The sequence below is a fragment of the Actinomadura sp. NAK00032 genome (genome assembly GCF_013364275.1).
Classification (GTDB): domain Bacteria; phylum Actinomycetota; class Actinomycetes; order Streptosporangiales; family Streptosporangiaceae; genus Spirillospora.
The window spans coordinates 4,914,554-4,970,094 of record NZ_CP054932.1 but is presented as its reverse complement, the minus strand read 5'-3'; the positions used below and the strand labels follow the sequence as shown (position 1 = coordinate 4,970,094).

53 protein-coding genes and 1 tRNA gene (2 of these 54 running past the window's edge) are annotated in these 55,541 nt (G+C 74.6%); 28 read left to right on the top strand and 26 right to left on the bottom strand.

Annotation, left to right across the window (positions count from 1 at the left end; all coding sequences use genetic code 11):
* Both sufU and HUT06_RS23135 read left to right on the top strand, forming a co-directional pair.
* Positions 1-220, top strand: partial view of a Fe-S cluster assembly sulfur transfer protein SufU gene (sufU, locus tag HUT06_RS23140; protein WP_131939266.1) — the 3' portion only. Its footprint begins 239 nt before the window's first position; only the last 220 of its 459 coding nucleotides appear in the window; its start codon lies beyond the left edge, outside the window; the stop codon is at positions 218-220.
* Positions 217-552 (top strand): metal-sulfur cluster assembly factor, encoded by a 336-nt coding sequence (locus tag HUT06_RS23135; RefSeq protein WP_176197641.1) that lies wholly within the window; start codon positions 217-219, stop codon positions 550-552. The genes sufU and HUT06_RS23135 overlap by 4 nt, the downstream gene beginning before the upstream one ends.
* 57 nt (positions 553-609) lie before the next feature.
* On the opposite strand, the gene HUT06_RS23130 is transcribed toward HUT06_RS23135, so the two are convergent.
* Positions 610-1,176: a hypothetical protein gene (locus HUT06_RS23130; protein WP_254715342.1), complete on the bottom strand. Its 567-nt coding sequence runs from the start codon at positions 1,174-1,176 to the stop codon at positions 610-612.
* A gap of 123 nt (positions 1,177-1,299) precedes the next feature.
* Between HUT06_RS23130 and HUT06_RS23125 the strand changes: the two genes are divergently transcribed.
* On the top strand, positions 1,300-2,508 hold the full coding sequence (locus HUT06_RS23125) for a sensor histidine kinase (protein ID WP_254715341.1): 1,209 nt from the start codon (positions 1,300-1,302) through the stop codon (positions 2,506-2,508).
* A complete protein-coding gene (locus HUT06_RS23120) occupies positions 2,505-3,182 on the top strand; it encodes a response regulator transcription factor (RefSeq protein ID WP_176197639.1) in 678 nt (225 codons plus the stop codon). Before HUT06_RS23125 ends, HUT06_RS23120 begins: the two co-directional genes overlap by 4 nt.
* A 40-nt stretch (positions 3,183-3,222) precedes the next feature.
* On the opposite strand, the gene HUT06_RS23115 is transcribed toward HUT06_RS23120, so the two are convergent.
* Entirely contained in the window at positions 3,223-4,353 is a 1,131-nt protein-coding gene (locus tag HUT06_RS23115) for an EAL domain-containing protein (protein ID WP_176197638.1), read from the bottom strand.
* Positions 4,354-4,426: 73 nt separating this feature from the next.
* Positions 4,427-4,822, bottom strand: coding sequence for an ABC transporter permease (locus HUT06_RS23110; RefSeq protein WP_176197637.1), 396 nt, complete (start codon positions 4,820-4,822; stop codon positions 4,427-4,429).
* 68 nt (positions 4,823-4,890) lie between these two features.
* Here HUT06_RS23110 and HUT06_RS23105 point away from each other — a divergent pair, with 68 nt between their 5' ends.
* From HUT06_RS23105 to HUT06_RS23095, 3 genes are read left to right on the top strand one after another with little or no spacing between them, the layout of a single operon-like run.
* Entirely contained in the window at positions 4,891-5,529 is a 639-nt protein-coding gene (locus tag HUT06_RS23105; protein ID WP_254715340.1) for an AIM24 family protein, read from the top strand.
* Complete coding sequence (locus HUT06_RS23100) at positions 5,529-6,182, top strand: AIM24 family protein (RefSeq protein WP_176197635.1); 654 nt, start codon at positions 5,529-5,531, stop codon at positions 6,180-6,182. Before HUT06_RS23105 ends, HUT06_RS23100 begins: the two co-directional genes overlap by 1 nt.
* A gap of 3 nt (positions 6,183-6,185) precedes the next feature.
* Complete coding sequence (locus HUT06_RS23095) at positions 6,186-6,947, top strand: AIM24 family protein (protein WP_176197634.1); 762 nt, start codon at positions 6,186-6,188, stop codon at positions 6,945-6,947.
* Between the two features lie 47 nt (positions 6,948-6,994).
* On the opposite strand, the gene HUT06_RS23090 is transcribed toward HUT06_RS23095, so the two are convergent.
* Complete coding sequence (locus HUT06_RS23090) at positions 6,995-7,789, bottom strand: VOC family protein (RefSeq protein ID WP_176197633.1); 795 nt, start codon at positions 7,787-7,789, stop codon at positions 6,995-6,997.
* Positions 7,790-8,112: 323 nt separating this feature from the next.
* Between HUT06_RS23090 and HUT06_RS23085 the strand changes: the two genes are divergently transcribed.
* The 3 genes from HUT06_RS23085 to HUT06_RS23075 all read left to right on the top strand — a co-directional run bounded on the left by HUT06_RS23085 (position 8,113) and on the right by HUT06_RS23075 (position 11,013).
* Positions 8,113-9,711 carry an ABC-F family ATP-binding cassette domain-containing protein gene (locus tag HUT06_RS23085; RefSeq protein ID WP_176197632.1) on the top strand — a complete coding sequence of 533 codons (1,599 nt, stop codon included), beginning with the start codon at positions 8,113-8,115 and terminating at the stop codon, positions 9,709-9,711.
* A gap of 116 nt (positions 9,712-9,827) precedes the next feature.
* Positions 9,828-10,040: a helix-turn-helix domain-containing protein gene (locus HUT06_RS23080; protein ID WP_021596738.1), complete on the top strand. Its 213-nt coding sequence runs from the start codon at positions 9,828-9,830 to the stop codon at positions 10,038-10,040.
* Between the two features lie 172 nt (positions 10,041-10,212).
* Positions 10,213-11,013 carry an enoyl-CoA hydratase/isomerase family protein gene (locus HUT06_RS23075; protein WP_254715339.1) on the top strand — a complete coding sequence of 267 codons (801 nt, stop codon included), beginning with the start codon at positions 10,213-10,215 and terminating at the stop codon, positions 11,011-11,013.
* A gap of 45 nt (positions 11,014-11,058) precedes the next feature.
* On the opposite strand, the gene HUT06_RS23070 is transcribed toward HUT06_RS23075, so the two are convergent.
* Positions 11,059-12,975, bottom strand: a complete 1,917-nt coding sequence (locus tag HUT06_RS23070) for a Xaa-Pro dipeptidyl-peptidase (protein ID WP_176197630.1) — start codon at positions 12,973-12,975, stop codon at positions 11,059-11,061.
* A 206-nt stretch (positions 12,976-13,181) separates the two neighbouring features.
* On the opposite strand from HUT06_RS23070, the gene HUT06_RS23065 reads away from it, so the two are divergent.
* Positions 13,182-15,116 (top strand): ABC transporter ATP-binding protein, encoded by a 1,935-nt coding sequence (locus HUT06_RS23065; RefSeq protein WP_176197629.1) that lies wholly within the window; start codon positions 13,182-13,184, stop codon positions 15,114-15,116.
* 25 nt (positions 15,117-15,141) lie between these two features.
* Here HUT06_RS23065 and HUT06_RS23060 read toward each other — a convergent pair whose 3' ends face one another.
* A complete protein-coding gene (locus HUT06_RS23060; protein WP_176197628.1) occupies positions 15,142-16,104 on the bottom strand; it encodes a sulfotransferase in 963 nt (320 codons plus the stop codon).
* Between the two features lie 123 nt (positions 16,105-16,227).
* Here HUT06_RS23060 and HUT06_RS23055 point away from each other — a divergent pair, with 123 nt between their 5' ends.
* The 4 genes from HUT06_RS23055 (at position 16,228) to HUT06_RS23040 (ending at position 19,833) form a co-directional block, all read left to right on the top strand.
* Positions 16,228-16,599 (top strand): hypothetical protein, encoded by a 372-nt coding sequence (locus HUT06_RS23055; protein ID WP_176197627.1) that lies wholly within the window; start codon positions 16,228-16,230, stop codon positions 16,597-16,599.
* 128 nt (positions 16,600-16,727) lie between these two features.
* On the top strand, positions 16,728-17,819 hold the full coding sequence (locus HUT06_RS23050) for an LD-carboxypeptidase (protein ID WP_254715338.1): 1,092 nt from the start codon (positions 16,728-16,730) through the stop codon (positions 17,817-17,819).
* A complete protein-coding gene (locus HUT06_RS23045) occupies positions 17,816-18,706 on the top strand; it encodes a hypothetical protein (protein WP_176197626.1) in 891 nt (296 codons plus the stop codon). Before HUT06_RS23050 ends, HUT06_RS23045 begins: the two co-directional genes overlap by 4 nt.
* Positions 18,706-19,833: a glycerate kinase gene (locus tag HUT06_RS23040; protein ID WP_176197625.1), complete on the top strand. Its 1,128-nt coding sequence runs from the start codon at positions 18,706-18,708 to the stop codon at positions 19,831-19,833. The genes HUT06_RS23045 and HUT06_RS23040 overlap by 1 nt, the downstream gene beginning before the upstream one ends.
* A 17-nt stretch (positions 19,834-19,850) precedes the next feature.
* On the opposite strand, the gene HUT06_RS23035 is transcribed toward HUT06_RS23040, so the two are convergent.
* On the bottom strand, positions 19,851-20,474 hold the full coding sequence (locus HUT06_RS23035; protein ID WP_176197624.1) for a YitT family protein: 624 nt from the start codon (positions 20,472-20,474) through the stop codon (positions 19,851-19,853).
* Positions 20,475-20,570: 96 nt separating this feature from the next.
* Between HUT06_RS23035 and HUT06_RS23030 the strand changes: the two genes are divergently transcribed.
* Positions 20,571-22,040, top strand: a complete 1,470-nt coding sequence (locus HUT06_RS23030) for a PLP-dependent aminotransferase family protein (RefSeq protein ID WP_176197623.1) — start codon at positions 20,571-20,573, stop codon at positions 22,038-22,040.
* 48 nt (positions 22,041-22,088) lie between these two features.
* Here the strand turns inward: HUT06_RS23030 and HUT06_RS23025 are convergent, their stop codons facing one another.
* The 5 genes from HUT06_RS23025 to fdhD form a co-directional block, all read right to left on the bottom strand.
* Complete coding sequence (locus tag HUT06_RS23025) at positions 22,089-22,523, bottom strand: CBS domain-containing protein (RefSeq protein ID WP_176197622.1); 435 nt, start codon at positions 22,521-22,523, stop codon at positions 22,089-22,091.
* A 98-nt stretch (positions 22,524-22,621) separates the two neighbouring features.
* A complete protein-coding gene (locus HUT06_RS23020) occupies positions 22,622-24,235 on the bottom strand; it encodes an NAD(P)/FAD-dependent oxidoreductase (RefSeq protein ID WP_176197621.1) in 1,614 nt (537 codons plus the stop codon).
* 50 nt (positions 24,236-24,285) lie between these two features.
* Complete coding sequence (locus HUT06_RS23015) at positions 24,286-25,974, bottom strand: SDR family oxidoreductase (RefSeq protein ID WP_176197620.1); 1,689 nt, start codon at positions 25,972-25,974, stop codon at positions 24,286-24,288.
* A 218-nt stretch (positions 25,975-26,192) separates the two neighbouring features.
* Positions 26,193-27,053 (bottom strand): metal-dependent hydrolase, encoded by an 861-nt coding sequence (locus HUT06_RS23010; protein WP_368406986.1) that lies wholly within the window; start codon positions 27,051-27,053, stop codon positions 26,193-26,195.
* A 206-nt stretch (positions 27,054-27,259) separates the two neighbouring features.
* Complete coding sequence (fdhD, locus tag HUT06_RS23005) at positions 27,260-28,072, bottom strand: formate dehydrogenase accessory sulfurtransferase FdhD (RefSeq protein ID WP_176197618.1); 813 nt, start codon at positions 28,070-28,072, stop codon at positions 27,260-27,262.
* 226 nt (positions 28,073-28,298) lie between these two features.
* Here fdhD and HUT06_RS23000 point away from each other — a divergent pair, with 226 nt between their 5' ends.
* Positions 28,299-28,625 (top strand): DUF4333 domain-containing protein, encoded by a 327-nt coding sequence (locus tag HUT06_RS23000; protein WP_176197617.1) that lies wholly within the window; start codon positions 28,299-28,301, stop codon positions 28,623-28,625.
* Between the two features lie 36 nt (positions 28,626-28,661).
* Here HUT06_RS23000 and HUT06_RS22995 read toward each other — a convergent pair whose 3' ends face one another.
* The 3 genes from HUT06_RS22995 to HUT06_RS22985 all read right to left on the bottom strand — a co-directional run bounded on the left by HUT06_RS22995 (position 28,662) and on the right by HUT06_RS22985 (position 30,875).
* The gene (locus HUT06_RS22995) at positions 28,662-28,844 is read right to left on the bottom strand and encodes a DUF3099 domain-containing protein (protein ID WP_176197616.1); all 183 of its coding nucleotides are present in this window, start codon (positions 28,842-28,844) and stop codon (positions 28,662-28,664) included.
* Between the two features lie 70 nt (positions 28,845-28,914).
* Positions 28,915-29,010: transfer RNA gene (locus HUT06_RS22990), tRNA-Sec, on the bottom strand.
* A gap of 23 nt (positions 29,011-29,033) precedes the next feature.
* Complete coding sequence (locus HUT06_RS22985; RefSeq protein ID WP_176197615.1) at positions 29,034-30,875, bottom strand: long-chain fatty acid--CoA ligase; 1,842 nt, start codon at positions 30,873-30,875, stop codon at positions 29,034-29,036.
* A 179-nt stretch (positions 30,876-31,054) separates the two neighbouring features.
* Here HUT06_RS22985 and selD point away from each other — a divergent pair, with 179 nt between their 5' ends.
* Positions 31,055-32,047, top strand: coding sequence for a selenide, water dikinase SelD (selD, locus tag HUT06_RS22980; RefSeq protein WP_217711406.1), 993 nt, complete (start codon positions 31,055-31,057; stop codon positions 32,045-32,047).
* 89 nt (positions 32,048-32,136) lie between these two features.
* Entirely contained in the window at positions 32,137-32,412 is a 276-nt protein-coding gene (locus HUT06_RS22975) for a GlsB/YeaQ/YmgE family stress response membrane protein (protein ID WP_176197613.1), read from the top strand.
* 22 nt (positions 32,413-32,434) lie between these two features.
* On the opposite strand, the gene HUT06_RS22970 is transcribed toward HUT06_RS22975, so the two are convergent.
* Entirely contained in the window at positions 32,435-34,315 is a 1,881-nt protein-coding gene (locus tag HUT06_RS22970) for a propionyl-CoA synthetase (protein ID WP_176197612.1), read from the bottom strand.
* A gap of 188 nt (positions 34,316-34,503) precedes the next feature.
* Complete coding sequence (locus HUT06_RS22965; protein WP_176197611.1) at positions 34,504-35,934, bottom strand: MFS transporter; 1,431 nt, start codon at positions 35,932-35,934, stop codon at positions 34,504-34,506.
* A 346-nt stretch (positions 35,935-36,280) separates the two neighbouring features.
* On the opposite strand from HUT06_RS22965, the gene HUT06_RS22960 reads away from it, so the two are divergent.
* Positions 36,281-38,116: a SelB C-terminal domain-containing protein gene (locus tag HUT06_RS22960; protein ID WP_176197610.1), complete on the top strand. Its 1,836-nt coding sequence runs from the start codon at positions 36,281-36,283 to the stop codon at positions 38,114-38,116.
* A gap of 91 nt (positions 38,117-38,207) precedes the next feature.
* The gene (locus tag HUT06_RS22955; protein WP_176197609.1) at positions 38,208-39,401 is read left to right on the top strand and encodes an RtcB family protein; all 1,194 of its coding nucleotides are present in this window, start codon (positions 38,208-38,210) and stop codon (positions 39,399-39,401) included.
* Between the two features lie 68 nt (positions 39,402-39,469).
* On the opposite strand, the gene HUT06_RS22950 is transcribed toward HUT06_RS22955, so the two are convergent.
* Both HUT06_RS22950 and HUT06_RS22945 read right to left on the bottom strand, forming a co-directional pair.
* A complete protein-coding gene (locus HUT06_RS22950; protein ID WP_176197608.1) occupies positions 39,470-40,525 on the bottom strand; it encodes a hypothetical protein in 1,056 nt (351 codons plus the stop codon).
* Positions 40,526-40,655: 130 nt separating this feature from the next.
* Positions 40,656-41,474 carry an alpha/beta hydrolase gene (locus HUT06_RS22945; RefSeq protein ID WP_176197607.1) on the bottom strand — a complete coding sequence of 273 codons (819 nt, stop codon included), beginning with the start codon at positions 41,472-41,474 and terminating at the stop codon, positions 40,656-40,658.
* A gap of 141 nt (positions 41,475-41,615) precedes the next feature.
* Here HUT06_RS22945 and moaA point away from each other — a divergent pair, with 141 nt between their 5' ends.
* From moaA to HUT06_RS22930, 3 genes are read left to right on the top strand one after another with little or no spacing between them, the layout of a single operon-like run.
* Positions 41,616-42,605, top strand: coding sequence for a GTP 3',8-cyclase MoaA (gene moaA / locus HUT06_RS22940; protein WP_176197606.1), 990 nt, complete (start codon positions 41,616-41,618; stop codon positions 42,603-42,605).
* On the top strand, positions 42,606-43,160 hold the full coding sequence (locus HUT06_RS22935; RefSeq protein ID WP_176197605.1) for a molybdenum cofactor guanylyltransferase: 555 nt from the start codon (positions 42,606-42,608) through the stop codon (positions 43,158-43,160).
* A 32-nt stretch (positions 43,161-43,192) separates the two neighbouring features.
* Complete coding sequence (locus HUT06_RS22930; RefSeq protein WP_368407035.1) at positions 43,193-43,516, top strand: DUF6457 domain-containing protein; 324 nt, start codon at positions 43,193-43,195, stop codon at positions 43,514-43,516.
* On the opposite strand, the gene HUT06_RS22925 is transcribed toward HUT06_RS22930, so the two are convergent.
* Positions 43,513-43,755, bottom strand: coding sequence for a hypothetical protein (locus HUT06_RS22925; protein WP_176197604.1), 243 nt, complete (start codon positions 43,753-43,755; stop codon positions 43,513-43,515). The two genes, HUT06_RS22930 and HUT06_RS22925, sit on opposite strands and share 4 nt — an antisense overlap.
* Positions 43,756-43,835: 80 nt before the next feature.
* Here HUT06_RS22925 and HUT06_RS22920 point away from each other — a divergent pair, with 80 nt between their 5' ends.
* Positions 43,836-45,269 carry a DHA2 family efflux MFS transporter permease subunit gene (locus HUT06_RS22920; RefSeq protein ID WP_254715337.1) on the top strand — a complete coding sequence of 478 codons (1,434 nt, stop codon included), beginning with the start codon at positions 43,836-43,838 and terminating at the stop codon, positions 45,267-45,269.
* Here the strand turns inward: HUT06_RS22920 and HUT06_RS22915 are convergent.
* Both HUT06_RS22915 and HUT06_RS22910 read right to left on the bottom strand, forming a co-directional pair.
* On the bottom strand, positions 45,266-46,606 hold the full coding sequence (locus HUT06_RS22915; RefSeq protein ID WP_217711405.1) for an NAD(P)/FAD-dependent oxidoreductase: 1,341 nt from the start codon (positions 46,604-46,606) through the stop codon (positions 45,266-45,268). The genes HUT06_RS22920 and HUT06_RS22915 overlap by 4 nt on opposite strands.
* The gene (locus HUT06_RS22910) at positions 46,596-47,399 is read right to left on the bottom strand and encodes a tryptophan 2,3-dioxygenase (RefSeq protein ID WP_254715336.1); all 804 of its coding nucleotides are present in this window, start codon (positions 47,397-47,399) and stop codon (positions 46,596-46,598) included. The genes HUT06_RS22915 and HUT06_RS22910 overlap by 11 nt, the downstream gene beginning before the upstream one ends.
* A gap of 132 nt (positions 47,400-47,531) precedes the next feature.
* Here HUT06_RS22910 and HUT06_RS22905 point away from each other — a divergent pair, with 132 nt between their 5' ends.
* A complete protein-coding gene (locus tag HUT06_RS22905; protein WP_176197603.1) occupies positions 47,532-48,635 on the top strand; it encodes an alpha/beta hydrolase in 1,104 nt (367 codons plus the stop codon).
* Positions 48,636-48,644: 9 nt separating this feature from the next.
* Here the strand turns inward: HUT06_RS22905 and HUT06_RS22900 are convergent, their stop codons facing one another.
* A complete protein-coding gene (locus tag HUT06_RS22900) occupies positions 48,645-49,223 on the bottom strand; it encodes a MarR family transcriptional regulator (protein ID WP_254715335.1) in 579 nt (192 codons plus the stop codon).
* 28 nt (positions 49,224-49,251) lie between these two features.
* Between HUT06_RS22900 and icmF the strand changes: the two genes are divergently transcribed.
* Both icmF and HUT06_RS22890 read left to right on the top strand, forming a co-directional pair.
* Entirely contained in the window at positions 49,252-52,497 is a 3,246-nt protein-coding gene (gene icmF, locus HUT06_RS22895) for a fused isobutyryl-CoA mutase/GTPase IcmF (protein WP_176197602.1), read from the top strand.
* A complete protein-coding gene (locus tag HUT06_RS22890; RefSeq protein ID WP_176197601.1) occupies positions 52,494-53,264 on the top strand; it encodes a helical backbone metal receptor in 771 nt (256 codons plus the stop codon). The genes icmF and HUT06_RS22890 overlap by 4 nt, the downstream gene beginning before the upstream one ends.
* Here HUT06_RS22890 and HUT06_RS43960 read toward each other — a convergent pair.
* The 3 genes in view from HUT06_RS43960 to HUT06_RS22875 are tightly spaced (at most 14 nt apart) and all read right to left on the bottom strand, a layout consistent with a single transcriptional unit that may run on beyond the window.
* Positions 53,261-53,851 carry a TetR/AcrR family transcriptional regulator gene (locus HUT06_RS43960; RefSeq protein ID WP_217711404.1) on the bottom strand — a complete coding sequence of 197 codons (591 nt, stop codon included), beginning with the start codon at positions 53,849-53,851 and terminating at the stop codon, positions 53,261-53,263. The two genes, HUT06_RS22890 and HUT06_RS43960, sit on opposite strands and share 4 nt — an antisense overlap.
* Positions 53,835-54,590, bottom strand: a complete 756-nt coding sequence (gene fabG / locus HUT06_RS22880) for a 3-oxoacyl-ACP reductase FabG (RefSeq protein WP_176197600.1) — start codon at positions 54,588-54,590, stop codon at positions 53,835-53,837. Before fabG ends, HUT06_RS43960 begins: the two co-directional genes overlap by 17 nt.
* A 14-nt stretch (positions 54,591-54,604) precedes the next feature.
* Positions 54,605-55,541, bottom strand: partial view of an acyl-CoA dehydrogenase family protein gene (locus HUT06_RS22875; RefSeq protein WP_176197599.1) — the 3' portion only. It continues 215 nt past the right edge of the window; 937 of the gene's 1,152 nt are visible here — the last part of the coding sequence; its start codon lies off the right edge, out of view — the gene reads right to left on this strand; the stop codon is at positions 54,605-54,607.

The following is a 55,541-nucleotide window of genomic DNA, read 5'->3' as shown; positions in this document are numbered from 1 at the left end:
GATCATCGGCAAGTCCGTGAAGGAGGCGATGGCGGTCGGCGAGGAGTTCCTGGCGCTGATGCAGTCGCGCGGCCGGGACACCGAGCCGGACGAGGACGTCCTGGAGGACGCCATCGCCTTCGCCGGGGTCTCCAAGTACCCCGCCAGGATCAAATGCGCCCTGCTCGCCTGGATGGCGTGGAAGGACGCGACCGCACGCGCACTCGGAGAGGCATCATGACCGACACCCCAGCGACCACAGAGGCGACTCCGCAGGAGGAAGAGGTCCTGGAGGCGCTCAAGGACGTCGTCGACCCCGAGCTCGGCATCAACGTCGTGGACCTCGGCCTGGTCTACGGCGTGAACCTCGACGGCGAGACCGCCACCCTGGACATGACGCTCACCAGCGCCGCCTGCCCGCTCACCGACGTGATCGAGGACCAGGCCCACAGCGCGCTGGAGGGCCTGGTCAACGACGTCAAGATCAACTGGGTCTGGCTGCCGCCGTGGGGCCCGGACAAGATCACCGACGACGGCCGCGACCAGTTGCGCGCGCTCGGCTTCAACGTCTGACGGACGTCCGGCGCCCGGCCGCCGCGAGGCCGCGCCCCCCGGCCGGGGGGCGCGGCCTCATACGTTCTCGCCGCGCTCGCCGTCCTTGGGCTTCGCCGGCCAGAGGGTGTGGGTGATCGGCCACAGCGACCAGACCGCGAGGACGGCGCCGAGGCGGGCGAGCCAGGCGGTGAGGGCCCGCGTGCGGTCCGGGTCGTCCACGAGGACGATCATCGCGCCGAGCAGGCCGCAGGCGATGGCCGTCGCCACGGCGGCCTTGCCGAACTCGCGCCACTCGTGGCGGACGCGCGCCGGCCCGTACTTCGGCTTGCCGCGCGGCGGCGGGCCGCCCGCGAAGCGGTGCGCGAACCGCTCGTCCGCCCAGCGGACCATGCTGTGCCCGAACGCGGCCGAGTAGCCGAGGTAGGCGGCCGCCAGGCCGTGGCCGGTGCCGGCGGTGGCGCCGCCGCGCAGGTCGATCGCCGTGGCCGCCAGCAGCACCAGGTCGACCAGCGGGACGCACAGCAGCAGCGCCGCGCCGGTGCGGCGCAGGCGCAGCGGGTAGCGGGCGAGGAGCCCGGCGGCGAGGACGACCCAGAAGCCGATCTCGCAGCCGGCTATGACGGCGATGAGCACGCTGCCCATCCTGCTAGGGGCGGCGGGCCCGGTCGTCGTCGCCAGTGGGGTTCCGCGGGTCGTCCGAAGGATGTACCCGGCATCCTCACCCGGGTGGACGAGGCACGGGCGCGAGGATGCTGAGATGGGTCCGTGCACCGGATCCGACGGCTGACCACGCGCCAGGACGCCCTGATCGCCGCGGCGTCGCTGGCCGGCGGGCTGCTGATGCTCGCGGCGCACGGCTACTCGGCGTGGGGGGACGGCTGGGACCCGTCGCGCTGGGTCCGCCTCGTCCCGCTGCTCGGGCTGTGCGCGGCCATGCTGCTGCGGCGCACCGCGCCGCTCACCGGGCTCGCGCTCGCCACCCCGTTCAACTTCGCCGACGTGGCGTTCGGCCCCAGCATCGCCACCGCCATGATCTTCGGAGACGCGCTGTACGCGGCGTGCCTGTACGGGCGGCGCCGGACGGCGGAGTGGCTGCTCGGCGCGACCGTGGCCGCGTCGCTGCTGGTCGCCGCCGGGGCCGGGATCGGGTTGCGCGGCGTCGCGGTCGGCGTGGTGGCGGGCGCGGTCGCCGGCCTGGTCTGGGTGGCGCCGGTGCTGACCGCGATGGCGGTCCGCGAGCACCGCTACCGGGCGGACGCCGAGCGGCGTCGCGCGGAGGCGGAGCGGCGTCGCGCGGAGGCGGAGCGGCAGCGCGCCGAGCAGGTCGCGCGGCTGGCCGAGCTGGACCGGCGCGCCGCGGTGAACGCCGAGCGCGCCCGGATGGCCCGCGAGCTGCACGACGTGATCGCCAACCATCTGAGCGCGGTGGCGCTGCACTCCTCGGCGGTGCTGCGGGTGCGAGACCTGGACCGGTCCGAGATCGAGCGGTCCATGGAGGTCATCCGGGAGAACAGCGTGCGCGGCCTCGCCGAGATGCGGCGGATGATCGGGCTGCTGCGCGACGGCGGCGAGGACCCGGCCGCCCGGCCGCGGCTCGCCGAGCTGGACCGGCTCGTCCGGCACACCGGCCGGGCGGACCTGGCGGCGTCGCTGGAGGTCGCGGGGGAGCCGGCGGAGCTGCCCGCGGCCGTGGAGCTGGCCGCGTACCGGATCGTCCAGGAGTCGCTGACCAACGCGCTCAAGCACGGCGGGCCGGGCCGCGCCGAGGTCCGGGTGCGGTACGGCCGGCGGCTGGTGATCGACGTGCTCAGCCCGCTCGGCCGGGACGGGTCCCGGCTGCCGGGCAGCGGCAGCGGGCTGGTCGGGATGCGCGAGCGCGCGGTGATGCTGGCCGGGGAGTTCGACGCCGGGCCGGACGGCGCCCGCTGGCGGGTGCACGCCGAACTGCCCGTGGAACCGGAGAGAACGTCATGATCGAGGTGCTGGTCGCCGACGACCAGGCGGCGGTGCGGGCGGGCCTGGTGCTGATCCTGCGCGGCGCGCCGGACGTGCGGGTCGTCGGCGAGGCGGCGGACGGGGCGCGGGCGGTGGAGCTGGCCCGCGAGTTGCGCCCCGACGTGGTGCTGATGGACGTGCGCATGCCCGTCCTGGACGGCATCAGCGCGACCCGGGAGATCGCCGGGTTCACCGACGTCCTGGTGCTGACCACGTTCGACATGGACGAGTACGTGTTCGGGGCGCTGCGGGCGGGCGCCGCCGGGTTCCTGCTCAAGGACGTGGACGCCGACCGCCTGGTGGACGCCGTCCGGACGGTCGCGGCCGGCGACGGCGTCATCGCCCCCCGGGTCACCCGGCGGCTGATCGGCGCGTTCGCGTCCCGGCCGGCGGCCCCGGCGCACGCGCCCGGCCTGGACGGGCTGACGCCCCGGGAGCGCGAGGTGTTCGGGTGCCTGGGGGAGGGCCTGTCGAACGGGCAGATCGCGGCCCGCCTGGACATGGCGGAGACGACCACCAAGACGCATGTGAGCCGCATCCTCGCCAAGCTCGGGCTGGCCAGCCGGGTGCAGGCGGCCATCCTCGCCCAGGAAACGGTCCTCGGTGGACTTTCCAGGAGTGATCCGCACGACGGCCGCCCCGAGCCGCGCTGACCCCTCAGCGCGGCTCTCAGTGCGCCCCCGTGCGCGGCTCTCAGTGCGACATGGCGCGGATCAGGTCGGCGACGCGCACGATGCCGAGGCAGCGCCCCACCTCGTCCACCACGACCAGGTCGTCGTAGACGCGGTCGTCCTCCGCGCCCGCCGCGCGCAGCGCCGCGATCGCCGGGACGGTCCGCGGCACCGGCCGGGGCGGGTCGGCCAGCCGGGCGGCGGGCCGCCGCGCGTGCAGCGCGTGCCCGTAGGCGCCGGACAGCTGGAGCAGGAACCGCGTCCGGTCGACCGTGCACCGGGGCCGCTGCCGGTCGTCGACCAGGACGACGCTGGTGACCCCGGTCTCGGCGTTCAGCACGGTGAGCACCTCGTCGGCGGTGGCGGTGTGCGGCAGCGTCACCGCGGGGATCGTGAACTCCGAAACCCGCGGCCCGAGCCCGGCGCCCGGCCGGGCCGGCTCCGGGCCCCGCGCCGCGACCGGGATGCTCACCGGCATGCCGGGGCGCCACTCCCGCGGCGCGAGCGCCGGCCCCTGGACGAGCCGCACCCCCGCGTCCCGCATGTGCAGCACCTGGTCGCGGCTCGCCATGCCGGGCGCCTGGACGTGCGTCTCCAGCCGGTGCGCCAGGTCCACCATGCTCGCGACCAGCGCCGCCCGCCGCGGCTCGGTGAGCGCCGCGCGGGCCAGCTCCGGATCGAGCTTCAGCAGGTAGGGGGCGCCGTCCACCAGCAGGTCCAGCGGCGCGTGCGCGGAGCCGAGCCCGGCGAGGCCGACGAGGTAGCCGGCGTGCCGCAGCGCCGCCAGCGCGGCGGTGAGCGGCGGCCGCTGGGCGGGCGGGAACCCGCCGCCGACGCAGAGGATGACCTCCCGCGGCCGCCGTCCGGCGTCGCCGAGGCCGTGGTGGAGCTCGTGGAGCAGGTCGTCGCCGCCGGCCAGGGTCTCGGCGCGCAGGGAGATCTGCAGGGGCAGGCGGGTGCCGGCGGCGTGGGCGGCCCGGGCCGCCTCGACGGCGCGCCGCACGTCCTCGGCCGCCGGGTCGAACCGCGGCGGGGCGCCGGACGGCCCGGCGTGCGCCTCGACGGCGACGACGGCGCCCGTGCCGAGATCGGCCACGGGCTGGAACACCGCCCGGGCAGGGAGGAGGGCATCGCGTGCGTCGACGGCGGACACAGCCCGCATCATGCCGCCCGCGACGCCGCGCGACCACCCCTGTCAGGAGAAGTTAACCCACAGTTCGCCCAGTTCAGAGGCTGCGCGTGCCGGCCAGGGCGGACAGCAGGTAGGTGACGCCGGCGACGGCCGAGAGCCAGGCGTAGGCGGTGATGTCGGAGCCGCGCAGCGCCTGGACGACGAGGCCGCCGACCACCGCGACGGTCAGCACGTCGCCGGTCATCGCGGCGGCGCGCAGGTGCGCGCGGGCCCGGGTCCCGGACCCGAACCCGTCGCTGACCGGCAGCGCCGGCTCGTTGCGCCGGTAGCCCAGGTAGCCGGCGTATCCCGCGAGCGCGGCCAGCGCGACGAGGGCCGTCCCGGACCGCCCTTCGGCGGCGAGTACGGCCCCGACCACCACGCCGGCGGCCAGGACGAGCCCCGGCACGGCCCACCGGCCGAGACCGCGGCGTTCGGGAGCGATCCACATGGTGCCCATCCTTCCGGATGCGCGCACGAGCGGGACCGGCAACGCGCCGGGCGGTATCTTCTCGCTTCGTGGCGCAATTTCGATTGAACGGCTCGAAGATGCTCGCCGTCGACCTCGCCGGCGAGACCATCAGGGCACTGAACGGCTCCATGGTCGCCTACGAGGGCCAGATGGCGTTCAAGAGGCAGGGCATGACGGGCGGCGAGGGGCTCCGCGGCGCCCTCAAGCGGCGGATCGCCGGCGAGGGCATGACCCTCATGGAGATCAGCGGCCAGGGGACGGTCTACCTGGCCAGCGAGGCGACGGAGGTCACGCTCGTCCAGCTCACCGGCGACACCCTGTTCGTGGAGTCGGAGAGCCTGCTGGCGCTCGACGGCAGCCTGCAGACGGGCGTCCAGTTCGTGGGGCTGCGCGGCATGGGCACCGGCCAGGGCCTCGCCACCACGAAGGTGGACGGGCACGGCACGGTCGCGATCCTCTCCGAGGGGCCGGCGATCGCGCTGGAGGTCACGCCGCAGACACCGCTGTGCGTCGACCCGCACGCCTACGTGTGCCATCACGGGCAGCTCCAGCAGGACGTGGTCACCGACGTCAACTGGCGGACGGTGATCGGCCAGGGATCGGGGGAGAGCGTGCAGTTCCGGTACCAGGGGCACGGGCTGGTGTACGTCCAGCCGGCCGAGCGCGGCGGGATTCTGGAGATCTGATGCCCGGATACCAGTCGATCAACTCCAAGATGCTCCAGGTGCCGATCGGGCCGGGGCAGGAGGTCTACAGCAAGCGCGGCGCCATGCTCGGCTACACCGGGCCGGTGTCGTTCGCCCCGTCCGCCACGGCCGGGCAGGGCATCGGCGGCACCATCGGCCGCGCCGTCGCCGGCGAGCGCAGCGCGATGATGCACGTCACCGGGCAGGGCAGCGTCCTGTTCGGGCACGGCGGCCTGGAGGTCACCGTCATCGACCTGAACGGCGCCGACACCCTGTACGCCGAGGCCGACCGCCTCCTCGTGCACGACGCGACCCTCCAGGTCGGGACGATGTTCATGGGCGAGCAGGGCGGCGTGCGCGGCATCGTGCGCGGCGCCGTCACCGGGCAGGGCCTGTTCACCACCACGCTGACCGGGCACGGCTCCTGCGCGCTGCTGTCGCACGGCGGCGTGATGGAGCTGCCGATCACCCCGCAGCGGGCCGTCCACGTCGACCCCCAGGCGTACGTGGCCCACCGCGGCCAGGTGCAGAACAAGCTCACCACGGCGGTCGGGCTGCGCGACCTCATCGGGCGCGGCTCCGGCGAGGGCTTCCAGCTGGAGCTGAGCGGCTCCGGCGTCGTCTATGTCCAGGCCAGCGAGAGGAAGATCTGACCCGTGAGCACGTTCGGCACGCGGACCTGGAACCCGCACAGCCTCCCGTCCAACGACAACGTCAACCCCTACGCCTTCAGCGTCGACCTCAACGGGCAGTGGTTCGCGCAGAAGGGCAAGATGATCGCCTACTACGGGCAGGTCAAGTTCGAGGCGCTGTCGGCGGGGCCGCTGGACTCCCTCGTCGCGCACACCTTCAACTCCCCGCTGTACGCCCAGGACTGGATCGTCGCGCAGGGGCAGGGCAAGCTGCTGCTCGCCGACCGGGGCTTCGACGTCAACTCCTTCGACCTGGAGGAGGGCAACCTCACCGTCCGGGCCGGGAACCTGCTGGCGTTCGAGCCGGGCCTGGAGCTGAAGCAGTCGATCATCCCCGGGTTCCTGACGCTGATCGGCACCGGGCGGTTCGTGGCGGCCTCCAACGGGCCCGTCCACTTCGTCGAGCCGCCGATCCGCGTCGACCCGCAGGCGCTGCTCGGCTGGGCCGACTGCCCCTCGCCCTGCCACCACTACGACCACTCCTACATGCGCGGGGCGTTCGGCGCGGCCCGCATGGTGTTCGGCATCGGCGGCCAGTCCGGTGAGGAGCACCAGTTCGACTTCACCGGCCAGGGCACCGTGATGATGCAGTCGTCGGAGGCCGTGATGAACGAGGACGTGCTGCTGCGCGACCTCGAAGGCCAGATCGGGCTGGTCGGCACGTCCGGGCTCCAGCGGCTGCACCAGACGATCGGGCAGCGGCTCGCCGCCGAGCGCCAGGGCTGACCCCGCCGGTCTCCGGGGGCCCGCGCGGCCGGGCCCCCGAAGAGCGGTCACGGCGCGGGTTCGGGCGCCGGCCTCATCACGTGGAAGGGCACCCCGAACGGGTCGCGGACGGGGGCCGACCGGCCGTAGGGGCTGTCGGCCGGCTCGGCGTCGACCGTGCCGCCGCCCGCCCGGACCCGGCGGACCGCCTCGTCGGCGTCGCCGACCGCGAAGTACGTCATCCAGGACGGGACCTCGCCGCCGGCGCCGCCGACCACGACGCCGGACCCGCCGGCGACGCCGCCGATGTAGCGGCCGTCGGGGCGCTTCAGGACGGTGTAGTCCATGCCGCCCGGCATCGCCTCCAACTCGTAGCCGAACAGCGTCCGGTAGAACTCGCAGGCGGCCCCGGAGTCGGGCGTGACCAGCTCGTTCCACACGAACGACCCCGGCTCGTTGACGATCGCCGAGCCCACGTGCGCGCGCCCCTGCCACAGGCCGAACTGGGCGCCCTGCGGGTCCTTGAGGATGGCCATGCGGCCGAGGTCCATCACGTCCATGGCGGGGACGACGACCTCGCCGCCCGCGTCGGCGGCCCGCTTGACCAGGCCGTCGCAGTCGTCCGCGGCGAAGTAGACGCACCACCAGTACTCGTCGGGCTGGTCGTCGGGGTTGCGCATCATCCCGGCGACGGACTCCCCGCGCACCTGGCACAGGTTGTAGTGGCCCGCGTCCGGGCCCGAGTCCAGGAACTGCCAGCCGAAGAGCGTCCCGTAGAACGTCTTCGCGCGCTCGAGGTCCGGGACGCCGATGTCGAGCCAGTTCGGCGTCCCCTCCGGCGCGTTTCCGGTGACCTGGGTCATCCGACTCACACTCCTTCATGCCGGGACCGCCCGGGCCCCGGTGCCGTTCCGCCGCACGCCGCCACCTTCATACTGGCCCCGCCGGCGGCGTTCACACATGACGTTCGCGCCGGAAAACCGATGGCCGGGTCCGGCCCCCGTTCGCCGGCCCCCACCCGCCACCGATCAACGGACGAGCTCCGCTCGGCGGGTCCCGTACACTGAGGAGATGGTTCCGCTCCCGAACTGACAGTGCGCCCGGCGCGCCCACGGTCGATGGACCGCGCGGCGCGCCGTTTCGCGCGCCTGTCCACCGAGCCGTCCGTCAGGGGAGCCCTGTCACTGTGATCATTGCGAAAGACATCGAGCTGCGCGCCGGGGCCCGGCTGCTGATCGAGGCCGCCTCGTTCCGGGTCAACCCCGGCGACCGGGTGGGCTTCGTCGGCCGCAACGGCGCCGGCAAGACCACCCTCACCAAGGTGCTGGCGGGGGAGGCGCCGCCAGCGCAGGGCGCCGTGACGTCCTCCGGCACGATCGGCTACCTGCCGCAGGACCCGCGCGGCGTCGACCTCGACGAGCTGGCCCGCGACCGGATCCTGTCCGCCCGCGGCCTGGACGAGGTGATCCGCGAGCTGCGCGCCGCCGAGGACGCCATGGCGACCGCTTCGGGCGCCGAGCGGGACAAGGCCGTCCGCCGGTACGGGCGGCTGGAGGAGCGGCTGCACGTGCTCGGCGGCTACAGCGCGGAGGCGGAGGCGGCGTCGATCGCCTCCAGCCTCGGCCTGCCCGACCGGGTGCTGACCCAGCCGCTCGGGACGCTGTCGGGCGGCCAGCGGCGCCGCGTCGAGCTGGCCCGCATCCTGTTCTCCGGCGCCGACACCCTGCTGCTGGACGAGCCGACCAACCACCTGGACGCCGACTCCATCGTCTGGCTCCGCGACTTCCTCAAGGGCCACCAGGGCGGCCTGGTCGTGATCAGCCACGACGTGGAGCTGCTCGGCGCCGTGGTCAACCGGGTGTTCCACCTGGACGCCAACCGCAGCGTGATCGACATCTACAACGTCGGCTGGAAGAAGTACCTCGACCAGCGGGAGACCGACGAGCGGCGCCGCAAGCGCGAGTCGGCCAACGCGCACCGGCAGGCGTCGGCGCTGCTGTCGCAGGCCGACAAGATGCGCGCCAAGGCGACCAAGGCGAAGGCGGCCCAGCAGATGGACCGGCGCGCCCGGCAGCTGATGGCGGGCGTGGAGGGCGAGCGGCAGGCCGACAAGGTCGCCAAGATCCGCTTCCCGGAGCCGGCGCCGTGCGGCAGGACCCCCCTCACCGCGGAGGGTTTGTCGAAATCGTACGGATCTTTGGAGATTTTCACCGACGTGGACCTGGCCGTCGACCGGGGCAGCCGCGTCGTCATCCTCGGCCTGAACGGCGCCGGGAAGACCACGCTGCTGCGCCTGCTGGCGGGCGTGGACAAGCCCGACACCGGCTCGGTGGTGCCCGGCCACGGGCTGCGGGTCGGCTACTACGCGCAGGAGCACGAGACCCTCGACGTCGACAGGTCCGTGCTGGAGAACATGCAGTCGGCCGCGCCCGGCATGGCGCCGGTGGAGGTCCGCAAGATCCTCGGCTCGTTCCTGTTCTCCGGCGACGATGTCGACAAGCCCGCCGGCGTCCTGTCCGGCGGCGAGAAGACCCGGCTGGCGCTGGCGATGCTGGTGGTGTCGAGCGCGAACGTGCTGCTGCTGGACGAGCCCACCAACAACCTCGACCCGGCGAGCCGCGAGGAGATCCTCGGCGCCCTGCGGACGTTCGCCGGGGCCATCGTCCTGGTGACCCACGACGAGGGCGCCGTGGACGCGCTCGCGCCGGAAAGAGTGATTTTGCTGCCGGATGGGGTGGAAGACATCTGGAGTGACGAGTTTGCCGATCTGGTGGCGCTCGCGTGACCTGCGCGGTGACTTCCGCAGATCTTTTCTGGCCGAGTGGGTAGCCGAACAGCCGGGAATGACTGATCATGGCGGGGGATAACGCAGCGGTCACCACATCACTACGGGAGGTACTCGTGGCCGAGACCCTTAAGAAGGGCACCCGCGTGACCGGTGCCGAGCGCGACAAGCTGGCGGCGGACCTGAAGAAGAGGTACGACTCCGGTGAGAGCATCCGCGCCCTGGCAGCCGCCACCGGCCGCTCCTACGGTTTCATCCACCGGATTCTGACCGAGTCCGGCGTCAACCTGCGCGGTCGCGGCGGCGCGACCCGGGGCAAGAAGTCCTGACCGGACAACGGCCCCCGGATGAGCGCACCGCCTGATCCGGCGCCGCGGCCGACCGAGTAGGGTTCGGTCGCGGCGGCGGACGGGCGAGCGGGTCCCGCCCCGTGGACGGCGGGGCGGGCCCGCCATGCCCCCGCCGGATCCGGCGGGGGCACGCTCATCGAAAGGAAGACCTGTGGGGGACGCGACAGCGGCCGGACGGCCGGAAACGGCCACGGGCCCGGCCGACCTGGTCAAGGCGGGGCTCCGCCTGGAGGTGGACGGCGCCGTCGCGACCGTCACCCTGAACCGGCCCGAGCGGCGCAACGCCATGACGTTCGACACGTGGCGGGGGCTCGCCGCGATCGGGCGCTCCCTGCCCGCGGACGTGCGCGTCGTCGTGCTGCGGGGCGAGGGGGCGTGCTTCTCCGCCGGGATCGACCTCGGCATGTTCTCCGGTGAGGGCGAGGGCTTCAGCGACGGCTCGGACGCCGCGGCGACCGACCGGTTCATCGCCGAGCTGCAGGAGGGCTACACCTGGCTGCGGCGCCCGGAGATCGTCACGGTCGCGGCCGTGCACGGCCACGCCATCGGCGGCGGGTTCCAGCTCGCGCTGGCCTGCGACATCCGCGTCGCCGCCGACGACGCCAAGTTCTGCATGAAGGAGCCCGCGCTCGGGCTCGTCCCCGACCTGACCGGCACCAAGCCGCTGGTGGAGATCGTCGGCATCGGGCGGGCGCTGGAGCTGTGCCTGACGGCGCGCACCGTGCTCGCCGACGAGGCGGCCCGGCTGGGCCTGGCCGAGATCGTCGTCCCGCGCGACGGCCTGGACGGCGCCGTCCGCGACCTGACCGAGGCGCTGCTCGCCGTCAACCCCGGCGCGGCCGTGGCGACCAAGCGGCTGCTGTGGGAGGCCGCCGAGAACACGCTCGAGCAGCAGTGCGCCGCCGAGCGCCGCGAGCAGATCGGCCGGCTGCGGGAGATGTTCGGCACGTGACCGCCGCGGGGCGGGCCGGGGGACGCCCGGCCCGCCCCGGCGCGGCTACTTCAGCGCCTCCCGGCCGCCGCGCGCCAGCGGCAGCAGCACCCGGCTGACACCGGGCCGCACGGCGACCTCGGTCCCGGCGGGGTAGCGCAGCGTGTAGTCGTAGTCGGTGGACAGCAGGATCACGCCGAGCCGGTGGCCGGCCTTCACGGTGTAGTCGGTGGGTTCGAGGTCCCACCGGAACGTGTAGGCCTTCCCGGCCACGACGGGCTCGCTGCGGCTGAGACCGTGCCGGTTCCGGGCGTCCAGCCACCCCCGAGTGATGATCTTGTACGGGGCGGTCCGGGTTGCCAGCTCCTGCCGGTAGGTGCAGCCGGGGTCGCCCGGCACGCTCTCCCCGAAGCACACCTGCTCGGCCGTGGTGACGCGGGAGCCGGTCGGGCGGGTGTCGGTGCCGTAGTCGACCAGCAGCGCGGTCAGGTACGGCGACCGGCCGTCCAGGGAGGCCCGCAGCGACACCGAGGGGATCCCGTCGACCCGGACGGCGCTCGGCAGCGGCCCGCTCAGGTAGGCGAGCCGGTTCGGGTCGGCCTGGTCCTCGCCGGCGAGCAGCTGCTCGGCGGTACGGGTCCTGCCCGCGTCCGTGAACGACTGGGGCGCCCCGGGCCGGGGCCGCGGGCCGAGGGTGCCCGGCTGCCCGGACGGCCCGGCGTTCAGGCTGACCGGGACGGTGCGGGTGCCGGGGACGGGCCAGTCCCGGGCGGTCTCCCACGTCCCGTCCGCGTGCTCGACGTCGACGCGCGGCTCGCGCTCGATCCCGTTGCGGATCCCGTACAGGTAGCGGTCGAACCAGTGGTGGGTCTGCCGCAGCCACTCCTCGACCCGCCAGCGGAACGGCGTGGAGTGGTTGCCCTGGTGCAGCCACAGCTTGCGCGGGACGCCCGCCTCCTTGAGCGCGTTCCACCACTGCACGGAGTTCTTGACCTTGACGTTCCAGTCGTTGAGCCCGTGCACGACCATGACGGCGGCGCGCACCTTGCGCGCCTGCCCGACGTAGTCGCGCGCGGCCCACACCTTGGAGTAGTCGCCGGTCTCGCGGTCCTGCGTCGCCTCGATCTCCTCGATGACCTTCGCGCAGACCTTGGGGTGCTCGCGGGTCAGCACCGCCTTGGCCAGGACGTCGAGGTCCTCGCCCTGGTAGCCGCCGGGCGCGACGACGCCGCCGCCCGCGCGGTAGTAGTCGTACCAGCTGGAGATCCCGGCGATCGGGACGATGGCCTTCAGCCCCTCGACGCCGGTCGCGGCGGCCATGTTGGGCAGCGTCCCGTTGTAGGACTGGCCGATCATGCCGACGTTCCCGGTGGACCAGGTCGCCTTCACCGGGGCGCCGTCCGGGGACCAGCCGCGGGCGCGGCCGTTCAGCCAGTCCACGGCGGCCTTGGCGCCCGCCTGCTCGCTGCGGTCGCCGGACGTCGGGCAGCCGGTCGAGCCGCCCGTCCCGATGCTGTCGAGGTTGGCGACCGCGTACCCGCGCGGCAGGAAGTAGTTGTCGTAGTAGCCGGGGAACACGTCGGCGAGGTCGCGCTGCGTGGTCGTCAGGGAGCGCGCCCGCGCGTCGCCGATGTCGACCGGGTGGTTCGGGACGTTGTGGATCCCGGCCCAGTAGGGGCTGGCCTCCAGGATCGTCGGGACCTTCAGGCCGGCGGTGGCGGTCTCCTTCGGGCGCATGATCCGCATCTGCACCCGGTCGCGCACGCCGTCGCGGTCGCTGTCGGCCGTGGTCTCGATGGTGACGGTCTGGGTGACGGCGTCGGCGCGGGAGAACACCGGCTGCGTCTCCCCGTGCGCCACCGTGGGGCGGGGTGCGGCGCCGTCCTTCGTGGGGACGTCCGCCGCCGCCGGGAGGGCGGTCGCGGCGGCGAGCGCGGCGGCGAGGGTGAGCGCGCCGGCGCCGCCGTGGAGGCGTCGTTTCATCTGCGGGCTCCTGGGGGGTGCGAGCCTGGGGGTGATGATCACAGTTACACCGGCGGGGCGTGTTGTCCAGAGCCGTTACGCCGTGAGCGGAGCCGGGAAGCCCGGCGGGCGGGGCGGCGTTGTCCCCGCCGGATACTGAGATGCTTACTTGATTACGTCGATGCCGTCGGCATCGACGGCATGACGCGCCGGAGGCAGATGTGGGAATGCCGGGATCGCCGGGCAACGGCTGGCAGGTGATGGCCTCGTTCCGCAAGGACAGCTCCGTCACCCGGCAGAAGCTCAAGCCCGGCACCGTCAGGCGGATCGCGGGGTACGCCCGGCCCTATGTGCGCGAGCTGGTGATCTTCCTCGCGCTGAACTCGCTGGCCGCGCTGATCGTCGTCGCGAACCCGCTGCTGCTGAAGTCGATCATCGACAGCGGCATCGTGCCGGGCCGGCAGGACGTCGTGGTCTGGCTCGCCGTCGCCGTGGCGGGCCTCGCGCTGGTGGAGGCGGTGCTCGGCCTCGTCCAGCGCTGGTACTCGGCGCGCGTCGGCGAGGGGCTCATCTACGACCTACGCAGCCAGGTGTTCGCGCACGTCCAGCGGCAGCCCGTCGCGTTCTTCATGCGGGCGCAGACGGGCTCGCTCGTCAGCCGCCTCAACAACGACGTGATCGGCGCGCAGCGCGCCCTCACCACCACGCTGTCGTCGGTGGTGTCCAACGTGATCAGCCTGATCCTGGTGCTGGCGACGATGCTGTTCCTGTCGTGGCAGGTCACACTGATCGCGCTGCTGCTGCTCCCGATCTTCATCCTGCCGGCCAAGTGGGTCGGCAAGCGGCTGCAGCGCGTCAGCCGCGAGCAGATGGTGCTGGACGCCGAGATGGGCTCGCTGATGACCGAGCGCTTCAACGTCGCCGGCGCCATGCTCGCCAAGCTGTACGGGCGGCCCGCCGAGGAGGAGGAGAACTTCTCCGGCCGCGCCGCCCGCGTCCGCGACATCGGCGTCGTCGCCGCCATGTACGGGCGGGTCTTCTTCACCGCCCTGACGCTCGTCGCGGCGCTCGCGACCGCCATGGTCTACGGCGTCGGCGGCTACCTCGTCGTCGGCGACACCCTGCAGCTCGGCACGCTCGTCGCGCTCGCGACGCTGCTGACCCGCATGTACGGGCCGCTGACCGCGCTGTCCAACGTCCACGTGGACGTCATGACCGCGCTCGTCAGCTTCGACCGGGTCTTCGAGGTCCTGGACCTCAAGCCGCTGATCCGCGACCGCGAGGGCGCCCGCGCGCTCGGCGAGGGACGCACCGCCGCCGCGAGCACGACCAAGGCGCCGTCGATCGAGTTCGACCACGTCCGGTTCGCCTACCCGGCGGCGGACGAGGTGTCGCTGGCCTCGCTGGAGTCGATCGCCCGCACCGACACCTCGCCCGGCCGCGAGGTCCTGCACGACGTGGACTTCCGGGCCGAGCCGGGGCAGCTCGTCGCGCTCGTCGGGCCGTCCGGCGCGGGCAAGTCGACGATCACCCACCTGGTGTCGCGGCTGTACGACGTGTCCGGCGGCGCGGTCCGGATCGGCGGCGCCGACGTCCGCGACGTGACGCTGGAGTCGCTGCGCGCCGAGATCGGCGTCGTCAGCCAGGACGCGCACCTGTTCCACGACACGATCCGCGAGAACATGCGCTACGCCCGCCCGGACGCGACCGACGAGGAGATCCTTGCCGCGCTGGAGGCCGCGCACGTCGGCGGCCTCGTCGCCGAGATGGCCGACGGCCTGGACACCGTCGTCGGCGACCGCGGCTACCGGCTGTCGGGCGGCGAGAAGCAGCGCCTCGCGATCGCCCGGCTGCTGCTCAAGGCGCCGTCGGTGGTGGTGCTGGACGAGGCGACCGCGCACCTGGACTCCGAGTCCGAGGCGGCCGTGCAGCGGGCGCTGCGCACCGCGCTCGCCGGCCGGACGTCGCTGGTGATCGCGCACCGGCTGTCCACGATCCGGGAGGCCGACCAGATCCTGGTGATCGACGGCGGCCGGGTCGCCGAGCGCGGCCGGCACGAGGAACTGCTGCTGGAGGGCGGCCTGTACGCCGAGCTGTACCGCACGCAGTTCGCCCACCAGCGGGACGCCGAGCGGCAGACCGAGCCGCTGGGCGCCGAGTAGGCGCCCGGCGGCGGCCCCGCCGCGGTCAGCCCTGCGCGCCGGTGCGGTAGCCGAGCCTGCGCAGCTCGGTCCCCGCGACCTTCTCGACCTGGGCGGCCTGGCGGGGGGTGAGCCGGTCGCGCCAGGCCCCGACCCCGCCGTCGGCCGCCTCGCCCGCCCGCACCAGGCCCGACAGCGCGGACCTCGGGACGCGCGCGTCGAGGTACTCCGACAGGCCCGCGGCGATGGCGCGCGGCTTGGCCAGCAGGTCCTCGTACCGGACGGTGAGCAGCTGCTCCTCGGGGACCTGCTGCCGCAGCTTCGCGCTGAGCCGCACCGAGCCGCGCCAGCGCAGCGCGCACTTGACCGCGGCGGCCGCGCGCGGCCAGCGGTTGCGGTCGGTGTGGTCCTCGACGCCGAAGAACGGGTTGGGGAACACGGTGTCGAGGTTGGCCAGGCCGGGCTTGAACCAGGCGAGGCAGCGCTCGTCGTCCAGCATGTCGGCGACCGCGTCCCGGCCGTCCCGGATCACCTGGACGAGCTGGGCGTCGGGGAAGGCGTCCAGCAGCACGTCGGCGCTGTAGATCAGGTCGGGGGAGGCGTCGGCGAACCGCTCCAGGCCCTGCGCGTCCGCGCACGCCTCCGCGGGTCCGGGCGCCGGGCCGGGCGGGCCGGGCGGCGCCGGGGGCCGGGGCGGCAGCCCGCCCAGCTCGCGGCACTCGTCCGCGCACTGCGCGCAGGCCCGCGCCGAGACCAGCCACGCCTCGGCGTAGGCGTCCCGCAGCACCCGCGCCGCGCCCTTCTCCCGGTCGGAGGCGATCGAGGGCTGCCGCGCGAACGCGTACGTGACGCGCAGCACACCGGGCCGGCCGGTCGTCAGGTGGAAGCCGGGGGTCCGCTTGACCGCGCGCGCCAGCAGCTCCGCACCCGAGTGCGGAGCCCCCAGGATGAACACCGGGCGGCGGACCTTGGTGCCGTTGACCACCAGGATGTGCGGCGTCGACCTCATACCAGGCCAAGTTTGTCACCTTTTGCGGACTGGCCGGTCCGTGACCCAGCGTAAGGGCCGGCCCGATACCCATCCGTTAACCGGAGCGGACGCGGACCTGCGCGCGGGACCTACCCTGTCAGAGTGGACGTTCCCCTGACGCTCGCCGAGCTTCTGCCCAACGTCGGCGCGATCACTGTGCCGACCGGCGCCGTGGTCTCCACCGGCAGCGGCATCCCCGACCTCCGCGGCCCGCACGGCGCCTGGACCAGGCAGCCGGCGGCGGAGGCGATGTCCACGACCGGCTCCTACCTCGCCGACCCGCCCGTGCCCCTGGACCCGGCCGTGCGGCCCGCCGCCGGGCCGTGCGCGGAGGCGCTCGACACCGGCGCCCGGCCGGTGATCATCAATGCCGGGCCGACCCCGTACGATGGGCTGGCCGACGCGGTCCTGCGGCGGCCCATCGGCGAGACGCCGCCGCGCCTCGCGGGCCTCGCGCTCGGCACGGGGCGATGATCCGCCGGCGTGGCCGTCGGCGGTGATCTGCTGGCGGTGATCTGTTGGCGGGTCGTGACCGGGCGCCTCTTCCACTGGCGTCCGGATCCTGACAAGCTCTATCCGTCGCGGTGCGAGGAGGGATCGGGTTGAAAAGCGGGGGCGCCCGCGCGGAGACGGCCGACGGGCCGCCGGCCGCGCCGGGCACCGGCATGCCCGGAGACCGCGGCCGGGCGCGACGGGCCCGCAGGTACGGGCGGTTGCGGCCCGGCGACCGGGTCGCGGTGATCGCGCCCAGCGGCCCCGCCGAACCCGCCCGCCTTGAGGCGGGCTGCGCGCTGCTGCGCGACCTCGGTCTTGACGCCGTGGTCGGCAAGCACGCCCTCGACCGAGTCAACCTCGGCGCCCCCGGGCCCGTCCGCGAGGACTGGCACCGGCTCGCCGGGGGCGACGCCGACCGGGCCGCCGACCTGCAGTCCGCCTGGTGCGACCCGCGCGTCCGCGCGGTGGTCTGCGCGCGCGGCGGCTACGGCGCGACCCGCGTCCTGGACCACCTTGACTGGGACGCCCTCGCCGCCGCCACGGCCGCGTCCGGCGCGCCCAAGATCCTGCACGGCTCCAGCGACATCACCGCACTGCACGCGGCCTTTGGAACGCGCCTGGAGGTCACGACGTCCTTCGGCCCCATGCCCGCCGGCCTCCTCGCCGACGACGATCCCGACGCCGGCACCCTCGCCGCCCTCCGCGCCGCCCTGTTCGGCGGCACCGTCACGCTGCCGGGCACGCACGCCCTCCGCCCGGGGCGCGCCGAGGGCCCGCTCACCGGCGGCACCCTGTCGCTCCTGGCGGCCCTCGCCGGCACCCCGTACGCCCCGCCGCCCGCGGCGGGCCGCATCGTCTTCCTGGAGGACGTCACCGAGGCGCCCTACCGGATCGACCGGATGCTCGTCCAGCTCCTGCAGTCCGGCTGGTTCGACGGCGCGGCCGGGGTGGCGCTCGGCACCTGGTGCGACTGCGGCGACCCCGCCGAGCTCGACGCGGTGTTCGCCGCCCGGCTCGGCCCGCTCGGCGTCCCGGTGCTGGCCGGGCTGCCCGCCGGGCACGGCCCCCGCCAGCTGACCCTCGAACTCGGCGCCCCCGCCGTCCTCACGGCCTCCCCGCAGCCCCCGCAAGATCCGCACCCCGCCGTGCCGGAACCCGGCGCGCTCACCCTCGAAGCGCCCCCGGGAGGTGCGCGATGAGCGGCCGCCATGCCCGTCCCGAACCCTGGGACGACGGGACCCTCGACTCGCTGCTGGTACTGGTCGCCGAGAGCCTCGGCTACCGCTGCACCCCCGCGCCCGGCGAGGTGATGCTGCTGGAGGGCGCGAACCGGCTGCACGTCAGCCTGCGCGACCTGCGCCAGCTCGCCCGCCTCGTGCCGCGCGACGACTGGCCGGCGCTGGTCTCCGACCACGTCACCACGATCGTCACCGCGATCGAGGAGCCGCTGGACCTCAGCGACTTCGACCTCGCCCAGCACCTGCTGCGCACCCGCATCTACCCGGCGGAGGCCGACAACGGCGTGCTCGCCGCCCGGCCGTTCGCGCCCGGCCTGATCGAGGCCGTGGTGGTCGACACGCCCACCACGGTGCGCACCGTCACCACCGACGAGATGAACGGCTGGCCCGTCTCCGGCGACGCGCTGTTCATGCTGGGCCGCGCCAACGTCCGCGCCGACGGGCCCCTCCAGCTCGACGAGCAGGACCTCGGCGGCGTCCGCGTCTCCGTCCTGCACGGCTGGACGTTCTACGCCGTCACGCACCTGGCGTGGCTGGAGGAGTACCTGCCGATCGGCCCCTACGGGGCGCTGGTGATCGCGCCGAACCGCAGCCTCATCGTCGCCCACCCGCTGCGGATCGCCGAAGGGCACCCGCGGGCGCGGTACCGGGCGGCCGTCGCGGCGGCGACCGAGCTTCAGGCGCAGGCCCACCGCGCCTACGAGGAGGGCCCCGGCTCGCTCAGCCCGCACCTGTACTGGTGGCGCGCGGGCGAGCTGACCTACCTGGAGACCCGCTACGAGGGCGACACGATGGTCCTTCCGGAGGAGTTCTCGTCCGTCCTCGCCACCCTGGCGGCCGAGCACTGATGCGGATCGTCGTCGCGCCCGACTCGTTCAAGGGCAGCCTGTCCGCGGCGGAGGTGTGCGCCGCCGTCGCGGCGGGCGCGCGCCGGGCCGTACCGGACGCCGAGGTGGCCGCGGTGCCGATGGCCGACGGCGGCGAGGGCACCCTCGACTGCTTCCTGGCCGCCCGCGGCGGCGACGCCGTCGAGGTCGCCGCCACCGACCCGCTGGGCCGCCCGGTCAAGGCCCGCTACGCGCTGTCCGGCGACGGGCGGTCCGCCGTGGTGGAGCTGGCCGCCGCGTCCGGGCTGCCGCTGGTCGAGGACGTCCCGCCGGACCCGCTGAACGCCGCCACCGGCGGCACCGGCGAGCTGATCGCGGACGCGGTGCGGCGCGGCGCCCGGGAGGTGCTCGTGTGCGTCGGCGGCAGCGCCAGCACCGACGGCGGCACCGGGCTGCTGCGCGCCCTCGGCGTCCGCTTCCTGGACGCCGCCGGGGCGGAGCTGCCGCCCGGCGGCGCGGCCCTCGCCCGGCTCGCCGCGATCGACGACTCCGGGCTGCCGGACGCGGTCCGCGCGACCCGGTTCCAGGTCGCCTGCGATGTCACCAACCCGCTCGTCGGCCCGGCCGGCGCCGCCGCCGTGTTCGGCCCGCAGAAGGGCGCGTCGGCCGCGCAGGTCGCCGAGCTGGACGCCGCCCTCACCGTCTTCGCCGACGTGCTCGCCGCGCGCGGCGGCCCCCGCGTCCACGACCTGCCCGGCGCGGGCGCGGCCGGCGGCACCTGCGGCGGCCTCGCCGGGGTGCTCGGCGCCGAGCCGGCCGCCGGGGCCGCGCTCGTCGCCGCCGCGGTCGGGCTCCCGGCCGCCCTCGCGGGCGCCGACCTGGTCATCACCGGCGAGGGCCGGGTGGACGGGCAGAGCGCGGGCGGCAAGGTCGTCTCCGCCGTCGCCGCCCTCGCCCGCGAGAGCGGCGTCCCCTGCCTGGCCTTGGCCGGCGGCGTCGCCGGGCCGCTGGACGAGCTGCACGCGCTCGGCCTCACCGCCGCGTTCAGCCTCGCCGACGGGCCCCGCACCCTGGCGGAGCTGAAGGCCGACGCCGCGCCGCTGCTGGCCGCCGCGGCGGAGCAGGCCGTCCGCCTGTTCGCCCGCTAGGCCCAGCTGTTCCCCCGCTAGGCGGGGGCGGGTTCCGGCTCGGGCGCCGGATCGGGGGCCGGGGCCTTCACCGTCAGCATCGGCAGGAAGACGTGCGTCAGCGGGCCGATCGCCAGCGCGTACAGCACCGTCCCGAGGCCGACGGTGCCGCCGAGCAGCCAGCCGGCGGCGAGCACGGCCAGCTCGATCCCCGTCCGGACCACCCGGATCGAGTGGCCGCGCGCGGCGATCCCCGTCATCAGCCCGTCGCGCGGGCCGGGGCCGAGGCCCGCGCCGATGTAGCAGCCGGTCGCGACGCCGCCGGCGAGCACCGCGACGACGAGGAAGACCCAGCGGACCGCGAGCGCGTCCGGCGCGGGCAGCAGCCACAGGAACAGGTCGGCGAACGCGCCCACGAGGACGACGTTGCTGATCGTCCCGATCCCGGGCCGCTGCCGCAGCGGGATCCAGGCGAGCATCACCACCGCGCCCGCGATGATGATCCACACGCCGATCGACAGGCCGAAGCGCCGGGAGAGCCCCTGGTGGAAGACGTCCCATGGATCGTTCCCGAGGCCGGACGACACCTGGAGGGCGATCCCGAGCCCGTACAAGGCCAATCCAACGTAGAGCTGTACGAGTCGCCGCGCCATCAAGGCCATTATCCGCCTCCAACACCATGAGTGGCCATCTTCCGGACCCACTCTGGCGTGAAGTGGACTGGTCTTTGTAGGGCCAATTATGCGAAAGTGGCTTGTATGAGCACCCGCTATGTGAGCGGCCCGCACCTGGCCCGGCTGCTGGGGGACGTCTCGCGGGACCGCCCCGTCTACGCCGCGCTGGCCCGGTCGGTGCGCGCCCTCGTCCTGGACGGCCGGCTGGCCCTGCGCACCCGGCTGCCCGCCGAGCGCGACCTCGCCGCCGCCCTCGGCGTCAGCCGCACCACCGTGACGACCGCCTACGACCGGCTCCGCGAAGAGGGCTACATCGAGAGCCGGCAGGGCGCGGGCAGCTGGACGGCGCTGCCCCCGGTGCGGATGTCGGCGGTCGAGCGGCGCGCCGACGCGCCCGCCGGCGGGCGGTACGGCAAGGCGTACCCGGTGCCGGACGACGGGTCCTTCATCGACCTCGGCTGCGCCACCCCCGGCGCCCCGGCGATCTTCGAGGAGGCCGTCGCCGCCGCCGTCGCCGAGCTGCCCCGCTACAGCTCGGGGCCCGGCTACGAGCCCGCCGGGCTGGCCGGGCTGCGGCAGGTCGTCGCCGCCGGGTACACCGCGCGCGGCGTCCCGACCCGCGACGACCAGATCGTCGTCACCACCGGCGCCCAGCACGCGTTCACGCTGCTGACGCAGCTGCTGGTGGAGCCGGGCGACGCCGTCATGGTCGAGCGCCCGACCTATCCGCACGCCCTCGGCGCGCTGCGCCGCCGCGGCGCCCGGCTCGTCCCGGTCGGGGTGAACGAGGGCTGGGACATCGAGCTCGCGGCGGGCGCGATGCGGCAGGCCGCCGTCCGGATGGCCTACACCGTCCCCGACTTCCACAACCCGACCGGGTACCTGATGCCGGCGGCGGACCGGGCCGCGCTCGTCGACGCCGCGCGCCGCGCCGACGCGTTCCTCGTCGCCGACGAGACGTTCGCCGACCTCGCCCACGACCTGGACGCGCCGCGCGAGGCGCCGCTGGCCGCCTACGACAACGGCGGCCGGGTCATCACCGTCGGGTCGGCCTCCAAGCTGCTGTGGGGCGGGCTGCGCATCGGCTGGATCCGCACGACCGCGCCGCTGGCGCGCCGCCTCGTGCTGGCCCGGGAGCCGTTCGACATGGCCAGCCCGGTCCTCGACCAGCTGATCGTCCGGGAGCTGCTGCTGCGGGTGGAGGAGGTCCGCGCCGAGCGCGCGCGGACCCTGCTGCGCGGCCGGGACGCGCTGGCCGGGGCGCTGCGCGAGCTGCTGCCCGGCTGGGAGTTCCGGCTGCCCGCCGGCGGCATGTCGCTGTGGGCGCGCATCGGCGCGCCCGTCGCGACGGCGCTGGCGGAGGCGGCCGAGCGGCTCGGCGTCCGGGTCGTCGCCGGGCCGGTGTTCGGCGCGGACGGCGTCCTGGAGGACTACGTGCGGCTGCCGTACGTGCTGCCGCCGGACGCGCTGCGCACGGCCGTCGAGCGCCTCGCCCTGGCCCACCGGGAGGTGCAGGCGGCCCCGGCGGCGCGCACCCTGCCCGCCTACGTGTGACCGCCTCCCCGCCGGCTCCCGCCGGTCAGTGCGGGGCGGCCGGGAGGGTCAGGGGGCGTTCTGGATGTAGCCCACCAGGTGCTCGCGCTCGCTCTCCAGCTCGTCGATGGCGCTCTTGACGACGTCGCCGATGCTGACGATCCCGGCGAGCCGGCCGTCCTCGACGACGGGCGCGTGCCGGAAGCGGTGCTCGGTCATGGTGCGGCGCAGGTCCTCGACCTTGTCGCCGGGGCCGCAGCTGCGGACCTCCGCGGTCATGATGTCGGAGACGGGCCGGTCCAGCAGGGCCGCGCCGCGGTCGTGCAGCCTGCGCACGACGTCGCGCTCGGACACGATGCCGGAGATCGACGCGCCGTCCGGGGAGACGACCACCGCCCCGATGTTGTGCTCCGCCAGGACGGCGAGCAGGTGCCGCACGGTGGCGTCGGGCCGCACCGTGGCCACCGTGTCGCCTTTCCGCCGAAGGATGTCGCGAATCCGCATGCCTCACGCTCCGCTGCCGGTCGCCGGGTGGCCGCCACCCGCGTCGTCCTGACAAGGTCGCATGTTCCGGCGCCGAGGAAAACCCCGCGCCGGTAAACCTACGGCGCGAGGAGGCGGCTCAGGCCCCGGAGGGCGGGGGTGAGGACGCGGCCCGCGGGCCCGGCGTGGGCGAGCGCGGCGCGGGCGGCGTTGGCCCCGCAGGCGCCGTGCACGCCGCCGCCGGGATGGGCGGACGCGGACGCCAGGTACAGGCCCGCGACGGGGGTCTCGGCCCGGCCGAGGCCGGGGACGGGCCGGAACACCAGCTGCTGGTGGATCAGCGCGGTCCCGCCGTTGAGGGCGCCGTTGACGAGGTTGGCGTCGTGGTCGGCGAAGGCGGGCGGCGCGGTGACGCGGCGGGCGGTGATCCGGGCGCGGAAGCCGGGCGCGAGGCGCTCGACGACGCCCTCCAGGCGGCCGGCCATGGCGTCCTGCTCGCGCTCGTCCCAGGCGCCGGTGATGCCGTCGGGGCCCGCGTCGGCCCGCACGCGGTGGGGGACGTGCGTGTACGCCCAGACCGACTCGGTCCCGGCGGGGGAGCGGGCCGGGTCGGCGGTCGTCATCTGGCCGAGCAGCGCGAACGGCTCGGCCGGCACGCGGCCGGTGGCGAGGTCCGCGCTGTAGTCGGTCAGCGCCTCCATGCCGGGGGACAGGTGCACGGTCCCGGCCCGCCCGGCGTCCGGGGCCGCCCAGGGGATCGGGCCCGACAGCGCCCAGTCGACCTTGAAGGTGGCGTGGTCCCAGTCGAAGCGGCGCATGTCGGCGCGCAGCGAGCCGGGCAGGTCGGACCAGCCGACCAGGCCGCCGTAGAGCGCGGGCGCCGCCACGTCCGCGAGCACGGCCCTGGCGGCGCGCACCGGCTCCCCGGACGCGGTCCGCACGCCGAGCGCGCGCCCGCCCCGGACGACGACCGAGGCGACCGGGACGCCGCAGCGGACCCGCCCGCCGCGCGACTCCAGCCGCCGCACGAGCGCGGCCGTCAGCTCGCCCGCCCCGCCCTCGGGGACCGGCCAGCCGTCCCGCTGGCCGATCATCGCGAGCAGCCAGCCGAACACCGAGCCCGCGGTCGACTCGGGGAACATGTCGGTGTGCAGCGCCGACCCGGCGAGCAGCAGCGGCCCGCCCGGCCCGGTGAACTCCTGCTCCCCGAGCGTGCGGACGGGCGCCAGCAGCCGCCGCACGGCGCGCAGGCCGCCCGCGCGGCGCAGCGCCGCCGCCAGCGGCAGCGCCGCCCGGACCGGCGGGAACGGGGTGAACAGGGCCCGCAGGACGCCGTCCCCCGTCTCGTCCCACATGGCGCACAGCCGCAGCCACGCCTCGCCGTCGCCCGCGCCCAGCGCCTCCAGGCTCGCGGCGGTCGCGTCGCGGTCGCGTTCCAGGACGGCGGAGCGCCCGTCAGGCAGCGGGTGCGCGAGGACGGCCGGCGCGTGCCGCCAGCGCAGCCCGTGCCGTTGGAGGTCCAGCGCCCGCATGACCGGGGACGCCGCGCCGAGCGGGTAGAACGCGCTGCACAGGTCGCTGACGTAGTCGGGGTGGACGCCCCGGTCGCTGCGCACGGCGCCGCCCGGCTCCGGCTGCGCCTCCAGGACCTCGACGTCCCAGCCCGCGTCGGCCAGCACGTTGGCCGCGACCAGCCCGTTGTGCCCCGCCCCGATGACCACGGCGTCCGCCATGCGGCATCCCTCCCGGTGATCACCCTAGGGGGTGCCCGGGCGGGCGGCGGTCAGCCCCGCGCCCGGCCCGGCTCGCGGCGGGCGAGCAGCCGCACCGCGCCCGGCGCGGCGCGGGCGGCCAGCCGGGCGGGCCGCGCCGCCGGCGTCACGGCGACGGCCCGGTCGCCGCGCACCGCCGCGACGATCCGCTCGGCGACCCGCTCCGGCCGCGCCCGGGGGCCGGCGCAGGCGGCGGTGACCCCGATGCCCTTGCCCTTCAGTTCGGCGCGCAGGCATTCCGACAGCATCAGCACGGCCGCCTTGCTCGTGGCGTAGGCGGGCCGGGCGCGCGACGGCGTGAACGCGGCGGCCGACGCGGTGGTGACGATGTGGCCGCCCAGGCCGCGCTCCGCCATCTGCCGCGCGAAGAGCCGCGAGCCGTGGACGGCGCCCCCCAGATTGACGTCCAGGAGGCCGCGCCAGTCCTCGGCGGAGTGGTCGAAGAACGAGCCGGCCATGTCGGCGTCCGCGGCGTTGACGACGACGTCCGGTACCCCGTGCTCGTGCAGGACGGCCTTGGCGAAGTCCTCCATCGCGGCGGGGTCGGACACGTCCACCCGGTAGGCGTGCCCGCGCGGTCCGGCCAGCCCGGCGAGTTCGGCGGTGCGCCGGGCGGACGCCAGGTCGAGGTCGGCGGTGACGACCTCGGCGCCGCGCCGGGCGAACGCCAGCGCTGTGGCGCGGCCGACGCCGCCGCCCGCTCCCGTGACGACGACGAGCGACCCGCCGAACGGCGCCCGCCCCGGCCGGACCCGCGCCCGCTCCAGGGACCGGGACTCGGCGGCCGTCAGCGGACCGCCCTCCACGGCCGTGACGTGCTCGGCGACGCAGCGCGCGACGAGGCCGGGGTGGCTGCGCGGCACCCAGTGCCCGGCCGCGACGGGCCGCAGCGACAGGTTCGGGACGCGCTCGCCGAGGCCGCCCACCAGGTGCGGCGAGACGAACAGGTCCCTGGTCGGGACGACGACCTGCGTCGGGACGTCCGTGCGCCGGTCGCGCGGCCCGCGCAGCCGCCGCAGCATGTTCGCCCGGTACAGGCCGACGCCGGCCGCGGCGTCGCGCGCCATGGTCCGCGCGGGGTGCCCCGGGCGCGGCGGGACGCCCTCGCCCAGGGCCAGTGCCAGGTTGAACGGCTTGGTCATCCCGGCCGTCCACAGCAGTTCCGGCAGGACCGGCGTCTGGAAGGCGTAGATGTACCAGGACCGCAGGCCCTGGCCCATGGCCCGGCGCAGGTTGGCCGGGGTGGGGCGGGTGAGGTTGCGCCGCATCCAGTGCCCGACGTGGTCCAGGCAGGGGCCGGAGATGGAGGTGAAGGAGGCGAAGCGGTCCGGCATGGTGCACGCCGCCTCCCACCCCTGGATCGAACCCCAGTCGTGCCCGACGAGGTGCACCTCGCGCTCGGGCGCGACGGCGTCCAGCACGGCCCTCATGTCGGACATCAGGTAGTCGAAGGTGTAGCGCTTGCGGCCGAACGGACGCGACGAAGCGCCCGCGCCGCGCACGTCGTAGCGGACGACGTGGAACCGCCCGGCGAGCCGCTCGGCCACCTCGTCCCACACCGCGTGGGTGTCGGGGTAGCCGTGGACGAGCAGCACCGTCGGACGCGAGGGGTCGCCCTGCTCGTAGACGGCGAGGTCGACGCCGTCGCCGCGGACCCGGCGCCCGCGGGCCAGGGGGCCGCCGGCCGCTTTATTGGACATCTTGGTAATAAATCGCCGAATCGCCCCGTGGTCAAGCGGACGCGGCGTGAGCCCCGCCACGGCCCGCATGGAACGAGGGCTGCATGGAACGAGGGCTGCATTGAACGAGGGCTGCATTGAACGAGGGCTGCATTGAACGAGGGCTGCATTGAACGAGGGCCCGTACGGCGCGGCGGTACGGGCCCTCGGGCTGGGGGCGGGCAGGGGGAGCGGGCGCGCTAGTACGGGTCGTAGCCCGCGGCCTTCGCCGCCGGGGACCGCGTCAGGTACTCAAGCGCGCGCGGGGTCGAGCACACCTTGGAGGGGTGGTGGTTCGGCCTCAGGTAGACGGGCGCCTCGCCGAGCAGCAGCCGGAAGATGCCGGGCACGTGGCCCAGCCGGACCGACCGCCGGTACGACCGGTACACCCGCAGGGGCGTCACCCGCTTCTTGATGGTCGGGTCGTGCTTGAGCAGGTACAGCGACCCGCCGATCAGCGCCCAGTACAGGAAGAACAGCGACACCACCCAGGCCGCGACGCGCGTCGGGTAGCGGCCGCCCATGGCCTTGTAGACGTCGAACACCACCGACCGGTGCTCGACCTCCTCGGCCCCGTGCCAGCGCAGCAGGTCCAGCATGGTCGGGTCGACGCCGGCCTTCTCGAACCGCTCGTTGTCCATGATCCACTGGCCGAGGACGGCGGTGTAGTGCTCGATCGAGGCGACCGCGGCCAGCTCGAACCGCAGCCGCCGCCGCCACGCCCGCGGGTTGCGCTCCTTCAGCGCCGCCATCTGCGCGGGCCGCTCGGCGTTGCCCTTGGCCGCCGCGTCCGTGATCCTGGAGACGTCGATGCCGCCGGCCTCCAGGATCTGGTCCAGCACCCCCTGGTGGGAGCGGGCGTGCACCATCTCCTGGCCGATGAACCCCTTGATCTCCTCCAGCAGCCGCTCGTCCTTGATGTAGGGGCGGGCGTCCTTGACGCACTGGATGAACCACTTCTCGCCCTCGGGCAGGACGATGTGGAACGAGTTGATGATGTGCGTGGCGACGGGATCGCCCGGCACCCAGTGCAGGGGCGTCGCCGACCAGTCGAAGGACACGCGCCGAGGCTTGATCGGCGGATGGCGCTCATCGATGCCGGTCGCCGGTGCGCCGCCTGTCAGGGGCCTCGTCATGCCGTCCTCGCTCTCAGCGCGCGCGTGTGTGCGTTGAGGCGACAGTCAACCCCTGGGAGGTGGACGGTTTCTTGCGCCCGAACCAACAAGTTACCGCTTGGTTTTAGGCTCGTGATGACAAGAGGCGCCCCTCACAGGGCGATGCGATCCGCACCCGCGTACACGTTCATGGTCTCGCCGCGCAGGAAGCCGACCAGCGTCATCCCGGCTTCCTCGGCCAGTTCCACCGCCAGCGACGACGGCGCCGACACCGCCGCGAGCACCGGGACGCCCGCGGTCATCGCCTTCTGCGTCAGCTCGAACGACGCGCGGCCGCTCACCATCAGGACCGTCCCGGCCAGCGGCAGCCGCCCCTGCCGCAGCGCCCACCCGACGACCTTGTCGACCGCGTTGTGCCGCCCGACGTCCTCGCGCACCGCCAGCAGCTCGCCGCCGGCGCCGAACAGCCCGGCCGCGTGCAGCCCGCCCGTCCGGTCGAACACCCGCTGCGCCTCCCGCAGCCGCTCCGGCAGCACCGCCAGCACCTCCGGCGTGATCCGCAGCGGGTCGGCGGCCACCTCGTACGGCCGGTCGGCGCGCAGCGCCTCGATGCTGGACTTGCCGCACACGCCGCACGCGCTCGTGGTGGTGAACGCCCGGGTCATCGAGTCGTCCGGCGGCGCCACACCGGGCGCCAGCGCGACGTCGAGGGTGTTCTGCTCGGCGGTGTCGGCGCAGTAGCGCATGGCGGTGAGGTCGCGCGCGTCCGCGATGACGCCCTCGGCCGCCAGGAAGCCGGCGACCAGGTCGAAGTCGTGGCCCGGGGTGCGCATGGTGATCGTGAGCGGCTTGCCGGCGACGCGGATCTCCAGCGGCTCCTCCACCGCGAGCGTGTCCGGCCGGCGGCCCCGCGCGCCGGACGTGCTCACCCGCAGCACGGGCTTGCGCACGGTGATCCGCCCCATGCCGTGACGGTACCCCGGATACCCGCCGGTAACGAAAAGTTCGGACGGCTCTGTCCCTTTTCCGGTCCCCTTCTTCTCGGGACCGGGCGCCCTGGCGCCCGGGGCGGCCGGGGACCGAGCATCGGAACGTACCAACGGCGGCCCCGCAGGGGACCCGGGGCGCCGTCTGGCCACGTGCGTACAGCCGCGCACGGGCACGCACAAGAACACGGGGAGCACGACACCGATGCGCAAGTACCTTGCCGTACCCGCCATCATCGGCGCCTTGGCGCTGACCACCGCCGCCTGCGAGGTGACCAAGACGGTCTCCGCCGACGCAGTGGAGGAGCAGATCGTCGCCAAGTTCGGCCCGCCCTTCGACGACGGCGGCATCGGCCCGGCGACGGCCGACTGCCCGCAGGACCTCAGGGGCGAGGTCGGCACCACGATCGAGTGCGTCGTCCACGACGCCAAGGGCGGCGCCTACCCGCTGACCGTCACCGTCACCGCGGTCGAGGGCGACCAGGTCCGCTTCAGCATGAAGGAGCCGCCGCAGCCGAAGGGCGCCGAGTAGCGCGGGAGGGCCGGCGCGGCGCCGGACCCGGGGCGCTCAGTCGCGGCGGTCGATGTTCCAGTTCGCCACGATCGCCGCGAACGGGGGGATGGCGAGCGCGACGACCGACATCGCGATCGCGGCGGCGTGCGACCAGTGCCGGACGACGGCCCAGGCCAGCACGAACAGCAGGAGGCACGTCCCCATCATGATCCCGTAGGCGATCTTCCGGCGCCTCATGCCTCCACGCTACGCCGCCGCCTCCACGAGGCGCCGACGTCCCCCCGCCGGGTGGCGGGGGGACGTCGCGTGGCGGAGGCGTACGGGAATCGAACCCGCCGTCCCGAGATCCTCGGGACCGTCGGCTTTGAAGGCCGGGGAGGCCACCAGGCGCTCACACGCCTCCGCCGATGATCTTAGCCCGCGCGGTCAGCCCGCGTAGAGGGCGTCGATGTCGGGCGAGTACTTGGTGTGCACGACGCGGCGCTTGAGCTTGAGGGTCGGGGTGAGCTCCTCGCTCTCGGCGGTCCACTCGGCGGGCAGCACGCGCCACTTCTTCACCTGCTGGACGCGGGCGAGGCGGGCGTTGGCGTCCTCGACGGCCTTCGCGACCTCCTCCCGCACGAGGGGGTGCTCGGCCAGGGCGGCGAGGTCGGTGGTGTCGATGCCGTGGGCGGCGGCCCAGACGGGGGCGACCTCGCCGTCCAGGGTGATGAGGGCGACCACGTAGGGGCGCCGGTCCCCGAAGGCGAGCGCCTGCCCGACGAGCGGGTGCTCCTTGAGGTGGTTCTCGATCAGGGACGGGGCGATGTTCTCCCCGCCCGCGGTGATGATCAGCTCCTTCTTGCGGTCGACGACGGTGAGGAAGCCGTCCTCGTCCAGCCGCCCGACGTCGCCGGTGCTGACCCAGCCGTCGGCGTCGATGAGGTCGGCGGTCGCGTCCGGGCGGTTCAGGTAGCCGGGGGTGCAGGTGGCGCCGCGCACGAGGATCTCGCCGTCCTCGGCGAGCCTCAGCTCCACCCCGGCGAACGGGCGGCCGACGGTGCCGAGCTTGAAGGAGTCGGCGAGGTTGGCGGTGATGGCGCCGGTCGTCTCCGTCATCCCGTAGGCGTCGAAGATCTTCAGGCCGAGGCCGGAGAAGAACCGGGCGACCTCCACCGGCAGCGGCGCCGCGGCGCTGGAGGCCTGCCGGACGCGGTCCAGTCCGAGCAGCCCGCGCATCGGGGTGAGGACGGCCTGGTCGGCCCGCTCGAACGCGGCGGTGATCTCGGGGGTGAGGGCGTTGCCGAACTCCTGGGCGGTGACGTAGGCGCGGCCGGCCTCCAGCGCGGCGCCGACCGCCTGCTTCTTGGCCTCGTCCTGCTCGGCGGACAGCACCGCCTGGATGCCCGCCATGATCTTCTCCCAGACGCGCGGCACGCCGAAGAAGGAGTGCGGCCGCACCTCGGCGAGCACGGTGGTGAGCTGGGCGGGGTCCGGGCAGAAGTGGACGTGGGACGCCAGCCGGATCGGCAGGTAGTAGCTGAGGACGCGGTCGGCGATGTGCGCGAACGGCAGGTAGGAGACCCCGGCCGGGTGCTCGGGCAGCACGGAGCTGCGCTCCACCATCTCGGCCTCGTGCAGCACCATCGAGTGGGTGATCAGCACGCCCTTGGGGTCGCCGGTGGTGCCGGAGGTGTAGAGGAGCGTGACGGTGTCCTCCGGCTTGACCGCCCGCCAGCGGCGGTCGATCTCGGCCGGGTCGGCGGCGAGCCGCTCGCGGCCGAGCGCGGTGAAGGCCTCCCAGCTGAGGTAGCGGTCGCCGTCCGGGCAGGCGGCGGCGTCCACCACGATGACCGTGCGCAGGTCCGGCAGCCGGTCGAGGACGGGCTGCCAGCGGTCGAGCTGGTCCTTGCCGTCCAGGACGGCGTACTTGGCGGCGCAGTCCCCGGCCACGAACGCGATCTGGTCGGCGGCGAGCGTCGCGTACACGGTGGTCGGGACGCCGCCGGCGTGCACGGCGCCGAGGTCGGCGAGGACGTGCTCGGAGCGGTTCGGCATCATCAGCGCGACCACGTCGCCCGGCTCCAGGCCGAGCGCGGCGAACCCGGCCGCCGTCTCCAGTGCCCGGGTCCGGGTGTCGGCCCAGGTCAGGGTCCGCCACGCGCCGTCGATCCGGTCGGCGTAGGCGGGCCGGCCGCCGTGCCGCTCGACGGTCGCCGCCAGGTTCGTGCACACCGTCTGCCCGGCAACGGCCTGATCGAGTACCGCCTGCTGTTCCCGAATCCCCATGTCGCCCCTTGAAAGTAAGTGATGACTTGCAGAGGGGAGATCGCATCATGCCGAACAGGGTTCGGACAAGGGGTTCGCGGTTTTCCGCGCTGGTCGGGCGGGATGTTCGCCGTTCGGTGACCGCCTCCGTACTGTCCGTTTCTTGATCATTTGCGATAGTTGTGCGTTAAATCGTGCGGGTGACCAGCCTCGCCCCCGTCGCCCGCCTGACGCAGTACGCCCACGGCGGCGGCTGCGCCTGCAAGATCCCGCCCGGGGTGCTGGAGCGGGTCGTGACCGGCCTCACCGGCGGGGACGACGCCCTGCTGGTCGGCGGGCCGGACGGCGACGACGCGGCCGTGCTGCGGATCGCCGGCGGCCGGGCCGTGGTCTCCACCGCCGACTTCTTCACCCCCGTCGTCGACGACGCCTACGACTGGGGCCGCATCGCCGCCGCCGACGCGCTCTCCGACGTCTACGCGGTCGGCGGCGAGCCGCTGATGGCCGTCAACCTGCTCGGCTGGCCCGTCGACGCGCTGCCCGCCGAACTCGCCCGCGAGGTGCTGCGCGGCGGCCGGGACGCCGCGGCGCTCGCCGGCTGCGCGATCGCGGGCGGGCACAGCATCGACGACCCCGAGCCCAAGTACGGGCTCGCCGTCACCGGGCTCGCCGACCCGGACCGGCTGCTGCGGCTGGACGCCGGCCGCCCCGGCGTCCCGCTGTCGCTGACCAAGCCGCTCGGCCTCGGCGTCCTCAACGCCCGGCACAAGGCGACCGGCGAGGTGTTCCCGCACGCCGTGGAGACGATGACGCGGCTCAACGCCGGCGCGGGGATCGCCGCGCTGGAGCGCGGCGCCGTGTGCGCGACCGACGTGTCCGGGTTCGGGCTGCTCGGCCACCTGTACAAGGTGGCGCGGGCGAGCGGCGTCACGGCCGTCGTCGACGCCGCCGCCGTCCCCTACCTGGACGGGGCCCGGCCCGCCGTCCGGGACGGGTTCGTCCCCGGCGCGACGCGCCGCAACCTGGCGTGGGTGTCCCCGCACACCGACTTCCGCCGCATCGGCGAGGAGGAGCGGCTGCTGCTGGCCGACGCGCAGACCTCCGGCGGGCTGCTGGTCGCCGGGGAGGTCCCGGGCGCCCCGGTGATCGGCGAACTGGTCCCCCGGGGGCGGCGCACGCTCGTCGTCCGCTGACGCCCCCCGGCCGTGTCGCCGCGCGCGACGCGGGTAGGGGAGGGGCTACCGCTCCGGCGGGGCGGGGGGAGCGAAGGAGCGCAGGCCACATGACCATCACCGGGCTCGCGGCCGCCGTCGTCCTGGGCGCGGTGATCGGGATCCTCGGACGGCTGATCGCGCCCGGGCGGCCGGGCATGCCGGTCTGGCTGCTGATGGCGACCGGCGTCGTCGCGGCGTTCGCCGGGACGGGGCTGGCGCAGGTGTTCGGCCTCACCGGCGGCGGCTGGAGCCCCTGGGAGACCGTCCTGCAGATCGTGCTCGCGGCGGCCGGCGTCTGCCTGGTCGCCGCGCTGTGGCCCAAGCGGACCGGCCACCGGCCCTAGCGCCCCGCCCGGTCGCGGGCGGTCATGACCGGCGCAGGACGGGGCGCAGGTCGTCCAGCACGCCGGGGTCCTCGATCGTGGACGGGACGGTCACCTCGCGGCCGTCGGCGATGCCCCGCATCACGCCCCGCAGGATCTTGCCCGAGCGGGTCTTCGGCAGCGCCGGGACGACCGCGACCTCCTTGAGCGCGGCGACGGGCCCGACCTGCTCGCGCACCATCGCGACCAGCTCGGCGGCCAGCTCGGCCGGCTCGGCGAGGACGCCGCTCTTGAGCACCACCAGCCCGCGCGGGACCTGGCCCTTCAGCGCGTCCTCGACGCCGATGACCGCGCACTCGGCGACCGCCGGGTGGGAGGACATGACCTCCTCCATCGTCCCGGTGGACAGCCGGTGCCCGGCGACGTTGATGACGTCGTCGGTGCGGCCCATCACCCACACGTAGCCGTCCTCGTCGATGTGGCCGCCGTCGCCGGTCAGGTAGTGCCCGGGGAACTTCGTCAGGTACGACTCGACGAACCGCTCGTCGTCCTGCCACAGCGTCGGCAGCGTGCCGGGCGGCAGCGGCAGCCGGATCGCGATGTCGCCGTCGGTGCCGGGCGGCACGGCCCCGCCGTCCGGGCCGAGGATCCGCACGTCGTAGCCGGGCACCGGCACCGAGGGCGAGCCCGCCCTGACCGGCATCGGCTCCAGCCCGCGCAGGTTCGCCACGATCGGCCAGCCCGTCTCGGTCTGCCACCAGTGGTCGATGACCGGCCGGTCCAGGACGCGCGACGCCCACCGGTAGGTGTCGGGGTCGAGGCGCTCCCCGGCGAGGAACAGCGTGTCCAGCGCCGCCAGGTCGTGCCCGGCGAGCAGCGCGCCCTCCGGGTCCTCCTTCTTGATCGCCCGGATCGCGGTCGGCGCCGCGAACAGCGCCTTCACCCGGTGCTGCGCCGCGACGCGCCAGAACGCGCCCGCGTCCGGCGTCCCCACCGGCTTGCCCTCGTACAGGACGGTCGCGCAGCCGGTGAGCAGCGGCGCGTACACGATGTAGGAGTGCCCGACGACCCAGCCGACGTCCGACGCGGCCCAGAACACGTCGCCGGGCCCGACGCCGAACACGTTCTCCATCGACCAGCGCAGCGCCACCGCGTGCCCGCCGTTGTCGCGGACGACGCCCTTCGGCCGCCCGGTCGTCCCCGAGGTGTAGAGGATGTAGAGCGGGTCGGTGGCGGCGACGGGCACGCACTCGGCGGGCTCGGCGGCGGCGACCGCCTCGTCCCACTCCACGTCCCGGGGCCGGACGAGGTCGGCGTGCAGCTGCTCGCGCTGGCGGATCACGCACCGCTCGACCTTGTGCCGCGCCATCTCCAGCGCCTGGTCGAGCAGCGGCTTGTAGGCGACGACCCGGCCCGCCTCGATCCCGCAGGACGCCGACACGACCGCCTTGGGCCGGGCGTCGTCGATGCGGACCGCCAGCTCCCGCGCCGCGAACCCGCCGAACACGACCGAGTGCACCGCGCCGAGCCGGGCGCACGCCAGCATCGCGATGACCGCCTCCGGCACCATCGGCAGGTAGATGACGACCCGGTCGCCGCGGTCGACGCCCTGCGCGCGCAGCGCCCCGGCGAACCGCGCGACGAGGCCGGTCAGCTCCCGGTAGCTGTAGGTGCGGACCGTCCCGGTGACCGGGCTGTCGTAGATCAGCGCGGGCTGGTCGCCGCGGCCCTCCTCCACGTGCCGGTCCAGCGCGTTGTCGCAGGTGTTCAGCTCGCCGCCGGTGAACCACCGGTAGAACGGCGGCGCGCCGTCGTCCAGGACCCGGTCCGGCGGGACGAGCCAGCGGACGTCGCGCGCCGCCAGCCCCCAGAAGCGGGTCGGGTCGGCGATGCTGCGTTCGTACGCGGCCGCGTAGGCGCCCATGTCGTCCTCCCGGTGGCGGGCCGCCGGCCGGTCGCTCCGTGGCCCGGGTCTGCGCTGAGGCCCGTTCCCGAAATCGGGCCGCACCCCTATAGGGCATGCCCCGGGGCCGGTTCGTCAAGAGCCCGCGCCGCCCCGCCCGTCTCCGCGCCCCCGCGCGCGGCCGCCTTCCGGGGCCCTCGACGGGGCCGTCAGTCGGGGTGGCGCAGGCCGTGCGCGACGGCGACGAGCGCGGCCGCGAAGGCGCCCGCCGCGACGATCCAGAAGCACAGCTCGTACGCGCCGAGCGTCGGCACGTCCGTCCCCGCGATCACCCGCCCGGCCAGGATCGACGCGGTCACGGCGCCCGCCACGCCGCCGCCGGTGGTGCGGACGAGCGAGTTGATGCCGCTGGCGATGCCGCTCTGGTCCATCGGCACGTGCTGGACGGCGAGCGTCCCGAGCGCCGCGTAGGCGATCCCGAACCCGATGCCCTGGATGGCGCTGAACGCGAGCATGTCGTAAACGTGCGAGTTGGACACCGCGAGCCAGACGTAGCACAGCCCGGCGAAGGCCGATCCGGTCGCGAGCGTGTAGGCCGGGCCGAGCCGCGCGGCGATCCGCCCGGCCAGCGCCGAGAACACCAGCATCGTCACCGTGCTCGGCAGCATGTAGAGGCCGACGTCCAGGACCGAGCCGTCCAGCCCGTACCCGAGCTCCGCCGACGGCGCCTGCACGAACCCGGCGATCAGCGTGAACGCGGCGAACATCGAGAACCCGAGCAGCGCCGAGGCGACGTTCGCCGACAGCGACCGCGCCCCGACCAGCAGGTTCAGCCGCACCAGCGGGGCGCGGACCCGCAGCTGCACCGCGACCCACACCGCGCACAGCGCGGCGGCGCCGCCGAACAGGCCGAGGACGCCGCCGGACGTCCAGCCCCACGCGTTGCCCTCGCTGATGCCGAGCAGCAGGCACACCAGCCAGCCGGCGAGCAGGACCGCGCCGCCGAAGTCGGGCCGGCCGCCGGCCCGGACGCCGGCGTCGCGGGCGAGCGCCGCGACCAGCGCCAGCGCGCCGGCGGCCAGCGCCGCGGTGATCCAGAAGACCGGGTGGTGGCTGTCGGTGCGGGCCGCGATCAGCCCCGTCACGATCATGCCGGCGCTGCCGCCGACGCCCATGGTGGCGCTGACGATGCCGATCGCGGTGGTGATCCGCTCGCGCGGGAACGCGTCCCGGATCATGCCGATGGCGAGCGGGATCATCGACGACGACACGCCCTGCAGCGCGCGCCCGGCGATGAGGACCGGCAGCGAGGCCGACACCGCGCAGACCACCGAGCCGGCCAGCAGCAGCACCAGCGCGAGCAGGATCATCCGCTTCTTGCCGTACATGTCGCCGAACCGCGCCAGCAGCGGGGTGGCGACCGCGCCGGTCAGCAGCGACGCGGTGAACACCCACGTCACGTCGGTGATCGGGGCGTCGAAGCGGACCATGAACTGGGGCAGCAGCGGCAGCACCAGGGTCTGCTGCACCGAGACGACCATCCCGGCCGCCGCGAGGGCGAGCAGGATGCGGCCGGTGCGCGCGGGGCCCGCGGGCGGGGGGCCGGCCGCGGTGCGCGCCGTGGCCGGGGCGCCGGTCATGCGAACCTCCCGAGGGGCGATCGTGCGTCCGGCCGGCGGCGGCCCGGCCGCGCGGCGTGCTCCCGTCCGCTCTGTACTTACTTAGAGAAAGTAAGCATAGATCGGCCGGTTCGCTCATGCTCCTTCGCGGGTGCCGCTTCCGGCGGGGCCGATTCGGCGGCGATTTCTGGTCGTTTGTGGTTGACGTGCGGTCGGTGGGCGTGTCGGCGCGTCCGCACCGGCCGGACCGGGTTCGACGCCGGGCCCCGGCGTCCCTAGGGTTGCCTTCCGTGGACCTTCGTCTGCGCAACCCCCGCGATGCATCCCCCCGCACGGCCTCCCGCGTCCCGGCACGGAAAGGACGCTGATGCAGGTCGTCACCACCGCCGGTCACGGTGGGCACGGCAAGTCGGCGCTCGTGCGCGCCCTCACCGGCAAGGAGCCCGGCGAGACGGGCGCCTGGACGGAGCTGCCCTCGGGGCGGCGCGTCGCGTTCGTCGACGTCCCCGGCGCCGGGCGGTCGCTGCCGGCCATGCTCGCGGGCGCCGCGCCGGCGCCCGCCGCGCTGCTCGCCGTCGCCGCCGACGAGGGGTGGATGCCGCAGACCGGCGAGCACCTGGACGCCCTCGGCGCGCTCGGCGTCCGGTTCGGCGTCCTCGCGGTCACCAAGGCCGACAGCGCCGACGCCAGGCTCGCGCTGCGCCAGGTCCGCGAGCGGCTCGCCGGCACCCCGCTCAAGGGCGTGGAGGCCGTCGCCGTCAGCGCCGCCACCGGCACCGGCGTGGCCGAGCTGGCCGCCGCCCTCGACCGGCTCGCGGGTCGGCTGCCCGTCCCCGACCCGGCCGCCCCGGTGCGGCTGTGGGTCGACCACGCCATCACCGCCGGGCGGCAGACCGCCGTCACCGGCACCCTCGCCGCCGGCACCGTCGCCGTCGGCGACGAACTGCTGCTCATGCCCGCCGGGGAGCGCGTCCGCGTCCGCACGATCGGCTGCGCCGGCGAGCCGCGCGAGTCCGTCGGCGGGGTGTCCCGGGTCGTGCTGACGCTGCGCGACGCCGGCCGCGTCGACCCCGGCATGGCCCTCGTCACGCCCGGCGCCTGGACCCACACCACCTGCGTCGACGTCCGCACCCGGTTCGGCGCGGCGTCGGGGCGGCTCGCGCGGCAGCTCACGCTGCACCTCGGGACCGCCGCCGTCCCGGTCCGGCTGCGCCCGCTCGGTCCCGACACCGCCCGGCTGACGCTGAACACCCGGCTCGCGCTGCACCTCGGCGACACCGGCGTCCTGCGCGACCCGGCGCGCCGCTCGATGGCCGGGGTGAGCGTGCTGGACGTCCGGCCGCCGACCCTGGTGCGGCGCGGCGCCGGCGCGGCCCGCGCCCGCGAGCTGGCGTCCTGGCCCGACCGGCCGGACGGCGCGGTCGTGCTGCGCCGGCACGGCGTGCTGCGGCGCTCGGAGCTGTCGCTGATGGGCTGCGCGCCGCCGCCGGACGCGGTCGCGCTGAACGGCGAGTGGCTCGCCGACCCGGCGCACTGGTCGGCGCTGTTCGACCGGCTCGCCGAGGAGGCGTCCCGGCACGCCGCGGGCAGCCCGCACGCGCCCGGCATCCCGCTGGAGACCGTCCGGCTGCGGCTCGGCCTGCCGGCCCGGCAGCTCGTCGCCGCGCTGGTCCGGCCGCCGCTGCGGGTGGACGCGGGACGCGTCTACGGCCCGCCGCCCGGCCCGCCGGCCGCCGCCGAGGCCCGCCCGGCCGCCCCCGCCGCGATCGCCGCGGAGCCCCCGCAGCCCTGGGCCGGCGCCGTCGACCGGCTCCGCGCCGACCTCGACGGCGCCCCGTTCGCGCCGCCGTCGGCCGAGCGGCTCCGCGAGCTCGGCCTCACCGGGGAGCTGCTCGACGCCGCCGAGCGCGCGGGCGCGGTCCTGCGCGTCCCTCGCGACCCGGGGCGGGACGGCGCCGGGCAGGACGGTGCTGGGCGGGACGGCGCCGGACAGGACGGGGCGGATGAGGACGCGGAGGGCGAGATCGTGCTGGCGCCCGGCGCGGACCTGGCGGCGCTGCGGGTCCTGGACGCCCTGCCGCAGCCGTTCACGCCCGGCCAGGCCGCCGAGGCCCTCGGCACCGGCCGCCGCGTCGCCGTCGCGCTGCTGCGCCACCTCGACCGGCGCGGGCTCACCGAACGCCGCGGCGCCGAACGGTCGTAAACCCCTCCGGGACGGGAAAACCGGTTGTACGGCGGCCGGTGTTTCTGGCCTCATGGATCGCGGTCCGGTTCCCGACGATCAAGGAGATGGCGTGCCGTACCAGACGCTCAAGGGCGGCCGCGTGCCCATCAGGATGTGGACCGCCCCCGACACCGTCGAGGACATCGCCCTCGACCAGCTCCGCAACGTCTCCGCCCTGCCGTGGGTGGAGGGCCTCGCGGTCATGCCCGACGTCCACTACGGCAAGGGCGCGACCGTCGGCTCGGTCATCGCGATGAAGGACGCGGTGTCCCCGGCGGCGGTCGGCGTCGACATCGGCTGCGGGATGACCGCGGTCAAGTCGTCCCTCACCGTGGAGGACATGCCGGACGACCTGGCCGGCATCCGGCACCGGCTGGAGAAGGCGATCCCGGTCGGGCGCGGCTCCCACAAGGAGGCCGTCGACCCGTCGGGGCTGCCGAACCTGAAGGAGCGCGGCTGGTACGGGTTCTGGAAGGAGTTCGACGAGCTGCACCCGGCCGTCCGGGCCCGCCTCGGGCGCGCCCGCCAGCAGATGGGCACGCTCGGCGGCGGCAACCACTTCCTGGAGCTGTGCGCCGACGACAAGGGCGCGATCTGGCTCGTCCTGCACTCGGGGTCGCGCAACATCGGCAACGAGCTCGCCGGGCACCACATCGAGGCGGCCCGCAAGCTGCCCCACAACCAGGACCTGCCCGACCCCGACCTCGCGGTGTTCCTGGCCGGCACCGCCAAGATGGACGCCTACCGCCACGACCTGTTCTGGGCGCAGGAGTACGCGCGCCGCAACCGCGCGGTCATGATGGCGCTCGCGCAGAACGTCGTGACCAAGCGGTTCGGCGAGAAGCGCTGCCGGTGGGGCGAGGTCATCTCCTGCCACCACAACTACGTGGCGGAGGAGCGGTACGGCGGCGAGGAGCTGCTGGTCACCCGCAAGGGCGCGATCCGGGCCGGCCGCGGCGACCTCGGGATCATCCCGGGCTCGATGGCGACCGGCACCTACATCGTGCGCGGCCTCGGCAACGAGACCGCCTACAACTCCGCCTCGCACGGCGCGGGCCGCCGGATGAGCCGCAACAAGGCCCGCAAGCGCTTCACCGTGGACGACCTGATCGAGCAGACGCGGGGCGTCGAGTGCCGCAAGGACGGCGGCGTCGTCGACGAGATCCCCGGCGCCTACAAGGACCTCGAAGAGGTCATCGAGGCGCAGTCCGACCTGGTCGAGGTCGTCGCGCGCCTGCGCCAGCTCATCTGCGTGAAGGGCTGACGGTTCGCGGGCGGCCCGGCCCCGGCGCGCTCGTCGCCGGGCCGGGCGCCCGCGAGGCGGGCCTCCCCTCAGCGGGTCGTCACGGTCAGGTCCGGGTCGGTGGTGATCGTGCCGGCGGGCACCGACGAGGCCCGCACGATCCGCGGCTTCCTGGAGGACTGGTGGTCGCGGATCCGGATCCGCCGCCCGCCCGCCAGGTAGATCTCGGGCGTCCCGGCCGGGGTCGAGCCGGTCTGCGAGCCGTCGCCGTCGGAGAACATGCAGCCGTCGAACAGCAGGTCGCCGCCGCCGGTGACGGTGACGGTCCCGCGGTGCTCGGACGGGTCCGGCAGCGCGCCGGGGTCGGACATGCCGTTGAAGAAGAACAGGTCGCGCAGCCTGATGAACTTGCCGCCGGTGATGATGAGCTGCGATCCGTAGGTGGGGTTCCCGGCCTGGGCCTCCAGGCGGGCGCCGGACACGATCAGGCCGCGGCCGCCGTCGATCCGCATCGGCGTCACCTGGTGCTTGCCGGTCACGTACACCGGCCCCACGTTGGACTTGCTCAGGTTCGGCAGCCACAGGTGGTAGCGCTCACCGGGCGGGTGGTGGGGGGAGTCGAGCAGCATCCCGTCGGGCCAGTAGTTGTTGTCGCTGCCCCACAGCTTGAACTCGGTGTCGTAGCAGTTGTTGACGTCCCAGTAGCCCGAGAACGTCACCGCCGTGTGCGCGCCCCAGATGACGTGCTTGAACAGGGAGAAGCCGAGGTTGTGCAGGTGCGACGCCCACAGCACGGTCTGGGTGTGGGTCTTGTCCACGAAGAAGGTGGACTTGGAGTCGCCCTCGAAGGACAGGTCGCGGATCGAGACGCCCTTCAGCTGGGAGCCGGACATGTCCAGCCACCCCGAGTCCCGCGTGTTGATCTTGACCTTGCCGTTGTAGCGGAACTCGCTGCCGGACGCGGGCGGCCCGGCGAGCGCGAACCCGTTGTACATCATCCGCGTCCGCCGGAAGGAGTACTGCCGGGGCTGCGCGAGCATGATGACGGGCTTGTAGGTCTGCGCGGCGGCGTACGACAGCGCGCGGGTGAGGCGCTCGTCGTCGGTGCCGCCGGCGAAGTCCTCCAGCGCGACAGAGTTGACCACGGCGGGTGGCTCCCCTCCTTGACGAAGTCGTGTACGTCAAGGGGAATGATGTCCGCGCGGCGCCCGTCCCGGTGCCGGGTTCCCGGCAAACCAGCAGGTTGGCCAGGGTTTTGTGCACCGGAGCGCGCCCTCAGGACCGGACGGAGCCGAGGGCGCGGTCGATGAAGGCGGTGACGTCGGCGAGGACCTCGTCGCGGTTGGTCTCGTTGAACACCTCGTGGCGGGCGCCCGGATAGAGGCGCTCGGTGAGGCCCGCGCCGCGGATCGCCTCGATGCCGGTGCGGGTGTCGCCCGGCCGGACGAGCTCGTCGGCGCCGCCGTGCACGTACAGGACCGGCAGCGCGCCGAGCGAGCCGTGCTCGTTGACGCGGCGCAGGGCCGCGTCGAGGGCCACGATGGTGGTCTTCTTGAACGGGCCGTGCCAGACCAGCGGGTCCGCGGTGTACGCCTCGCCCACGGCGGGGTCGCGCGACAGCGTGGAGGTGTCGATGGGCGCGTCCGGCATCTCCGCGAGGGGCAGCAGCTCGTCCACGGCGTGCCAGCGGCCGAGCACCGGCCCCGACAGCACCAGCGCGGCGAGCCCGGCGCCGTGCAGCTGCGCGTACCGGGCCGCGATCAACCCGCCCATCGAGTGCCCGATCACGACGACGGGCAGGCCGGGGTGGTCGCCGCGCGCCGACTCCACGACCGTGTGCAGGTCGGCGGCGACGTCCTCGTAGTCCTCGATCAGCACGCGGTCGCCGGCGGACCGGCCGTGGCCCATGTGGTCGGGGCCGCACACGACCGCGCCGTGCCGGACGAGGACGTCCGCGACGTGGTCGTAGCGGCCGAGGTGCTCGCCGTAGCCGTGCACCAGCACCGCGACGTAGCGCGGCTCGCCGTCCGCCCAGATCCGGGCGGTGACCGCGCCCCGCGTCCCGGCGAACTCCCACTCGCGTACCGTCGTCACTCCGGCCTCCCTGGTGCTGGACAGAACGTCACAGTCCAACGCGATGCGCCGGATCGTCAAATGCCGCAATAGGCTGGTGGGACCGACCGCAACCTCCGGCGGGCCGCGAACCCGGCCGCCGGCCAGCAGGAAGGGGCGCCCGTGCTGGTCGACACCTTCGGCCGTACCGCGACGGACCTGCGGGTCTCGCTGACCGACCGCTGCAATCTGCGGTGCTCCTACTGCATGCCGCCCGAGGGGCTGGACTGGCTGCCCAAGCCGGAGCTGCTCACCGACGACGAGGTGGTCCGGCTGGTCGGCCTCGCCGTCCGCGACCTCGGCGTCACCGAGGTCCGCTACACCGGCGGCGAGCCGCTGCTGCGGCGCGGCCTGCCCGGCATCGTCGCGGCGACGGCGGAGCTGTCGCCGCGCCCGCAGATCTCCCTCACCACCAACGGCATCGGCCTGGACCGGCTGGCGGGGCCGCTGGCCGAGGCGGGCCTGGACCGGGTGAACGTCTCCCTCGACACCCTCGACCGCGCCACGTTCAAGCGGCTCGCGCACCGCGACCGGTTCGCCGACGTCCTGAAGGGCCTGGCCGCCGCGCGCGCCGCCGGGCTGGAGCCGGTGAAGATCAACGCGGTGCTGATGCGCGGGGTCAACGACCACGAGGCCGTGCCGCTGCTGCGGTTCTGCCTGGAGCACGGCTACCGGCTGCGGTTCATCGAGCAGATGCCGCTGGACGCCCAGCACGGCTGGACCCGCGACGACATGATCACCGCGGACGAGATCCTGGACCGGCTGTCGGCGGCGTTCGACCTGGCCCCCGACGCGGCGCACGACCGGGGCAGCGCCCCCGCCGAGTCGTTCCTGGTCGGCGGCGGCCCCGCGACGGTCGGCGTGATCGGCTCGGTGACCCGGCCGTTCTGCGGCGCCTGCGACCGGGTGCGGCTCACCGCCGACGGGCAGGTCCGCAACTGCCTGTTCGCCACCGAGGAGTCCAACCTGCGGGACGCGCTGCGCGGCGGCGCCACCGACGCCGAGCTGGCCGAGCGGTGGCGCGCGGCCGTCCGGGCCAAGCGCGCCGGGCACGGCATCGACGACCCGTCGTTCCTGCAGCCCGCCCGCCCCATGTCGGCGATCGGCGGCTGAGTGGAGTTCGACGCGGTCCTGCTCGCCGGGGGCCGGGCCCGCCGGTTCGGCGCCGACAAGCCCGCCGCGCGGGTCGGCGGCCGCGCGCTCGTCGAGTGGACGGCGGCCGCGGCGGCCGGCGCCTCCAGGCTGATCGTGGTGGGGCCGCGGCGGGACGTCCTGCCGGGCGCGGTCGTCGTCCGCGAGGACCCGCCCGGCGCTGGCCCGGTGCCCGCCCTGCGCGCCGGCCTCGCCGAGGTCCGCGCGCCGCGGCTGGCGCTGCTGGCCGCCGACCTGCCGTTCCTGCGCCCCGCCCACGTCGCCCGGCTGCTGGCCGCGACGGCGGAGCGGCCCGGCGCGGTGCTGCTGGACGGGCAGGGCCGCGAGCAGTGGCTCGCCGGCTGCTGGCGGGCGGAGGCGCTGCGCACCGCCCTGGACGGCTACGGCGGCGCGTCCCTGCGCGGCGTCCTCGGGCCGCTGGGCCCGGCCGCGGTCGCGCTGCCGGCGGGCACGCGCCCCGCCTGGTACGACTGCGACACCCCCGAGGAGCTGGCCGCCGCCGAGCGCCTGCTTTGACCGTGCGAGAGTGGGCAGGTGTCGTCGTGACCATGCGTGAAGGGGGAGCCATGTCGGTGCTGGAGGACTGGATCAACGCGACGTGCCTCGAACTGGGGCTGGAGCGCGGCGACATCGACCAGGGCCTCATCCTGGACCTCGCCCGCGACGTCGCGCACGGCGTCGCGCGGCCCGGCGCGCCGCTGACGGCGTACCTGCTGGGCCTCGCGGTCGGGCGCGGCGCGCCCGCGCGGGACGCCGCCGCCCGGCTCACCGAGATGGCCGAGGCCTGGCGGGAGCGGGCGCCGGAGCCGGAGGTGCCCGGCCCGGCGGGGGAGCCCGTCCTCGACGACGCCCAGCCCGCCGGCGGCGCCTAGCCCGCCGGCGGCGGCGCGTCGCGGTCGGCGACCGGCACGACGTCCTTGAGGAAGTCGCGGCGGGACAGGAACGCCGACAGGCTCTCCCGGTGCTCGCCGCAGGCCAGCCAGATCTTCCGCCGGTCCGGCGTGTGGATCTTCGGGTTGTTCCAGCGGAGCGCCCACACGGCGGCGGCGCGGCAGCCCTTGGCGGAGCACAGCAGTTCGTCGGGGCCGGTCCCCGGGGCCAGGTCGGTCATCCGGCCACTGTGGCACAGCCGGGCGGCGGGGCCGCCGCCGCCCCGTGTTTCATCCGGTGATCTGCGGACAGGACCCCGCAGTGCGGACACGACCCGCGGACGACCCGGGACCGGACGGGGACGGCGGCCGCCGGTGGCGGGCGCTGTCGGTGTGCCTGGTCGCGGCGTTCATGACGCTGCTGGACGTCAGCATCGTCAACGTGGCGCTGCCGTCGATCCGGTCGGGGCTGGACGCCTCCGACGCGCAGCTGCAGTGGATCCTGTCGGGCTACGCGCTGACGTTCGGGCTCGTCCTGGTCCCGGCGGGGCGGCTCGGCGACGCCCGCAGCCGCCGCGCGGTGTTCATGGCGGGCCTCGCGCTGTTCACGGTGGCGAGCGCGGGCGCGGGGCTGGCGCCGACGATCCTGCTGCTCGTCCTCGCCCGGCTCGTGCAGGGCGTCGCGGGCGGCATCCTCAACCCGCAGGTCGCGGGCCTCATCCAGCAGCTGTTCCAGGGCGCGGAGCGGGGCCGGGCGTTCGGCGCGCTCGGCGCCGTCATCGGCGTCGCGACCGCCGTCGGGCCGCTGCTCGGCGGCGGGCTGATCGCCCTCGGCGGCGACGCGGAGGGCTGGCGGTGGGTGTTCTACGTCAACGTCCCCGTCGGGGTGGCCGCGCTGTTCCTGGCATGGCGGCTGCTGCCCGCCCCGATCTACGGCGAGCAGCAGGGCCTCGACCCGTTCGGCGTGCTCCTGCTCGGCGCGGGCGTCGTGTGCGTGCTGCTGCCGTTCGTGCAGGAGCGGCAGTGGCACAGCGGCCTGAAATGGCTGCTCGTCCTCGCCGGCGCCGCGCTGATCGCCGTGTTCGCCTGGTGGGAGCGGCGCGCGCGGACGCCGATGGTGGACCTGAAGCTGTTCCGGCTGCGCTCCTACGCGCTCGGCTCGGCGATCGCGCTGCTGTACTTCGCCGGGTTCACCGCGGTCTTCTTCATCTTCACCCTCTACCTGCAGAACGACCTCGGCTACAGCGCGCTCGGCGCGGGCGTCGCGATCACGCCGTTCGCGGTCGGGTCCGGGCTCGCCTCGGCGGCCGGCGGCCGGGTCGTGACGCGCTACGGGCGGCCGCTCGTCGCGGCCGGGCTGGTCCTGGTGCTGATCGGCCTCGGCGCCGCGTGGCTGGCCGTCGAGCTGCGGCCGGGCCCGGGCGTGGCGTGGGCCACGGCGGGGCCGCTGCTGGTCGCCGGGCTCGGCAGCGGCCTGGTCATCGCCCCCAACCAGACGCTGACGCTGTCGGAGGTCCACTACACCGAGGGCGGCAGCGCGGCGGGCGTGCTGCAGACCGGCCAGCGGGTCGGCACCGCGATGGGCATCGCCGCCGTCGGCGCGGTGTTCTTCGCCGCGCTGGCGAGCACGCGGGGGGAGTGGGCGACCGCGTTCCGGCACGGCCTGGTCGTCGTGCTGGGGTTCGTGGCGGCGGCGCTGGCGGCGGCCGTCGCCGACCTGGCCGCCGGCCGCCGCCTGCGCCGCCGCGCCCGCTAGCCGGCCGACCGCCGGGCGCGCCGGAGGGCGCGCAGCGCCAGCCCGAGCCCGGCGGCGCCGGCCGCGGCGGCGGCGCCGAGGGCCAGGTTCTGGCGCCTGATGCGGGCCGGGATGTCGGCGTACGGCAGCGTCGAGAACGACACCAGCTCGTAGCGGGAGACGTACCGCCCGGCCAGGCGCCGCTCCAGCGCGTGCGCCGCGGCCTGCTTCGCCCGGTACACCGGGGACGACACCCGGTCGCGCATCTCGATGAAGTTGTCCAGCGCCATCTCGGCGATCGCGTCGGTGTTGGCCTTGCGCCGCTCCTGGTAGAGCGACAGCGCGCGCCGCCAGTCACCGCCGGCCTCGGTGAGGCACCGGTCGATCTCGATGCAGTCCTCGAACGCGCAGTTGGCGCCCTGCCCGAAGAACGGGACGATCGCGTGGGCGGCGTCGCCGAGCAGCCCGACGACGGCGCCGTCGCCGTACCGGGTCCACGGCCAGCACCGGACGGTCACCAGCGACCCGACCGGGTTGAGCGCGTAGTCGGCGGCCAGGTCGGGCATCAGCTCCGCGACGTCCGGATAGTGCTCGGCGAAGTAGGCGGTGACGTGCGCCGGGGTGGCCAGCGCCTCGAAGTCGCCCTTCGGCCAGAACAGCGTGCAGGTGAACGACCGGTCCAGGTTCGGCAGCGCGATCATCATCGAGGTGCCGCGCGGCCAGATGTGCAGCGCGTCGGGGTCCAGCGCGAACTCGCCGTCGCGCGGCGGGACGGTCAGCTCCTTGTACCCGTGCTCCAGGAAGTCGGCGTCGTGGTCGAACCCCAGCGACCGGCGGACCGCGCTGTAGGCCCCGTCCCCGGCCAGCACGACGCCGGCGGGCTCGGGATCGGCGTCCTCGAACAGCAGCGCCCCGGCGTCGACGTCCACGCCGGTGACGCGCTGGGAGAACCGCAACGCGACCCCGGGCGTGGCCTCGGCGGCGTCCAGCAGCGACCGGTTCAGCTCGGCGCGGCTGATGGAGTTGATGGCGCGCTCGCCGTCGGCGCTGTAGGGCTGGAAGTTCTGCGCGCCCGGCAGCGGGTGCACCATCCGCCCGTGCATGGGCAGCGCCTGCTTGAGGGACTGGTCGCGCAGCCCCACCTGCTCCAGCGCGGCGAGGCCGCGGGCGGAGACCGCCAGGTTGATCGAGCGGCCCCGCTCGGCGCCCGCGACGCGCGGGTCGGGGCGCCGCTCGTACACCGTGACGGGGATGCCGCGGCGGCCCAGCAGCACCGCGAGCAGCGACCCCGCGAGGCCCGCCCCGACGATCGCGACCCGCTCCGCGCCACCCGCCATGGACGCCGCGTCACCCGCCATGGACGGGCGCCTCCTCGGTCTGCGAGCGGACCTCCCACAGGTCGGGGAACGCGGGCGCGAACAGCGTGCGGCGCAGGTAGTCGGCGCCCGCCGACCCGCCGGTGCCGAGCTTGGCGCCGATCGTCCGCTCGACCATCTTCAGGTGCCGGTACCGCCACTCCTGGACGCCCTCGTCGACGTCGACGAGCGCCTCGCAGACCTCGGCGGCGGCGCCGGACTCGTCGGCGTAGGCGGCGAGGAGGGCCTTCTGGACGCCCGCGTCCGGCTCCCACGGGGCGGAGGTGTCGCGGTCGAGGGCCTCGCGCGGGACGGGGAAGCCGTGGCCGTCCAGGTAGCGCAGCAGCGAGTCGAACAGCGACGGGCGGGCCACGGCGGCGCGCAGCCGCTCGTCCTCGCGCAGCACCGACGCCGGGAACGCGCGCCGCCCGAGGACGGCCTCGATCTCGCGGAACTGCTCGCTCTGGAACCCGCTCGAGCTGCCGAGCACGTCGCGGAACGCGGCGAACTGGCGCGGCGTCATCGTCTCCAGCACGTCCAGCTGCCCGACCACCGTCTTGAGGATCTTGGCGATCCGCCGCGCGGTGTGCATGGACCCGGCGCTGTTGCCCTCCTCCAGCCGGCGCTGCAGCAGCGCGGCCTCGTGCAGGATCTGCTTGAACCACAGCTCGTACACCTGGTGAATGATCACGAACAGCAGCTCGTCGTGCGCCCGGGTCTTCGGCTCCTGGCAGGAGAGAAGATCGTCGAGCCGCAGGTAGCCGCCGTACGTCATTGTCGGCGAATCCGCCATCATGCCTCCTCGCGACACAACGGATGTGAGCCGCAGCATAAGCGATCGTTCCACCCGCACCCCGAAACGGGTGCCGCCGCCGGATCCCGCCCCCTACGATCAGGACCCGGTTCGGTAGCGCGGAGGGGTCCCCGGATGGGCGAGATCGTCAGGGAGTTCGTGGGGCTGCCGTCGCCCCTGGCCGGCCGGGCGGGCGCGGGCGGCCACCCGTGCCAGGGCGTCTACCACCGGCCCGCCGGGAGCCCGCCGCGGACGGCGTTCATCGCCGCGCACTACAACGTCGACTTCTCCGAGCACTACCTCGCCGAGCACCTCGCCGCGCGCGGCTACGGCTTCCTCGGCTGGAACACCCGCTTCCGCGGCGACGAGGCGCACTTCCTGCTCGACCACGCCCTCGCCGAGATCGGCGAGGGCGTGCGGTGGCTGCGCGAGCGGGCCGGCGCCGAGCGGGTCGTGCTGCTCGGCAACTCCGGCGGCGGCTCGCTGATGGCCGCCTACCAGTCGCAGGCCGTCGAGCCGAACGTCGCGCCGGTGGCCGGGATGCGCCCGGTCGCCGCGATCGAGGACCTGCCCGCCGGGGACCTGTTCATCGCCCTCGCCGCGCACTCCGGCCGCCCGGAGGTCCTCACCAACTGGATGGACCCGTCGGTCACCGACGAGACCGACGCGCTGTCGGCCGACCCGTCCCTCGACCCGTTCGACCCGGAGAACGGCCCGCCCTACAGCGCCGGTTTCCAGGCCCGCTACCGCGCCGCCCAGCGCGCCCGCAACGAGCGCATCACCGACTGGGTCCTCGCCCGCCTGGACGCGCTGAAGGGCACCCGGGCCCGCGACGCCCTGTTCAACGTGCACCGCACCTGGGCGGACCTGCGCATGATCGACCCGTCCATCGAGCCGTCCGACCGGGCGCCCAACCGCTGCTACCTCGGCGAGCCCGCCAGGGCCAACTACGGGGTGTTCGGCATCGGCTCCACGTGCACGCTGCGCACCTGGCTGTCGATGTGGAGCCTGCGGACCTCGCAGTGCGCCGCCGCGCCGCACCTCGCGCGCGTGAGCGTCCCGTCACTGGTGATCCACGCCACCGCCGACGCGTGCGTCTACGACAGCGACGCCCGTGCGATCTTCGACGCCCTGGCGGCGCCCGACAAGACCCTCGACCACATCAAGGACACCCACTACCTGCCGGAATCGCGCCCCCGCGCCGCCTACCTCATCGACGCCTGGGTCCGCGACCACTGACTCCGGACGTCACTCCGGCGCGCCGACTTCGCCGACATCGCCCGCGGGGAGGTCGCCCGCGGGGAGGTCGCCGGCGCAGACGCGGACGGGCCGCAGGGCGTCGGTGATCTCGGTGGCCTGCCCGGCGGGCAGATCGGCGATGCCGAATCCGGACTCGTTGAGCGCCGCGGTGGCCTCCTCGGCGAGGTCGCGGCCGGCGGGGGTGATGGTGGCGAGGACGACGCGGCGGTCGCCGGGGGAGGGGCCGCGGCCGACGAGGCCGCGCCGCTCCAGGCGCCCGATCACGTTGGTGACCGAGGCGGGGTGCACCATGAGGCGTGTGCCCATCTTCCCCATGGGAAGGGTCCCGGTGCGGGCGAAGGCGAGGAGGCGCAGGGCCTCGTAGGCGGCGAACGTCAGCCCGTAGGGCTTGAGGACGGCCTCGATGCGGCTCAGCAGGAGCTGCTGGGCGCGCATCACGGACGTCACGGCCGCCATGTGGTCGGCGTGCTCGGGCCAGCGGGCGCTCCACTGGCGGTGGGCCTCGGCGATGGGGTCGGGGGTGTCGGGCACCGCCACACCGTATGCCGTCTTGACGTGTTCGCGCACGGAAACTATTTTAACTTCCAAATATTGGATGTCCAAAAGTCTGGTGGTGGGGTCGGTGACGGGGGAACTGCACACGCCGGTGCACCCGGTGCGGTTCGTGACCGCGGCGGCGCTGTTCGACGGCCATGACGCGGCCATCAACATCATGCGGCGCATCCTGCAGTCCCAGGGCGCCGAGGTCGTGCACCTGGGGCACGACCGCTCGGTCCGCGAGGTCGTCGACGCCGTGCTGGAGGAGGACGCGCAGGGCGTGGCGGTCAGCTCCTACCAGGGCGGCCACGTCGAGTACTTCGAGTACCTGTCGCGGAGCCTGAAGGAGGCCGGCGCCGAGCACGTGAAGGTGTTCGGCGGGGGCGGCGGCGTGATCGTCCACGACGAGATCGCGCGGCTGTCCGGGGCGGGCGTGCGGATCTTCTCGCCGGAGGACGGGCAGCGGCTCGGCCTCCCCGGAATGATCAACGAGCTGGTGCGCGACTGCGACACCGACCTGGCGGCCGAGCCGGTCCCGGTGGCGGACGTGCTGGCGGGGGAGCGGCGCGCCCTGGCGCGGGCCATCACCTGCCTGCAGGCCGGCAAGCTCCCGGACGCCGACCGCGCGCGCCTGGCCGAGGCGGCGGCCGCGCGGCGGGTGCCCGTGCTCGGCATCACCGGCACCGGCGGCTCGGGCAAGTCGTCCCTGACCGACGAGCTGGTGCGCCGGTTGCGCGTCGACCAGGGCGACCGGCTGCGCGTCGCGGTGCTGGCCGTCGACCCGACCCGGCGGCGCGGCGGCGGCGCGCTGCTCGGCGACCGGATCAGGATGAACTCCCTCGACGGCGACCGCGTGTACTTCCGCTCGCTGGCCACGCGCGGCGCGCGGGAGCTGCCCGACGGCATCGAGGACATCGTCGCCGCCTGCAAGGCCGCCGGGTACGACCTGGTGGTCCTGGAGACGCCCGGCATCGGGCAGGGCGACGCCGCGATCGTCCCGCTGGTGGACGTCTCGCTGTACGTGATGACGCCGGAGTTCGGCGCCGCGTCCCAGCTGGAGAAGATCGACATGCTCGACTTCGCGGACGTGGTGGCGATCAACAAGTTCGAGCGGCGCGGCGCCGCCGACGCGCTGCGGGACGTCTCGCGGCAGCTCGTCCGCAACCGGGAGGCGTTCGGGCAGCGGCCCGAGGACATGCCCGTCTTCGGCACCAGCGCCGCCACCTTCGACGACGACGGCGTCACCGCGCTGTACCGGCACCTCGGCGGGCTCCTCGGCGGGCACGGCCTGGAACTGGCCGGCGGCGCCCTGCCGGACGTCGCGACGAAGGTGTCCACCGGCGCCGCGACCGTGATCCCGCCCGCCCGGGTGGGGTACCTGTCCGACATCGCCGAGACCGTCCGCGGCTACCACGCCGGGACGGTGCGGCAGGCCGCGGCGGTGCGGCGCGTCCAGCGGCTGGACGAGGTGCGCGCCGAGCTGACCGACGGCGCCGAGGTCGAGGCCCTGCTGGAGAAGGCCCGCCGGGACGTCGAGCCGGGCAGCGCCGAGCTGATCGAGGGCTGGCCGGCCGTCGTGGAGTCCTACTCCGGCGACGAGCAGGTCGTGCGGATCCGCGACCGGGAGCTGCGCACGGCGCTGACCCGCGAGTCGCTGTCGGGCAGCCGCATCCCGCGCGTCGCGCTGCCCCGCTACACCGACCACGGCGAGCTGCTGCGGTTCCTGCGCAACGAGAACCTGCCCGGCCGGTTCCCCTTCACCGCCGGGGTGTTCCCGTTCAAGCGCGACAACGAGGACCCGGCCCGCATGTTCGCGGGCGAGGGCGACCCGTTCCGCACCAACCGCCGCTTCAAGCTGCTGTCGGAGGACCAGCCCGCGACCCGGCTGTCCACCGCGTTCGACTCGGTCACCCTGTACGGGCGCGACCCCGACGAGCGCCCCGACGTGTACGGCAAGGTCGGCACGTCCGGGGTGTCGATCGCGACGCTGGACGACATGAAGGCCCTCTACGACGGCTTCGACCTGTCCTCGCCGACCACGTCGGTGTCGATGACGATCAACGGCCCCGCGCCGACGATCCTGGCGTTCTTCCTCAACACCGCCGTCGACCAGGGCCTGGACGCCTTCTACGAGGAGCACGGGCGCGAGCCGTCCGCGGAGGAGGCCGCGGGGATCCGCGCGCGCGTGCTGTCGACCGTGCGCGGCACCGTGCAGGCCGACATCCTCAAGGAGGACCAGGGGCAGAACACCTGCATCTTCTCCACCGAGTTCTCGCTGCGGATGATGGGCGACATCCAGGAGTGGTTCATCGCCAACGGCGTCCGCAACTTCTACTCGGTGTCGATCTCCGGCTACCACATCGCCGAGGCCGGGGCGAACCCCATCAGCCAGCTCGCGTTCACGCTCGCCAACGGGTTCACCTACGTCGAGTCCTACCTGGCGCGCGGCATGGACATCGACGACTTCGCGCCCAACCTGTCGTTCTTCTTCTCCAACGGCATGGACCCCGAGTACAACGTCCTCGGGCGCGTGGCCCGCCGCATCTGGGCCGTCGCCATGCGCGACCGGTACGGCGCCAACGAGCGCAGCCAGAAGCTGAAGTACCACGTGCAGACGTCGGGGCGCTCCCTGCACGCGCAGGAGATGCACTTCAACGACATCCGCACGACCCTGCAGGCCCTCATCGCCGTCTACGACAACTGCAACAGCCTGCACACCAACGCCTACGACGAGGCGGTGACCACGCCCACGGCCGAGTCGGTCCGGCGGGCGCTGGCCATTCAGATGATCATCAACCGGGAGTGGGGCCTGGCGATGAACGAGAACCCGCTGCAGGGCTCGTTCGTCATCGACGAGCTGACCGACCTGGTCGAGGAGGCGGTGCTCGCCGAGTTCGACCGGATCAGCGAGCGCGGCGGCGTCCTCGGCGCGATGGAGACCGGCTACCAGCGCGGCCGCATCCAGGACGAGTCGATGCTCTACGAGCGGCGCAAGCACGACGGCTCCCTGCCGATCATCGGGGTGAACACGTTCCGCCCGGCCGAGGGCGGCGACGGCACCCCGCAGAAGATCGAGCTGGCCCGCGCCACCGAGGACGAGAAGCGCTCCCAGCTGGAGCGCGTCCACGCCTTCCAGGGCGCGCACCGCGACGACGCCGAGACCGCCCTGGCCGCGCTCAAGGACGCGGCGCGCGGGGGCGGGAACGTCTTCGCCGTGCTGATGGACGCGGCGCGGGTGTGCAGCCTCCAGCAGATCACCGACGCGTTCTTCGAGGTCGGCGGGCAGTACCGCCGCAACATATGACGCCGCGCGACGACACCGGCCACCCGGTCCCGGTCCCGGACCGGGTGGCCCGCGTCGTGTCGATCGTCCCGTCCCTGACGGAGACGGTCGCGGTGAGCGCGCCCGGCCTGCTCGCCGGCGCCACCGACTGGTGCGCCCGCCCCGAGGGCCTGGACGTGCCGCGCGTGCGGGGCACGAAGAACCCCGACCTGGACCGCATCGCGGAGCTGCGCCCCGACGTCGTGCTCGGCAACACCGAGGAGAACCGCCCCGCCGACGTCGCGGCGCTGCGCGCCGCCGGCGTCCCGGTCTGGATGACGGAGATCCGCACCGTCGACGGGGCGCTGGCGTCGCTGCGCCGGATGCTCGCCGAGGCGTGCCGGGTCCCGGTGCCGGGCTGGCTGGACGAGGCGTCGCGGGTCTGGTCGGCGGCGGTCCCGCGGCGGCGCCGCGCGGCGGTCGTCCCGATCTGGCGGCGGCCGTGGATGGTCGTCGGCCGCGACACCTTCACCGGCGACGTGCTGTCGCGGCTCGGGGTGTCCAACGTCTACGCCGGGCACCCCGACCGCTACCCGAAGATCCCCCTGGACGAGCTGAACGCCGCCGGCGCCGACCTCGTCGTGCTGCCCGACGAGCCGTACCGGTTCACCGCCGGCGACGGCCCCGAGGCGTTCCCCGGACTGGACGTCGCGCTCGTCGACGGGCGGCACCTCACCTGGTACGGCCCGTCGCTCGTCGACGCCCCCGCGGCCCTCGAACGGCAGCTCGCCGGGGCCCGCGCCTACTAGCCGTCCCCCCGCGCGAACATGGCCTCCACGCAGCCGGCCATGCGCTCGTCCAGCTCCTCGGGTGGCAGCCCGATCTCGCGGGCGAGGTGCTCGCGCAGCAGCGTGTACCCGTAGATCGTGGACGCGATCGCCGCCTGCACCGCCGCCACGTCCTCGACGGGCAGCTCGCCCCGCCCCGCCTCGGCGGCCAGGTCGGCGCGGCCCGCGCCCCGGTTCAGCAGGACGCGAGGCCGGTCGTCGCCGTCCAGCACCAGCAGCGTCGCCAGCCGCACCGGCTCGGGGTTGCGCAGGCTCGTCCAGAACAGCCGGGCGAGCCGCTCGCGCAGCGGCAGCCCGGCCGCGTCCACCGCGTCCTCGGCGTTCGGCCGGGACCGGTGGAACAGCGCCGAGCGCAGCAGCGACCGCCGCGACCCGAAGTACTGGTAGACCAGCCCGCGGTTGACCCGCGCCTCGTCGGCGACCTGCCGCAGGTTCAGCCCCGCGAGGACGCCGCCGCGGCGCAGCAGCGCGACCGCCGCCGCCCGCAGCGACTCCTCCGTGGCCTCCCGGTCCCGGCCGCGGGCCGCCCCCTCACGCGCGGGGACCACCCGCCACGTAGATCACCTGGCCGGACACGAACGAGGCGTCGTCGCTCACCAGGAACGCCACCGTCCCGGCGATGTCCTCGGGGACGCCGACGCGCCGCACCGGGATCTCCTTGGCGGCGGCGGCCTTGAAGTCCTCGAAGTCGACGCCGACGCGGGCGGCGGTCGCCGCGGTCATCTCCGTGGCGATGAACCCGGGCGCGATCGCGTTGGCGGTGACGCCGAACTTGCCCAGCTCGATCGCCAGGGTCTTGGTGAACCCCTGCAGGCCCGCCTTGGCGGCGGAGTAGTTGACCTGGCCGCGGTTGCCGAGCGCCGACACCGACGACAGGTTCACGATCCGGCCCCAGCCGGCCTTGGTCATGTGCTCCTGCGCGGCGCGGCTCATCAGGAACGAGCCCCGCAGGTGCACCGACAGGACCGAGTCCCAGTCGTCGTCGGACATCTTGAACAGCAGGTTGTCGCGGGTGATGCCGGCGTTGTTGACCAGCACGACCGGCGGGCCCAGCTCGGCGGCGACGCGCGCGACGGCGGCGGACACCGCGGCGGAGTCGGCGACGTCCACGCCGACGGCGAGGGCCGTCCCGCCCTCCTTCGCGATCGCCTCGACGGTCCCGGCGCAGGCGGCCTCGTCGAGGTCGCAGACCGCGACGGCGAAGCCCTCCCGCGCGAGCCGCGCGGCTGTGGCGGCGCCGATGCCGCGCGCCGCGCCGGTGACGATGGCGACCCTGGTGCCTGTCATCTTCACTGCCTCCGTCAGACCTGGATGTCCTTGGCGATGATGGTCTTCAGCACCTCGCTGGTGCCGCCGTAGATGCGGGTGACGCGGGCGTCGGCGTACAGGCGCGCGATCGGGTACTCCAGGATGTAGCCGTAGCCGCCGTGCAGCTGCAGGCACTTGTCGACGACGCGGGCCTGCACCTCGGTGCAGAACAGCTTGCAGACGGCGGCGTCGGCGGGGGTGAGCTCGCCGGCGTCCAGCGCCTCGATGCACCGGTCGACCAGCGACCGGGCCGCCTCGACCTCGGTGGCGCACTCGGCGAGGACGAACTTGGTGTTCTGGAACGACGACACCGTCTTGCCGAAGACCGTCCGCTCCTGCACGTACCTGCGGGCGAACTCCACCGCGGCGGCGGCCGAGGCGTAGGAGCTGGTGGCGATGCCGAGCCGCTCCTCGGCCAGGTTGTGGGTGAGGTAGTCGAAGCCGCGCCCCTCCTCGCCGAGCAGGTCCTCGACGGGCACCCGGACGTCGGTGAACGACAGCTCGGCGGTGTCGGAGCTGCGCAGCCCGATCTTCTCCAGCTTGCGGCCGACCGCGTAGCCCTCGCTCTTGGTGTCGACGGCGAGGATCGACAGGCCCGCGCGGCGGTTCTCCGGCGTGGCGGGGGACGTCCGCGCGACCACGAGCACCCGGTCGGCGAGGACGCCGCCGGTGATGAAGGTCTTGGCGCCGTTCAGCACGTAGTGGTCGCCGTCGCGCCTGGCGGTGGTCTGCATGCCGGCGAGGTCGGACCCGGTGCCGGGCTCGGTCATCGCGATGGCCGTCATCATCTCGCCGGACACGAACGGCGGCAGCCAGCGCTTCTTCTGCTCCTCGCTGCCGTACTTCAGCAGGTACGGCAGGACGAGGTTGACGTGCACCCCGTAGCCGCCGAAGCTCACCCCGGCGCGGGCGCACTCCTCGGAGACCACG

Bases quoted from the DNA above. Each gene is read 5' to 3' on its own strand.
- HUT06_RS23135 (WP_176197641.1), top strand. From the start codon at position 217: ATGACCGACACCCCAGCGACCACAGAGGCGACTCCGCAGGAGGAAGAG.
- HUT06_RS23130 (WP_254715342.1), bottom strand. From the start codon at position 1,176: ATGGGCAGCGTGCTCATCGCCGTCATAGCCGGCTGCGAGATCGGCTTC.
- HUT06_RS23120 (WP_176197639.1), top strand. From the start codon at position 2,505: ATGATCGAGGTGCTGGTCGCCGACGACCAGGCGGCGGTGCGGGCGGGC.
- HUT06_RS23110 (WP_176197637.1), bottom strand. From the start codon at position 4,822: ATGTGGATCGCTCCCGAACGCCGCGGTCTCGGCCGGTGGGCCGTGCCG.
- HUT06_RS23100 (WP_176197635.1), top strand. From the start codon at position 5,529: ATGCCCGGATACCAGTCGATCAACTCCAAGATGCTCCAGGTGCCGATC.
- HUT06_RS23090 (WP_176197633.1), bottom strand. From the start codon at position 7,789: ATGACCCAGGTCACCGGAAACGCGCCGGAGGGGACGCCGAACTGGCTC.
- HUT06_RS23070 (WP_176197630.1), bottom strand. From the start codon at position 12,975: ATGAAACGACGCCTCCACGGCGGCGCCGGCGCGCTCACCCTCGCCGCC.
- HUT06_RS23065 (WP_176197629.1), top strand. From the start codon at position 13,182: ATGCCGGGATCGCCGGGCAACGGCTGGCAGGTGATGGCCTCGTTCCGC.
- HUT06_RS23060 (WP_176197628.1), bottom strand. From the start codon at position 16,104: ATGAGGTCGACGCCGCACATCCTGGTGGTCAACGGCACCAAGGTCCGC.
- HUT06_RS23045 (WP_176197626.1), top strand. From the start codon at position 17,816: ATGAGCGGCCGCCATGCCCGTCCCGAACCCTGGGACGACGGGACCCTC.
- HUT06_RS23040 (WP_176197625.1), top strand. From the start codon at position 18,706: ATGCGGATCGTCGTCGCGCCCGACTCGTTCAAGGGCAGCCTGTCCGCG.
- HUT06_RS23035 (WP_176197624.1), bottom strand. From the start codon at position 20,474: ATGGCCTTGATGGCGCGGCGACTCGTACAGCTCTACGTTGGATTGGCC.
- HUT06_RS23030 (WP_176197623.1), top strand. From the start codon at position 20,571: ATGAGCACCCGCTATGTGAGCGGCCCGCACCTGGCCCGGCTGCTGGGG.
- HUT06_RS23025 (WP_176197622.1), bottom strand. From the start codon at position 22,523: ATGCGGATTCGCGACATCCTTCGGCGGAAAGGCGACACGGTGGCCACG.
- HUT06_RS23020 (WP_176197621.1), bottom strand. From the start codon at position 24,235: ATGGCGGACGCCGTGGTCATCGGGGCGGGGCACAACGGGCTGGTCGCG.
- HUT06_RS23015 (WP_176197620.1), bottom strand. From the start codon at position 25,974: ATGTCCAATAAAGCGGCCGGCGGCCCCCTGGCCCGCGGGCGCCGGGTC.
- fdhD (WP_176197618.1), bottom strand. From the start codon at position 28,072: ATGGGGCGGATCACCGTGCGCAAGCCCGTGCTGCGGGTGAGCACGTCC.
- HUT06_RS23000 (WP_176197617.1), top strand. From the start codon at position 28,299: ATGCGCAAGTACCTTGCCGTACCCGCCATCATCGGCGCCTTGGCGCTG.
- HUT06_RS22995 (WP_176197616.1), bottom strand. From the start codon at position 28,844: ATGAGGCGCCGGAAGATCGCCTACGGGATCATGATGGGGACGTGCCTC.
- HUT06_RS22985 (WP_176197615.1), bottom strand. From the start codon at position 30,875: ATGGGGATTCGGGAACAGCAGGCGGTACTCGATCAGGCCGTTGCCGGG.
- HUT06_RS22975 (WP_176197613.1), top strand. From the start codon at position 32,137: ATGACCATCACCGGGCTCGCGGCCGCCGTCGTCCTGGGCGCGGTGATC.
- HUT06_RS22970 (WP_176197612.1), bottom strand. From the start codon at position 34,315: ATGGGCGCCTACGCGGCCGCGTACGAACGCAGCATCGCCGACCCGACC.
- HUT06_RS22965 (WP_176197611.1), bottom strand. From the start codon at position 35,934: ATGACCGGCGCCCCGGCCACGGCGCGCACCGCGGCCGGCCCCCCGCCC.
- HUT06_RS22960 (WP_176197610.1), top strand. From the start codon at position 36,281: ATGCAGGTCGTCACCACCGCCGGTCACGGTGGGCACGGCAAGTCGGCG.
- HUT06_RS22930 (WP_368407035.1), top strand. From the start codon at position 43,193: ATGCGTGAAGGGGGAGCCATGTCGGTGCTGGAGGACTGGATCAACGCG.
- HUT06_RS22925 (WP_176197604.1), bottom strand. From the start codon at position 43,755: ATGACCGACCTGGCCCCGGGGACCGGCCCCGACGAACTGCTGTGCTCC.
- HUT06_RS22915 (WP_217711405.1), bottom strand. From the start codon at position 46,606: ATGGCGGGTGACGCGGCGTCCATGGCGGGTGGCGCGGAGCGGGTCGCG.
- HUT06_RS22910 (WP_254715336.1), bottom strand. From the start codon at position 47,399: ATGATGGCGGATTCGCCGACAATGACGTACGGCGGCTACCTGCGGCTC.
- HUT06_RS22905 (WP_176197603.1), top strand. From the start codon at position 47,532: ATGGGCGAGATCGTCAGGGAGTTCGTGGGGCTGCCGTCGCCCCTGGCC.
- icmF (WP_176197602.1), top strand. From the start codon at position 49,252: ATGTCCAAAAGTCTGGTGGTGGGGTCGGTGACGGGGGAACTGCACACG.
- HUT06_RS22890 (WP_176197601.1), top strand. From the start codon at position 52,494: ATGACGCCGCGCGACGACACCGGCCACCCGGTCCCGGTCCCGGACCGG.
- fabG (WP_176197600.1), bottom strand. From the start codon at position 54,590: ATGACAGGCACCAGGGTCGCCATCGTCACCGGCGCGGCGCGCGGCATC.